At 42.0% G+C, this 48270-nt stretch carries 36 protein-coding genes and 3 pseudogenes; 36 read left to right on the top strand and 3 right to left on the bottom strand.

Going from position 1 to position 48270, the window contains the following annotated elements:
- Nucleotides 1–200 precede the first annotated feature (200 nt).
- The gene (locus ACFVSO_RS08925; RefSeq protein ID WP_387472866.1) at nucleotides 201–1022 is read left to right on the top strand and encodes a purine-nucleoside phosphorylase; all 822 of its coding nucleotides are present in this window, start codon (nucleotides 201–203) and stop codon (nucleotides 1020–1022) included.
- A 106-nt stretch (nucleotides 1023–1128) separates the two neighbouring features.
- Nucleotides 1129–2427, top strand: a complete 1299-nt coding sequence (locus tag ACFVSO_RS08920) for an NCS2 family permease (protein ID WP_387472332.1) — start codon at nucleotides 1129–1131, stop codon at nucleotides 2425–2427.
- 98 nt (nucleotides 2428–2525) lie between these two features.
- Here the strand turns inward: ACFVSO_RS08920 and ACFVSO_RS08915 are convergent.
- Nucleotides 2526–2681 (bottom strand): annotated as a pseudogene (locus tag ACFVSO_RS08915) (IS256 family transposase); the annotation flags it as partial.
- 984 nt (nucleotides 2682–3665) lie between these two features.
- Between ACFVSO_RS08915 and ACFVSO_RS08910 the strand changes: the two are divergent.
- Nucleotides 3666–4124, top strand: coding sequence for a VOC family protein (locus tag ACFVSO_RS08910; RefSeq protein ID WP_387472330.1), 459 nt, complete (start codon nucleotides 3666–3668; stop codon nucleotides 4122–4124).
- The gene (locus ACFVSO_RS08905) at nucleotides 4111–4671 is read left to right on the top strand and encodes a YdeI/OmpD-associated family protein (RefSeq protein WP_387472328.1); all 561 of its coding nucleotides are present in this window, start codon (nucleotides 4111–4113) and stop codon (nucleotides 4669–4671) included. Before ACFVSO_RS08910 ends, ACFVSO_RS08905 begins: the two co-directional genes overlap by 14 nt.
- A gap of 742 nt (nucleotides 4672–5413) precedes the next feature.
- Here ACFVSO_RS08905 and ACFVSO_RS08900 read toward each other — a convergent pair.
- Nucleotides 5414–5593: pseudogene (locus ACFVSO_RS08900) on the bottom strand (YHYH domain-containing protein); the annotation flags it as partial.
- Between the two features lie 311 nt (nucleotides 5594–5904).
- Here ACFVSO_RS08900 and ACFVSO_RS08895 point away from each other — a divergent pair.
- From ACFVSO_RS08895 to ACFVSO_RS08850, 10 genes are all read left to right on the top strand, one after another.
- Nucleotides 5905–7233, top strand: a complete 1329-nt coding sequence (locus ACFVSO_RS08895; RefSeq protein WP_387472326.1) for an ABC transporter substrate-binding protein — start codon at nucleotides 5905–5907, stop codon at nucleotides 7231–7233.
- Nucleotides 7234–7310: 77 nt separating this feature from the next.
- Nucleotides 7311–8192, top strand: a complete 882-nt coding sequence (locus tag ACFVSO_RS08890; protein ID WP_387472324.1) for a carbohydrate ABC transporter permease — start codon at nucleotides 7311–7313, stop codon at nucleotides 8190–8192.
- The gene (locus ACFVSO_RS08885; RefSeq protein WP_387472322.1) at nucleotides 8189–9007 is read left to right on the top strand and encodes a carbohydrate ABC transporter permease; all 819 of its coding nucleotides are present in this window, start codon (nucleotides 8189–8191) and stop codon (nucleotides 9005–9007) included. Before ACFVSO_RS08890 ends, ACFVSO_RS08885 begins: the two co-directional genes overlap by 4 nt.
- 50 nt (nucleotides 9008–9057) lie before the next feature.
- On the top strand, nucleotides 9058–10815 hold the full coding sequence (locus ACFVSO_RS08880; RefSeq protein WP_387472320.1) for a sensor histidine kinase: 1758 nt from the start codon (nucleotides 9058–9060) through the stop codon (nucleotides 10813–10815).
- The gene (locus ACFVSO_RS08875; RefSeq protein ID WP_387472318.1) at nucleotides 10790–12400 is read left to right on the top strand and encodes a response regulator transcription factor; all 1611 of its coding nucleotides are present in this window, start codon (nucleotides 10790–10792) and stop codon (nucleotides 12398–12400) included. The genes ACFVSO_RS08880 and ACFVSO_RS08875 overlap by 26 nt, the downstream gene beginning before the upstream one ends.
- A gap of 80 nt (nucleotides 12401–12480) precedes the next feature.
- Complete coding sequence (locus tag ACFVSO_RS08870; protein WP_387472316.1) at nucleotides 12481–13608, top strand: alanine racemase; 1128 nt, start codon at nucleotides 12481–12483, stop codon at nucleotides 13606–13608.
- 158 nt (nucleotides 13609–13766) lie between these two features.
- Nucleotides 13767–14933 carry a M20 family metallopeptidase gene (locus tag ACFVSO_RS08865; protein ID WP_387472314.1) on the top strand — a complete coding sequence of 389 codons (1167 nt, stop codon included), beginning with the start codon at nucleotides 13767–13769 and terminating at the stop codon, nucleotides 14931–14933.
- A 236-nt stretch (nucleotides 14934–15169) separates the two neighbouring features.
- Nucleotides 15170–15868 carry an RNA polymerase sporulation sigma factor SigK gene (gene sigK / locus ACFVSO_RS08860; RefSeq protein WP_387472311.1) on the top strand — a complete coding sequence of 233 codons (699 nt, stop codon included), beginning with the start codon at nucleotides 15170–15172 and terminating at the stop codon, nucleotides 15866–15868.
- 1268 nt (nucleotides 15869–17136) lie between these two features.
- Entirely contained in the window at nucleotides 17137–18318 is a 1182-nt protein-coding gene (locus tag ACFVSO_RS08855; protein ID WP_387472309.1) for a MalY/PatB family protein, read from the top strand.
- A gap of 1111 nt (nucleotides 18319–19429) precedes the next feature.
- The gene (locus ACFVSO_RS08850; RefSeq protein ID WP_387472307.1) at nucleotides 19430–20572 is read left to right on the top strand and encodes a nucleotidyltransferase family protein; all 1143 of its coding nucleotides are present in this window, start codon (nucleotides 19430–19432) and stop codon (nucleotides 20570–20572) included.
- A gap of 408 nt (nucleotides 20573–20980) precedes the next feature.
- Here the strand turns inward: ACFVSO_RS08850 and ACFVSO_RS08845 are convergent, their stop codons facing one another.
- Nucleotides 20981–21193, bottom strand: coding sequence for a transposase (locus ACFVSO_RS08845; protein ID WP_387472305.1), 213 nt, complete (start codon nucleotides 21191–21193; stop codon nucleotides 20981–20983).
- 1508 nt (nucleotides 21194–22701) lie between these two features.
- On the opposite strand from ACFVSO_RS08845, the gene ACFVSO_RS08840 reads away from it, so the two are divergent.
- The 22 genes and pseudogenes from ACFVSO_RS08840 (at nucleotide 22702) to ACFVSO_RS08735 (ending at nucleotide 47756) form a co-directional block, all read left to right on the top strand.
- Complete coding sequence (locus ACFVSO_RS08840; RefSeq protein ID WP_387472303.1) at nucleotides 22702–23721, top strand: ABC transporter ATP-binding protein; 1020 nt, start codon at nucleotides 22702–22704, stop codon at nucleotides 23719–23721.
- A gap of 12 nt (nucleotides 23722–23733) precedes the next feature.
- Nucleotides 23734–24528 (top strand): ABC transporter permease, encoded by a 795-nt coding sequence (locus ACFVSO_RS08835; RefSeq protein WP_387472301.1) that lies wholly within the window; start codon nucleotides 23734–23736, stop codon nucleotides 24526–24528.
- A 6-nt stretch (nucleotides 24529–24534) separates the two neighbouring features.
- Nucleotides 24535–25338: an ABC transporter permease gene (locus ACFVSO_RS08830; RefSeq protein WP_387472298.1), complete on the top strand. Its 804-nt coding sequence runs from the start codon at nucleotides 24535–24537 to the stop codon at nucleotides 25336–25338.
- 202 nt (nucleotides 25339–25540) lie between these two features.
- Nucleotides 25541–25678, top strand: a pseudogene (locus ACFVSO_RS08825) (polysaccharide deacetylase family protein); the annotation flags it as partial.
- 394 nt (nucleotides 25679–26072) lie between these two features.
- On the top strand, nucleotides 26073–27053 hold the full coding sequence (gene sbnA, locus ACFVSO_RS08820) for a 2,3-diaminopropionate biosynthesis protein SbnA (protein ID WP_387472296.1): 981 nt from the start codon (nucleotides 26073–26075) through the stop codon (nucleotides 27051–27053).
- Nucleotides 27054–28025, top strand: coding sequence for a 2,3-diaminopropionate biosynthesis protein SbnB (locus ACFVSO_RS08815; RefSeq protein WP_387472294.1), 972 nt, complete (start codon nucleotides 27054–27056; stop codon nucleotides 28023–28025). It begins immediately after the preceding gene.
- Between the two features lie 14 nt (nucleotides 28026–28039).
- On the top strand, nucleotides 28040–30088 hold the full coding sequence (locus ACFVSO_RS08810; RefSeq protein ID WP_387472292.1) for an amino acid adenylation domain-containing protein: 2049 nt from the start codon (nucleotides 28040–28042) through the stop codon (nucleotides 30086–30088).
- 12 nt (nucleotides 30089–30100) lie between these two features.
- Entirely contained in the window at nucleotides 30101–30334 is a 234-nt protein-coding gene (locus ACFVSO_RS08805; RefSeq protein ID WP_387472290.1) for a phosphopantetheine-binding protein, read from the top strand.
- Nucleotides 30335–30367: 33 nt separating this feature from the next.
- Nucleotides 30368–31534 carry an acyl-CoA dehydrogenase family protein gene (locus ACFVSO_RS08800; protein ID WP_387472288.1) on the top strand — a complete coding sequence of 389 codons (1167 nt, stop codon included), beginning with the start codon at nucleotides 30368–30370 and terminating at the stop codon, nucleotides 31532–31534.
- A 623-nt stretch (nucleotides 31535–32157) separates the two neighbouring features.
- Nucleotides 32158–33075 (top strand): metallophosphoesterase, encoded by a 918-nt coding sequence (locus tag ACFVSO_RS08795; RefSeq protein ID WP_387472286.1) that lies wholly within the window; start codon nucleotides 32158–32160, stop codon nucleotides 33073–33075.
- 791 nt (nucleotides 33076–33866) lie between these two features.
- Complete coding sequence (locus ACFVSO_RS08790; protein ID WP_387472284.1) at nucleotides 33867–34706, top strand: class I SAM-dependent methyltransferase; 840 nt, start codon at nucleotides 33867–33869, stop codon at nucleotides 34704–34706.
- Nucleotides 34707–34889: 183 nt separating this feature from the next.
- Nucleotides 34890–35558, top strand: coding sequence for a hypothetical protein (locus tag ACFVSO_RS08785; RefSeq protein WP_387472281.1), 669 nt, complete (start codon nucleotides 34890–34892; stop codon nucleotides 35556–35558).
- Between the two features lie 248 nt (nucleotides 35559–35806).
- Nucleotides 35807–37051, top strand: a complete 1245-nt coding sequence (locus ACFVSO_RS08780) for a putative capsular polysaccharide synthesis family protein (protein WP_387472278.1) — start codon at nucleotides 35807–35809, stop codon at nucleotides 37049–37051.
- Nucleotides 37052–37079: 28 nt separating this feature from the next.
- Nucleotides 37080–38201 carry a phosphoenolpyruvate carboxykinase (ATP) gene (locus tag ACFVSO_RS08775; protein WP_387472276.1) on the top strand — a complete coding sequence of 374 codons (1122 nt, stop codon included), beginning with the start codon at nucleotides 37080–37082 and terminating at the stop codon, nucleotides 38199–38201.
- Between the two features lie 66 nt (nucleotides 38202–38267).
- Nucleotides 38268–39356: a phosphoenolpyruvate carboxykinase (ATP) gene (locus tag ACFVSO_RS08770; RefSeq protein ID WP_387472274.1), complete on the top strand. Its 1089-nt coding sequence runs from the start codon at nucleotides 38268–38270 to the stop codon at nucleotides 39354–39356.
- 202 nt (nucleotides 39357–39558) lie between these two features.
- Nucleotides 39559–40182: a glycerol-3-phosphate 1-O-acyltransferase PlsY gene (plsY, locus tag ACFVSO_RS08765; RefSeq protein ID WP_387472271.1), complete on the top strand. Its 624-nt coding sequence runs from the start codon at nucleotides 39559–39561 to the stop codon at nucleotides 40180–40182.
- Between the two features lie 73 nt (nucleotides 40183–40255).
- Nucleotides 40256–41098 (top strand): LicD family protein, encoded by an 843-nt coding sequence (locus ACFVSO_RS08760; protein ID WP_387472268.1) that lies wholly within the window; start codon nucleotides 40256–40258, stop codon nucleotides 41096–41098.
- Nucleotides 41099–41246: 148 nt separating this feature from the next.
- Complete coding sequence (locus ACFVSO_RS08755) at nucleotides 41247–43562, top strand: PEP-utilizing enzyme (protein WP_387472266.1); 2316 nt, start codon at nucleotides 41247–41249, stop codon at nucleotides 43560–43562.
- Complete coding sequence (locus ACFVSO_RS08750; RefSeq protein WP_387472264.1) at nucleotides 43559–44170, top strand: gamma-glutamyl-gamma-aminobutyrate hydrolase family protein; 612 nt, start codon at nucleotides 43559–43561, stop codon at nucleotides 44168–44170. The genes ACFVSO_RS08755 and ACFVSO_RS08750 overlap by 4 nt, the downstream gene beginning before the upstream one ends.
- Complete coding sequence (locus tag ACFVSO_RS08745) at nucleotides 44167–44931, top strand: phosphocholine cytidylyltransferase family protein (protein WP_387472262.1); 765 nt, start codon at nucleotides 44167–44169, stop codon at nucleotides 44929–44931. Before ACFVSO_RS08750 ends, ACFVSO_RS08745 begins: the two co-directional genes overlap by 4 nt.
- Before the next feature lie 93 nt (nucleotides 44932–45024).
- Nucleotides 45025–45831 carry a 3'(2'),5'-bisphosphate nucleotidase CysQ gene (gene cysQ, locus ACFVSO_RS08740; RefSeq protein ID WP_387472260.1) on the top strand — a complete coding sequence of 269 codons (807 nt, stop codon included), beginning with the start codon at nucleotides 45025–45027 and terminating at the stop codon, nucleotides 45829–45831.
- A 485-nt stretch (nucleotides 45832–46316) separates the two neighbouring features.
- Nucleotides 46317–47756: a nucleotidyltransferase family protein gene (locus tag ACFVSO_RS08735; protein WP_387472258.1), complete on the top strand. Its 1440-nt coding sequence runs from the start codon at nucleotides 46317–46319 to the stop codon at nucleotides 47754–47756.
- Nucleotides 47757–48270 lie beyond the last annotated feature (514 nt).

Below are 48270 nucleotides of genomic sequence, written 5' to 3'. Positions count from 1 at the left end.
TGTATCATTTATCGAACATGAGTTAGGTTACCGACCGGAAATTGGATTAATTTTGGGCTCGGGACTAGGTATATTGGCGGATTTAATTGAAGAGGGCCGGCTGCATATGGAGAAGGTGAAGCAGCGGCAATAAACATGAAAGTATGCGGAATAGGAAATCAATCAATTAAATTAGGAATTTGAAAGGTGAAGAGCTAAATATGTCCAACATGAAACAACAAGTCCAAGAAGCTGTATCATTTATCGAACATGAGTTAGGTTACCGACCGGAAATTGGATTAATTTTGGGCTCGGGACTAGGTATATTGGCGGATTTAATTGAAGAGGCAACCTCGATTCCTTATCACGCTATTCCTCACTTCCCGGTTTCGACGGTAGAAGGTCACGCCGGGGAATTGGTTGCCGGTCATATAAACGGCAAAGATGTCGTGATGATGAAAGGCCGATTCCATTTATATGAAGGGTACTCTGCGACACACGTAACATTTCCAGTGCGAGTCCTAAAGGCGCTGGGCGTTAACCAGCTAATTGTCACAAACGCTGCTGGTGGCGTTAATGTGGAGTTTGAAGTCGGAGATTTGATGCTCATAACAGACCACATCAATCATATGGGAACCAACCCGCTTATCGGATCGAATGACAAAGAGGTAGGCCCACGATTTCCGGATATGTCCGAAGCATACAGCAAGCGCCTTATTCAATTAGCTCATGAAGTTGCATCCAGTAAAAGTTTTGCCTTCCGTGAAGGCGTATACCTGGGAAATATCGGCCCTTCTTACGAAACACCTGCCGAAATCCGGTTCGCAAGAGTCATTGGAGCCGACGCTGTCGGTATGTCGACCGTCCCGGAAGTTATCGCAGCCAGACATGCAGGCGTGGAGGTGCTCGGCATTTCATGCATCACGAATAAAGCCGCGGGAATTCTGGAACAGCCTTTATCGCATGAAGAAGTGATGGAAGCGGCTGAGCAAGTCAAAAAAACATTTTTGCAGCTTGTCCTTGGCATAATAGAAGAGATGTAAGCACAAAGGCAGCGGTCCGTTGATTCGTTGAGATCAGCGCGCTGAAGCGGTAATCATACTAGTAACGGGTGGGCGAGGGGCTATAAAGAAGGAAGGTACAGCATGAATGAGTAAACGATTTGGTCGGAAGAAGGAAAGCGTAGAGATCGGGCGCCCAGTGCAGAGAGAATTGATGGCAGGCATCGTTTCCTTTTTCACGATCGTGTATATTATCGCTGTAAACGCATCTATTTTGGAGGATGCAGGCATCCCGTTTGAAGCAGGGGTTATCGCAACCGCCTTAACATCATTCGTAGGGTGTTTGCTAATGGGATGGTGGGCGGATACGCCAATCATTCTGGTCCCGGGGATGGGGATCAACGCTCTGTTCACGTATACAATTGTTCAAACGATGGGGCTTACGTGGCAGGAAGCACTGGGAGCCGTGGTCGTGTCGGGCATCCTGTTTGCTATTGTTGCGTTTACACCGCTCGCTCGCACGATATCATTGTCCATTCCCGATTCGCTAAAGGAAGCGACAACGGTAGGTATAGGCTTGTTTCTAACATTGATTGGCTTCCAAAAAGGAGGCATCGTCGTTGCCAATGAACAAACATTCGTTTCCTTGGGTGAATTTTCCAATCCCTCTACGATGATAACTTTGGTAACGTTAGTCATTGCGATGGTGTTGTTCATTAGGAAAGTACCCGGTAACTTTCTGATCACCATAGCTTGTGGCACCTTGCTTGCCATCGGCCTCGGTCAGGTCAACATCCGTGAAGCATCGGATGGCAATATGTCCCTCCAGGTATATCTGGATCTTTTTGGAGCCTTTTCTTTTGGCAGCCTGGCCTCGGTGACATTCTGGATTGCCGCTTTCACACTGGCTCTCGTCCTTGTGTTCGAAAACATTGGTATGATAAACAGCCATCTGAGCATGGCAGGGAAGCCTCAGAAATTTAAACGCTCTTTGCAGGCCAACGCACTCTCGACGATTACGGCCGGTCTTTTCGGTACGAGCCCTACGGTTTCAACGGTAGAAAGTGTTGCGGGTATTTCGGCAGGCGGGCGCAATGGGCTTACAGCGATTACGGCGGGGATACTATTTTTTATGGCCATATTTTGTATGCCTATCATTAAGCTGATTCCGGATAGTGCAATTTCTCCGGTATTGATCATTGTCGGAGGTTTGATGATTTCCGGGATACAGCGCATTCCATTCAACCAGTTTACCGAGTGGTTTCCTGCATTTCTTATTATCGCCGTAATCCCTATGACATACAGTATTGTAGATGGAATGGCATTCGGATTTATAGCTTATGTTATATTGAAAGCTGCACAAGGAAAAGTAAAAGAAATTTCGCTTCCGCTATATTGTACCGCAGCTCTCTTTCTTGTTAACTTTGTTCTCCATGTAATGGGATAAGATTGAGATGAAGAAAAAATTGATACGCAAGGTTCGCCTCAGCAACAACACCATCCGCACGAGGAGGGTGTTGTTGCTTTTTTAGGATGGGGCCTTCACTCATATTCCGCAGCGGCTAACTGTTCGGTCGCTTGTGCTTTTAACACTTGATTTAAAACACTCTCCAGTAAAGCGGCAACGCCAGCATCTCGATTTTCTCCGATATACAGTTGGTTTAATAATGGATGATCTAGTGTAACCTGATACTGAGCCATGAATAAATACTCTCCTCTGGAATGGTCTAGGAAACTCTTCTAGATGAGTATTTACTTCATGGCTTACTTTTTATGAAGTTCATCATTTTACACAATGATATGGACTCAACTCACATTGCGCCATCCCCGAGCTTTTTAAGTCGATGCCATCGACCTAATTTATACATTGCGCCATTCCCGTGCATTTAAGTCGATGCCATCGTCCTAATTGACACATTGCGCCATGCCCACCCATTTAAGTCGATGTAACCGACTTAATTCACAGATTGCGCCATCTTGGAGCATCTAAGTCGATGTCACTGACCTAATTCACAGATTGCGCCATCTCGGAGCATCTAAGTCGATGCCATCGACCTAATTGACACATTGCGCCATTCCCGTGCATTTAAGTCGATGCCATCGACCTAATTGACACATTGCGCCATCTCGGAGCATTTAAGTCGATGTCACCGACCTAATTCATAGATTGCGCCATTTTGGAGCATCTAAGTCGATGTCACCGACCTAATTCACAGATTGCGCCATCTTGGAGCATCTAAGTCGATGTCACTGACCTAATTCACAGATTGCGCCATCTCGGAGCATCTAAGTCGAAGCCATCGACCTAATTGACACATTGCGCCATTCCCGTGCATTTAAGTCGATGCCATCGACCTAATTGACACATTGCGCCATTCCCGCCCATTTAAGTTGATGCCATCGACCTAATTCTCACATTGCGCCATTCCCACCCATTTAAGTCGATGCCATCGACCTGTATTGCTCAATGGACTCAACTCCACAGCACCACGAACCGAGTCTTTAAGTCGATCCGAGTGAATTCTTCACTCTCAGCAACCACCAACAGGGCTATTCAGAACAAGATTGGAAACACTGACAGACAGATGTCAGCGTTGAGGGCGTACAATTGGAACTGCGAAGAGGTGATCATACTTGCGAAGCGAAGTGAGCGTATACTCTGACCATAAACGGGAGGCAACCCTAATGAGCAAAGTACAATCTTTACGAGCATTTGCGACGATCAGTTATTGGGCGGATGATGTGGAGGCAGCGAAAACATGGTATGCGGAGCTGCTCGGCATCGTCCCATATTTTGAACGATCGGGACCAGATGGCAGGCTTGCCTATGCGGAATTCCGTCTCGGCGACTACCAGCAAGAGCTGGGCATTATTGATCGCCGCTTTGCGCCTGTCCAAGCAGCTGCTGGTCCTGGGGGCGTCATTATGTATTGGCATGTGGATGATATCCACGCGATGCTTCAGAAGCTGAAGGAGATGGGGGCCGCAGAGTACGAGCCTCTTATACCTAGAGGAGATTCAGGATTCGTCACGGCTTCGGTCGTAGATCCGTTCGGCAACGTGCTGGGCATCATGTACAATCCGCATTATGCAGACGTATGGGAACAGCAGCAGAAGGGTGTGATTGCACATGATCATCGATAATGCCGTGCGGTTAAGTACCCGCCAAGCATGGCGAGAGTGGCTAAGCGAGCATCATCAAGTACAACCGTATTGCTGGTTGATTACAGCGAAGAACGATCCGATCAGCTATCTGGACATCGTGGAAGAGGCGCTTTGTTTTGGCTGGATTGACAGCACCCGCAAACGTATGGGTGAGCATCAGACTGGCCAGCGCTTCTCTCCCCGTCGGAAAAACAGCAGCTGGACGGAGCTGAACAAGGAGCGCGTCCGGCGGCTGGATCGCTTAGGCTTAATGACAGAGGCGGGAATGAGCGTTTTGCCAGAGATGGGCCCAGGTTCATTCGTCATCCAAGAAGATATTCTGCAGAGGCTGAAGCAGGACGAAGAGCTTTATAGCAACTTTCAAGCATTGCCTGAGCTGTATGTCAGAATCAGAATCGACAATATCCAATCCGTTGAAAAGGATGTTGCCTTATATACTTCACGGCTGGATAAGTTTATAGCGCATACCCGAGCGAATAAGATGTACGGCCAATGGCATGATGAAGGCCGTCTTCTGGAAGGATAGTCTTAGTGGAAATATGCCGACAAAAAAAAACAAGCTGGAGCTGGTACAGAGCCGGAGTCAGCTTGTTTTTTGTCGGAAAGAGAGAATGGAATGGGTGGAAGTTCTACTCACTCATGCGTTTCTCTGTAATAATAGCGTTTTTCCGTGCTCCTTCTTTTAGATCGGCAGGGGCGTATTCAGCGTTCGCCAATACGTTGTAGCGCTTGAGGGCATTTTCGTAGTCTTGATTCGCGAAGGCGCTGTACGCTTGCTGCGTGAGCTTTAAAGCTGCATCCTTCATGAATTGTACGGCATGACTATTCGCGGCAAGCCCTTCTTTCATTTTTTTGTCGGCGATCAGGACGGCATTGACGTAGTTCTTCTGATTGAAATACCAACGCGCATTGGCAAAGGCATTATGGAAAGCCTGGCGCTCCTGAATGAGCTGGAGTTTCGCCGGAACGTGGTATGTGTTGCTGTAGACGGCGTCTTGTCCCAGCAGCTCATAATATAGCTTTGCTTTGTCGAGCTGGTCGGATTCGTAGAAGGACTTTGCTTGCTCAGCTACTTTTTTGGCCGCAGCCGATTGATTCGAAGCATTTACTTTCCAGCTGTAGCCTGTATCTTTTGTTTTGAAATAGTAATACAAAGCATTGTAATAGCTGCTCTGCTTCAAATAATAGTCTCCATTCCAAATATAGCCGTCGGCTTCGATCTCCTCCGCGCTTCTGGTGTCAGCGGCTTTAGATGATGTCGATGAAGTAGAAGAGGAGCTTTTGCCGCCCCCATTATGATAATGATATTCCCCATAGGCCAGTCCCCACTTCTCACAATTCGTGCGGCATGTATGTCCGCCGGAGGAGTCTGTTCTTCCCGGGTGGGCTGAAGCCAAGCTGCTGCATAGGAAAAATAATAGTGTGATGAATACGGTCATTTTTTTCATGATGGGTATTTGTCTCCCTGCTTTTCATATTTCATTCCATATTAAAGAAGTTATCGGGTGCTGGATAGGGGTTTTCTAATATTTTTAGCAAATACTTGAAAAGGAATGCTTTGTGATCATTCATAACATGTTCAGCCCTTATTTCAGATTGCGATAACGAAACATTTCTTTAATCCCTCGTTATCGTTGTTGAATGTGCGTTATTTAACCGGAAAGCGGGATGCTTTAGTCTAGATGTAACGGGTGACCCGATAAGAAAGACTGACAGCATGCACCCGTTATTCATCCTATTTGTACAGGAGGTCAATCGTATGAAGAGAAAGATGAAGCGCTGGATGCAAGGAACACTTGCCGCAGTCCTGGCGGTCAGCATGCTGAGTGCATGCGGCGGCGGGAACGACAAGCCTAGCCCGGGCGCGGAAGGTGATGGAGGGAACAAGCCGTTCCAAGGTAAGAAGCTGTCCATCGCTACAGCGAACCATCCGTGGGGGGATGCGATTAAAGAGCTGATTCCGCAATTCGAAGAAGAAACCGGGATGAAGGTGGATGTACAGAGCTACTTCGAGGATCAATTGTCCCAGAAGCTGACCGTACAATTCACATCCGGCTCGGCAACGCCTGACGTGTTCATGTACAGCCCGCTGCAGCATGCGAAGCAATTCTACAACAACGGCTGGCTTCAGCCGCTGGAAGAGTACGTGAACAAAAATGCGGATTACGATTTCGATGATTTCTCGAAGGCATCCGTCAGTACGAATATGATCGATGGCAAAATCGTCGGCATCCCGACGATTACCGAGCAGCACATCCTGTATTACCGCAAGGATCTGCTGGAGGAAGCGAACATTGCCGTCCCTAAGACGATGGACGAGCTTCTGGCGGCAGCAAAAGCGCTGCATGATCCAAGCAAGGAAATGTACGGCTTCTCCGCTCGCGGCCAGCGCTCCGCGCTTGTGTCGCAGATCTCGTCGTTCATGTACTCTGAAGGCGGCGAATTTATGCGCGACGGCAAGGCAGTTCTGAATTCGCCTGAATCGGTTAAGGGCATGGACACCTATGCGACGCTGCTTCGTGACTTCGGCCCTCCAGGCGTGCTGAATATGTCCTGGCCGCAAGCTATTGGCGTATTCGCACAAGGCAAAGCTGCTTTCTTCGCAGATGTGAACTCCATCTATCTGAACGCGGCTGATCCGGAGAAATCCACCGTCGCCGATCAAATCGGCTACGCGGTATTCCCGGCTGGCGATGCGGGCTCACAGCCGTTCAACATCGCTTCGTGGGGCATCGCGATGAATGCCAAAGCTGCGGACAAGGATGCGGCATGGGCGTTCATCGAGTGGGCTACTAGCAAAGAGATTATGCTGGAGACGCAGAAGCTTGGCAATCCGGGGTCGCGCTTGTCCGTATGGGCAAGCCCTGAAGGCACAGTAGCCTTCCCGAAAGAGCTGGCTGAAGTAACAATGGAGACGCAGAAGGGCGGCGTCGACCACTCTCTGCCGCAAGTGAATGCCGTAGGCGAAGCCCGCGATATTATCGGTTCAATCGTGCAGCGCGCGATTACGGGCGAAGATATCCAGGCTGCGGCCGACCAGGCCAACAAAGAATTCCAAGCCTTAATTGATAACGAATCTGGTCAATAAGCTGCGGAGTTGGAGGGATGCGTCCGTAGGGCGCGTCCCTTCTTCATCCCGGGGCGCAACGAGAAAGGATGGAGGCAATGCGAACGAACTGGTTTGATCGCAACCAGAAATGGATATACACCATGCCGGCTGTATTATTCGTGCTTCTTATGATGGTATTCCCGATTTTATATACTTTTCGAATCAGTTTCTATGAATGGAGCATGTCCTCGACGACGCCACCGAAGTGGGTCGGACTCGACAACTATATCGCCTTATTAACAGATGCCCGTTTTTGGGTGACGGTCAAGCAGACCTTCGTCTTTACATTTGGCGCCTTAATTGTGCAGACGGTGCTGGGCGTGGCGATTGCGGTATTGCTGCACCGTGAATTTTTTGGCAAAAACCTGGTCAAAACAATCTTCCTGCTCCCAATGGTTGCAACGCCTGTCGCGATGGGACTTGTCTGGCTATTGATCTATGAGCCGAGCATTGGCGCCGCCAATACGCTGCTCAAGATGATCGGACTCAGCCCACAGCTATGGATTGCCTCGCCGTCTCAGGTTATGCCGTCCCTTATTCTGATGGACGTGTGGATGTGGACGCCGATGATCTCGCTGATCGTCATGGCCGGCCTGGCGACGCTGCCGACAGAGCCGTATGAAGCGGCCGATGTGGACGGGGCTTCGACCTGGCAGAAGTTCTGGTATGTGACGCTGCCGCTGCTGCGTCCGACGATTATCGTAGCGGTCATGCTGCGCCTGATCGATGTTCTGAAGACGTTCGATATTATCTATGCGACCACGCAAGGCGGTCCGAACATGAAGTCGGAGACGCTGAACATCTACGGCTATACGCTTGGCTTCCAGTACTTTAAGCTGGGTATGGCTTCAACGCTGCTTGTCATCTTTTTTGCCATCGTTATGGCTTTAACGCTGTTCATGATCTATGTGCGCAAACGTCTGGAGGTGGCTTCATGAAGCGCAAAAAACGATTAAAAACGATCATCATGAGCTCGCTCACGGGCTTGGTAGTCATTTGCTTTGCCTTTCCGTTCGTATGGATGCTGCTGGCTTCATTCAAGACACAGGCGCAAATCATGTCACCCGATGAGTTTCTGATCTTCAAGCCTACGGGACAAAACTATGTGAATGTCTTCAGCGAATACGACTTCATGAAGTTTATCATCAACAGCTTTATTGTCGCAGCAGGATCGACGCTCGGCTCCTTAATTCTGGGACTGCCTGCAGCGTACGCGATTGCGCGCCACCGGCTGCAAGGTCTTAGTCTGATCATTCTGGTTGCCCGCATCATTCCGGGCATCACGTTCCTTATTCCATGGTTCATTATTTTCTCGCAGCTCGGAATGGTTGACTCCTATCTGTCGCTTATTCTCAGCCATATGCTGGTTGGCCTGCCGTTCATCATCTGGGTGATGATCTCCTTCTTCGAGGGCTTGCCGACGGAGATTGAGGAAGCGGGCTTGATTGACGGATGTACGCCGACTCAAGTGTTCCTAAGAATTGTATTGCCGATCTCAGGACCGGGAATTGTTACCTCATCGCTATTGTCTTTTATTTTCTCATGGAACAACTTTATGTTCTCGATTATTCTGGCGGGAGACAAGACAAAGACGCTTCCAGTCGCGGTATTCAACTTTATGTCCTATTCCGAAATTAACTGGGGCGCACTGATGGCTTCGGCATGCGTCATTACACTTCCAGTGCTGATTATTGCGCTGCTTGCCCAGCGGTTTATCGTAAGCGGTCTTGCGGCGGGCGCAGTGAAGGGCTAAACTACTTGTACAACCAAGAGGACATGCCTTTCACAAAGGGGCGCGCTGCCATGCCGCGAAAAAGCACGATTTTTTCCAAAATTATGATCATGATCGTCTTGTTTCTAATACCCGTCCTGGTCTTATATGGCTATACGAATAAAGTAAGCGTGGATGTTGTGGAAAATGAAATCGGAGCCAACAGTCTCGGGCAGCTGTCGTTCTTGCTTCAGCAGTTCGATGCCACCATCGAGCAGTTGGCTATGTATACGGTTACACTTAGCGCCGATCCTCATGTGCGCGAGCTGATGGAGCGGGACAAGACGATTCCGTACGATCGGCAGCGCGAGGAATATCGGATTAACAAGAAGCTGAGTCTTCAGAGCGTATCCAGCTCGTGGATGAACGAGATTACGTTGTATTTGCCAAAGCAAGATATGATGCTGTCTTCGAATCTGCTTAAGGATTATGATCCGTGGGGTGATGTGAAGCGGTTCGCCTTGCGCAAGGGCTGGATCTATGACGACGATCCCAAGGGCTATGCCCAGGTGCCGGGCGCACGCTTCATCAGACAAATCTCGGAGCCGTACAGTGCAACATCTGTAGAGCAGGTGGAAGCGATGTTTCAGGTAGGCTTTCCTGTATCGAACATCTCCGGCATGCTGGACATGGTCAAGTGGGACGGGCGAAGCGATCCGTTCCTGTACAACAAAGCTTATGATCCGATCGGCAGCACGACATTGAATACGGATGCCGTCCGTGAGGTTATGAGTAAGCTCGGCGGCAGAGAGCTGGGAGTCAGCGGGCATGTGGTTGCAGATATTGGCATGGGGCGAGTGGCGATCTTCTATGTGAAGTCGCAGCAGCTTGGCTGGTATCTGGTTGATTATGTGCCGATGGAGAGTATTCTTCAGCCCATTCACAAGACAAACGCGATGTTCTATGCGACGATCGGTCTGCTGCTCGCCATGGGCATCATCGCATCCTATTTGCTGTACCGCAATGTTCAGCGGCCGATTGGCAAGCTGATGCGCGGGGTGCAGATGTTAAAGAAGGGCAATCTGTCGACGCGGATCGAGAACAGCACAAGTAATGAGTTCGACTTCCTGTTCCTGCGGTTCAATGAAATGGCGGAGGAAATTCAGGATCTGGTGGAGCGCGTCTATGCGGAGAAGATACGGGGGCATGAGGCTACGCTGAAGCAATTACAGGCGCAGATCAACCCGCATTTTCTGTACAACAGCCTGTTCTTCATTATAAATACGGCAAAAATGCAAGATACGCCATCCGTCGTGGCGATGGCACAAAATCTTGCTGAATATTACCGGTATACGACCCGGATGGAAGATCGGCCGGCTTCGCTGCGCGAGGAGCTGCAGCTTGTCGAGAACTATCTGGAAATTCACAACCTGCGGTTAGGGCGGCTTCGCTATGAGATCGATGTGCCGGAAGAGATGCTGGAGCTGCCGCTTCCGAGGCTGCTGCTGCAGCCGATCGTGGAGAATGCGATTGTCCACGGCATCGAGAGGAAACCCGGGGCCGGATTGATTCGGATTACCGGACATGCCGGAGAAGGCCGCTATATGCTTGTCGTGGAGGATAACGGGGCAGGTATGCCTTACGAGCAGCTGCTGATGCTGGAGCAGAAGCTTCGCCAGCCGTTGGAGGAGCAGACCAGCTGCGGCGTCTGGAATGTGCATCAACGCCTAAGATATCTATTTGGCCCGGGTTCAGGCCTTCAGCTAGCGATTAGTCCGCTGGGCGGACTGCAAGTCACCATGATCTGGAGGGAGGAATCGGAGCATGGCGCAATTGCTGATCGTGGATGATGAACGGCATATTACCGACCGGCTGTCAGAGCTGGTGCCGTGGAGCGAGTCGGGTATCACAGGGGTTCATAAAGCGTATTCCGCCGAGGAAGCGCTGGATGTGATGGAGTCCTGTACGATCGATATTGTGCTGACCGATATCCGCATGCCTGGCATGTCGGGACTGGAGCTGTCGGAGCAGATTCGGCGGCGCTGGCGCAAGACGAAGTGTATTCTTCTGTCGGGTCATGCGGAATTCGAATATGCCAAAGAAGCGATCCGGCACGGGGCAGTCAGCTATCTGCTGAAGCCGGCCAAGGATGAGGAGCTGCTGGCTGCCGTTGCGCAGGTGCGCACCGAGCTTGCGGAGGAGTGGCGCGAGGTCATCTCGCAAGAGCGGATTGCGCAAGCGCTCCGGGAGAATCTTCCCCAGATGCGCGGCAATCTGCTGGGGGAGCTGCTGCTTGGTAAGCGCTATGCGGCGGCTGAGCTTCGCGATAAGATGACGATGCTGTCTGTGCCGGAATTTTATGAGCAGGCCTTTGCCTTAATGCTGGTCAGGCTGGAGCAGCCCTTTCACAACTATGATCCCCATAGTCTTGCGCTCGTGGAATACGCGGTAGGCAACATGGCGGAGGAGCTGTTCCAGCCGGATTGCCAGCTGTGGCACGGGAAGGATGTGCATCAATATCTGGTGTTCCTGATCACGCACGGGGAGGGCGGCGCAGATTGCGCCGAGCTGTACCGCATGCTGGAGAGCAAAGCAAGCCAGCTGAAGGATGCGATTCATACGTTCCTGCGCGGCTCGGCGACGATCCTCATTAGCCGGACTGGGGTATTCCCGACTGATTTGGCCATGATGTATGACGGCACGCTATCGACGCTGCGCAAGCGCATCGGCGATGTGTCCGATCTTATTCTGACCGTATCGGATGCGGCAATCGGCGAGAATGAAACATGTTCGTTATCTTCTCTGTATGAGCTGCCGTCCCTGTCGCATTTGCTGGAAGCGGGTCAATGGCAGCAAGCGGAGCAGCGGCTGAAGAGCATCGCCGCGGAGCTGCAGACAGAGGAGCAATTACTGGAGGCCTACTTCATCATCGCCTCGGCAGCGTCATCCTATGCGCATAAGAATGGACAGCGATTGTCTGATCTGATCGGTCCGGGCTATGAGAAGCTGACTGTAGGCTTGCCGTTCCGCAATGCGCAGCAATTGCTGGACTGGTCACTGGAGCTGCTGGGCAGGCTCAGCAGTGAAGCAGAAACGGATAAGCAGGACTCGCGTGCGAAGCTGATTGCCGATGTGCGGCAATTTGTCGAGCAGCATCTCGACGAAGATGTGTCGCTGACCGCGATATCGAGGCATGTTTTTCTCCATCCGGTCTATATTTCGAAGATTTATAAGCTGGAGACTGGGGAGAACATCACCGAATACGTCTATCGGATACGGATGGAGAAGGCGGCCAGGCTGCTGCTCGACACTTCGGACAAAATTTATGAGATTGCCGCCCGGCTTGGCTATCAGCGGGCGCATTCCTTTATTCATGTGTTCAAGAAGCATACCGGATTGACGCCGCAGGAATACCGGGACAAGTATGGCTCGTGAGGTGGACCGCACAAACGATTATACCCTGAGATTCATGTATGAAGAGATAGAGATTCCCTAATGGGAGAGGAGCAACAGAGATGAACGATAATACGATGACACCCGGTTTGCCGGAGCTTGACCGCAATCCGCCAACGCCATATGCCTTTGTTGATCTGGATGCGGCAGAGCGTAATATCGCTCTTATGGCAGAGAAGCTGGCTCAGCATGGCATCCGCCATCGGCCGCATATTAAGACGCATAAGTCATTGGAGATTGCCCGCAAGCAGCTTGAAGCAGGAGCGGTCGGCATTACAGTGGCCAAGCTGTCCGAGGCGGAAGTATTCGCTGATGGAGGTATCGACGACATTCTCGTCGCGCTTGCGATCGTCGGCGAGCGCAATCAGGAGCGGCTGGAACGTTTGCACCGCCGCATCCGCGTCACCGTTACTGTCGACAGCTGGGAGGCTGCACTCGGCTTGTCCGCTGTTGGTGAGCGGGCGGGACAGCCCGTGCGCGTGCTGATCGAGTTGGATGGCGGTCTGCATCGCGGCGGACGCCAGCCTGGCGAGGATATTGTAACCTTCGCACGCAAGATACAGGAACTGCCGGGCATTGAGATTGCCGGCATTATGGCTTATTTCGGCCTGGTGTATCGGAACCAAACGGACGATGCGCTGAAGGCTGCTGTACGCGAGGAAGCGGAGATCATTCGCGGCGTTGTAAGCGATCTGCGTGAAGCGGGTATCCCGGTTGATATCGTTAGCTCGGGCTCGACGCCAACGTCGAAGCTGTGTGAGTATGCGGAAGGCATTACGGAGGTGCGCGCAGGCAACTATCTATACAATGACGTGTCCGCAGTTAGCATGGGCCTTGCAGAGCCTGAGGATTGCGCGCTTCGGGTCATTGCTACGGTCATCAGCATGCCGCTGCCAGGCATGGCGACCATTGACGCCGGAACCAAGACGCTAACCAGCGATCGTTCTCATCATACCGATGGCTTCGGGATGATTGTCGGCCAGCCGGATGTTATGATCGCTTCGCTTAATGAAGAGCATGGCATGCTGCGTTACGACCCTGCGCAAGTTAGCCTGTCTATCGGGGATCGCATCGAGATTATTCCGAACCACTCCTGCGTCATTCCGAATTTGAACGACTACGTATACGCGGTGCGCGGCGGAGAAATTGTCGGCCGGATTAAAACCGATGCGAGAGGCTGCAATTATTGAGAATAGTGCTTTCCTGACGATGAATTCCAGCTATGGCTGCACAGCTGATCCAATCGTTTTGTCGGATCGTCCATCGAGCCGTTGAAACAACCTGTTGCTGACCCCTTTTATGACCAATGGCTTCTACCCTATACTCAAACGAAAGGCGGCTCACTGTTATGACCAATAGAATCGACACTGCTCGTACGACGGAAATATTGAGGGATTTGGTGCGAATTCCGAGCGTGAATCCCAACTTTGAAGGAGGCGTACCGGAGCTTGCGGTAGCTGATTATGTGGAGCGGTTTTTCCAGCGGCTAGGCTTGTCTGCCGAGCGCCGCGAGGTGTTGCCGAACCGTCCGAACATCGTCGGGATGCTGCCTGGTGTGAAAAACAATTCGCCAGGTTTGCTGCTGGAGGCGCATATGGATACGGTGCAGACGACTAACATGACCATGGAGCCCTTCGCCGCAGAGGTTGCAGACGGCAAGCTGTACGGAAGGGGAGCCTGCGACACGAAGGCATCGCTTGCCGCTATGCTGGCGGCTATCGAGTGGTGCGCAGAGAATGGGCAAGTGCCTGCCGTTCCGGTCTATCTCGCTGCTGCAGTCGATGAGGAAGTCCATTACAAAGGTGTACTCGACCTGCTCAATATCCATGAGAAATTCGGCGCGGCGATCGTCGGGGAACCGACGGAGCTTCATGCCGTCATTGCTCATAAGGGTGTTGTTCGCTGTGAGATCGAGACGGTGGGCGTGTCGGCCCATGCTTCCCGGCCAAGCGAAGGCGTGAATGCCATTGATGCCATGGTGCAGGTCATCTCCCATCTAAGAGATGTCGTCACTCCTCGCTTGCTGGCCCAGCCTCATCCTTTGGTCGGTGCTGGCTCGCTCAGCGTCACGGAGATTGTAGGCGGAGTCGCGCCGAATACGATTCCGGACCGCTCCCGCATCAAGATTGACCGCCGCACGATTCCGGGCGAGGACAGCGAGCAGGTATGGGCGGATCTTCGTGATGAGCTGACTGCGCTGAATCTTGGGGATGACCGTGCGCGCGTCAATGTCTATCCGCCGTTCGTGCTGGACTATACGCTTAATACTAGCGCGGATTCCGATGTCGTGCGGCTTCTTACGCAAGCGGCTTCCAAGCGGATCGGAGAAGTGAAGACGCACGGCGTGCCGTACTGCACCGACGCCAGCAAGCTGGCGCTTGTCGGCATCCCGTCTGTCGTGTTCGGCCCGGGATCTATCGACCAGGCACATACCGAAGACGAGTGGGTGGAGCTGGAGCAGGTGGCGCTTGCTGCGGATATTTTGATTGATGTAATCATGAGTTACGGGGCTTAAAAAGTAGTTATATCATTATGAGAAAAGGCTTTGAGTCGTAATTTCGGCTTGAAGCCTTTTTTGTCTTTCCGCGCAATAGCTGTTCGCTGGCTCTGACTCCGTTCCTGCGATTTTAATTGTTGCACGGACGTACATGCACACATAGGCCTTCGCCCACATACAATGTACAACTGACGAATCTTCGCGCAAGGGCTTAAGATTAAGCCTGAGCCATTCAGCTTGGGGGTGTACGGAGCATGGGATTTTTTACGGCTATCGCTTTATTTATCAAACAGCTTACGTTGCTCGTGTCGTATGTGAAGAACAATGCTTTTCCTCAGCCTCTGAAGGAGGAAGAAGAGACAAAGCATTTGGCGTTGATGGCTGAAGGCAATGCGCATTCGCGCAATTTGCTCATAGAGCATAACTTAAGGCTGGTCGCTCACATCGTCAAAAAATTCGACAACACCGGTGAGGATCTGGAGGATCTCATCAGCATTGGCACCATCGGCCTGATCAAGGCCATAGAAAGCTTCCAGACGGGCAAAGGCACCAAGCTCGCGACCTTCGCCGCCCGTTGTATTGAGAACGAAATACTTATGCATCTAAGATCACTGAAGAAAACCCGCAAGGACGTCTCGCTGCATGACCCGATAGGCACGGATAAGGAAGGCAACGAAATTACGTTGATCGATATTTTGGGTACAGAGACAGATGACGTCGCGGATAAGGTTCAGCTTAAGATCGAGAAGAGCAAGATTTACAAAAACCTGGACATACTGGATGATCGCGAAAAAGAGGTTGTGATCGGCCGATTTGGTTTGGTGCATGGCGGGGATGAGCGGACGCAGCGGGAGATCGCGAAGGAGCTGGGCATCTCGCGGAGCTATGTGAGTCGAATTGAGAAGCGGGCTTTGATGAAGCTGTATCATGAGTTTTATAAATCGAAGAAGTGATGGGAATAGTAAGTAAACAGACGTACCGCGTGAGGTACGTCTGTTTTTCTAATTGTCGAGATCGCATATTCCGCTATCATGATGTTCCAGTACAAGACGGGAGATTATAATGGAACCCAATTTCTTGCATTGTTCCTCTCTATTTAAAGGCGGACTCCCTGACTGAACGTGAGCCAGTCTATGCAAGTAGTGGTTTTCTTATGTTTGCTCATTAGTGTTGCATTATTGTTATCTGAATTTTATAACTTTCTGCCTTATCTAAATCAAAGCATAAAAAGTCCTTATAGTAGATATGGTAGGTAGCCCTGTCCATAATTTACTTTCACACTGCCCAAAGAAACTCGGAATGAAAAGTAGATGCAAAATGGAAGTAGAAAATGATAATTCGAATCGAAGATGTATGACTCACGTATATCACTATTCATGATGTTGTAAATCGGCTCCCAACTGACAATCTGAATCCAATTTGAGGGTTATGAGAAAAATAATAAAAATTTTCAAATATTTGTCTTAGCAAAATAAGAGATAGCCAATTTATGCGAAATGTGTATTAAAATATGTTTATGGCAATCTCTCTAAAAATATGTCGAAGAACCAAGACAGAAGTGAGCAGAATGGCTAATAATGATCATATCGGTGAGCCAAGGACTGGCACCAACGAGATTACTAAACACCTTGGTGTTACAGTTGTTGCTGTATGCAAATGGATTGCTGACAGTAATATCCCTTACCAGCGGGTTGGGAAACAATGAAGATTAAAGACCGGTATCAAGTGGCGATGCTGGGGAGGAAAGCAATATGACTGATAACAAAAGAGGACAGGAACGTTCAGAGCTAGGCACCATATGGAACATTGCTATTGACTTGCGATGTAGTGTAGACAGTTGGGATTTATACGAGACGCTGGACATCGATGTAAACAAAAACAAACTGGGGAGCAACTGTTGCCAACGAAATGAACGAGATGTAAAACTGATAGATGGGATGTGGGTGTGAGTATTTTACCCCACAGGAAGTGGCCGTGCTTTAACCTGCTTGACACTTGTAGGAAAATAGAAGTAACCAAGGTTTATGATCCAGGTCGAGGAAGTGTCCCATTGCCGTAAAATACTGGGTAAAGAAAACGTCTGTAACGGCTTTTTTGGGCAAGTTTGATGATCATTTGGTTCGATTGAATAGTGACATTGTTGGGAATGGCTCGATCTTAAAGAAATCATCAAGGACTACTTCTATAGTAAAAAGGAACGAACAGGAGGGTGAAATCGCCAGTGAAATACAATTTTGATGAAATCATACGACGAACGGGAACTAATGCGGTAAAATGGGAGCCGGAAAAGTTAAAAAGCCTTACCGGTTCAGAGCCTGAGGAAGACATCATTCCGATGTGGGTGGCAGATATGGATTTTCGCAGTCCACAGCCTGTCGTGGATGCTTTGCTCAAAAGAGCGGAACATGGCATTTTTGGGTATTGTATGCCGCATGACTCGTATTACGACGCCTTAAAATGGTGGTTGAAAGAGAGACATGATTGGGAGATCCGGAAAGAATGGGTAAGGCTTATGCCGGGTATCGTTCCTTCCCTTGGTTTTCTTATCCGTGCGCTGTCGGAGGAAGGCGATCATGTCATCATCCAACAGCCGGTGTATCATCCGTTCAGAAGGATGGCAGAGAAGAACAATCGCGTAATAATGAATAATGCCCTTCGATTAGAAGAGGGGGTGTATCGAATTGATCTTGAGGATTTCGAACAAAAAGCAACAAACCCCAAGACTAAGCTGTTCATCTTAAGCAATCCTCATAATCCCGTTGGCAGGGTATGGCACGAAGATGAGCTTCGAGCTCTTGGTGAGATCTGTATCCGTCACGGGGTTATCGTCATCTCGGACGAAATTCACCAAGACTTCATTTTGAATGGTAGCCATACAGTTTATGCTAGACTAGGTGAGGCATTTGCGAACAATTCGGTTATTTGTACAGCGCCAAGTAAAACATTTAATCTATCGGGATTATCCACGTCCAATATCATAATTCCGAACCTGGAGATTAAGCAAAAATTAGAGGACGAGTTGCAAAAGTCGCACATCGGCATGATCAATCTATTCGGAATTGTTGCATTGACCGCCGCGTACTCTGAAGGGGGCGCGGAATGGTTGGAGCAATTGATCGAATATTTAAGAGGAAATCTCGCATACATGGATTCGTTCATACGGGAGAATATGCCGAAAGTAAAGTTGATTCAACCGGAAGCGACGTATGTAGCATGGTTGGACTTTCGTGAGGTAACGGCTAATCACGAAGATTTGGTTTGTAAGATGAAGGAATCCAACGTCTTGCTTAACGAAGGCACCATGTTTGGTGACGAGGGAGCTGGATTTATGCGGATTAACTTTGCTGCGCCCAGATCTGTTTTAAAGACGGCATTAGAGCGGATTGCTCAGGTTCTATCTTGAATTTTAATATGTAGTTCACTTGGACATTAAGGTTGGAAACCGTTTTATTTCTTAAAGTGGTTGGATAAAGAGCACCGTTTCAGGTTGAAAGTGACTACAAAAGAAGAAAACAGATGCTCCAAAGACTGGAATGAAAGGGGATCGGTGGTGCCGACAAAACTTCCTTGCACAGATTAATTTCAGTCCCTCATTTTGGAAAGACGCATCTCTTATTTCATAAATAACAATTTTCAGTTGTCTGTGCAGAGCATTTACACTGCCCCACAATAGCGAGATTCCCTCTACTTTATTCCATTCGACACAGGTGCGGCAATCACTTAATGATGCCAGCAATGCAATAACAACGAATTTATGGCGAATGCCAATGTCTTTTCGTGGATGTGGGAGAAACAAAAAAATCCTAACGGGTTTAATAATTTTCTTCCTTCTACGTCGGAGGCCAAGAGAATTCCAACGGCTGACGGGATGCTTCCCCAAGGAGATCAAGTCGTGGAAGTAGCAGTTGCCGACATTGTTAGTGTACCTGCTATTTGAAGAATGGTTCCCTCAGAAGCTGGATTCCACCACATAATGGAGTGATTATATAAAAAAACATGGTTTTGATTGTTTGTGGAAACAAGTTCAGAAAGATTGGAAGAGAAGATCCTTTACATTGAAGACCTCTTCAATAAAACTAGGCTTCGGTTGAAAATAAAACAACAAATTATGCTATTCTTAACAGGCTGTTACAAACGAACTTTACATAGCAATGTTTATATGATAGAGTAAAAAAAGTAAGTTTTTTCCTTGGGTTTTTTTGTGTTGTATTGTTTATTTGCGGGGAATTAATCTTGATCAAAAGATTCTCAACATTCCCTCATTTTGAAATCGTTTCCATGGTACGGATTTATGAGTGGTTTAAAACGACAAAGTACCGTTTGAAAGGGATTTAAGGTGTACGTTCTTCAAAATTAATGTTGAAGAACGATCAAATCAAAAAAATAAGTGGAAAATGGGTCTGATTGATTAACTTGGTAAGATCACAAATATTCCCTTGATTGATTTGTGGTCTTTAAGGATTTTCCAACTTATATTCGAATAAACAATAAAATTATAAGGGAGTAATTATAATATGGGGATTTTTAAGACTGAGAATAGACTTGTTCTCCTGATATCTAAAACCTATTTAACTGAGTTAGAAGCTGATGAACTATGTGAGTTGTTAAATACTCATATGGATTGGAGTCATGTTATTGGACAACTTGAATTTCATCGTACAGCGGGTATTGCTTGGATTAATTTTAAAAAGTACATGTTTAGAGATTTGAATTTTTCATGTACATGCACTCGATTTCATAATTATTTAAAAAAATCATACTTAGTACAAGAAAAACAAGTGCGATCGAATTTAGAGTATACATCTCAAATATGCAAACTATTTGACGATCATAACATTCGTTATGTCATTTTAAAAGGAATTGTTCTTTCACATTCTATATATGAAGACTTTGGAATGAGAAGTTTTAGTGATAATGACATATTAGTTCATCCGAATCAATTAAATCAGGCTATTGAAGTACTTCAATCACAAGGATATATACAGGGGGAGATTCGTCAAGGACGGGAAATAGTACCAGCTTCTAGAAGAGAACTAGTGGTACGTTCAATGAATTCTCACGAAGTAGTTCCCTTTGTCTTAAAAATAGAAGATTATATGTTTTTTGAATTTCATATTATTGATTTACATTTCTCTATGATTTTGATGTCTTCTACTCGCAATGAAGCTATAGTACAAGAAATGTTAAACTCTAGTATAGAAATAAATGTAGAAGGAAAAGTAATTAGGAGTCTTCCTTGGGAATACATGCTATTATTTCTTTGTCAACACCTTTTTAAAGAAGCTATTTCTCCTTACCATCTATTAAAATACAAAGATTTTTTGCTGTATAAATTTTGTGATATTTATAGTTTATTGAAGAATCCTAGAATCATAATTGATTGGGATTTGTTTATTGAAAAAGCATATGAATTAGATTTTGTTCAGGATACATTCTATACTTTTCATTTCCTTACACTTATTTTTGGGGAAGATTTAGTTCCACCTGAGATTATGGCTAAAATTGAGAGTGAGGATAAAGAGTTTTTATATGAGATTTGTAAATATAATAGCAATGAGGTTGTATATCGTTACGATAATAATGTGTTAGATCGGTTATTTGACTTAAATCGACCATCAAAATTTGTCGAATTCGACAAAAATAATGGTGATTTATAGGAAATAAAAAGTTGGAAACAGGAACTATTCTACCAATGAGTGTTCGTTTAGAATGAAGATTGTTTTTTTCTTTTTTTCAGTGAGAATTAGATTATAGGCGCAGGTAATTTCCTTTCTTTTACCTTTTTGATTTGAAATTGCGGCTATCATTCACCCCATACCTCGCTATGTTATCAATACATAACGAATTTTAAAGCACTAGCGTTGCATAAAACCTCTTATCCAAAGTGTTCGAGTTTTCGGAAAATAATTTTTCTAGGTGAAATGAAAAAGACAGCCCTTAAAGGTAGTCCTTCCCATTTGGTTAACTTATGTAAAATTGCTCACGGATGTCTGTTTTCTAATTAGTCGAATTCTCGTTTCCGTTGTCAACCTTTTGATGGGCGATTTAGCTTTTTCTTGAGTTGCTTAGCCAACAGCCATGCGTTTGCCATAGAGATGCTTGATCCACTTAAAGAAGAGCTCGATCGCCCAGCGACTGCGATGCATTTCACTAATCTCATCGCATGTCAGGTCAAAGTGATTCGTTACCAGGAAGAGCAGATTCCCTCCGAATCTTGCGTCTCGATCAGCCGGAACAGATGCTTCATTTTCTTCTGCTGCGAGCCGATTCGGACGCACCTATCGGCGGAGACCGCGCTGTTCTCGGGGATATCTCAAGCGGCTCGAAATGCGTGTTGCTCTTCAGACTTGTCACAAACATGATACCGCCTTGGCAATAGCGATCGAAGGCCGTTAAGATTTCTCCACAAATAAGTCGTTAGTAAACGTATCTATGGAGGCAATTAAAACGGTGGTTTTATCGACTATACGAATTATATAGCATCTAATAGAAGTATAATTTGCCTCGGAGTTAATAGATAATCGACTGGTTTTCCTTCTAGTATGAGTATCTGCTGAGCGCTATGTTAAGCAGTGAAGACCTCAAGCTTTTCAAGGGGAAACCAATAGAAAGATGATTAGAGACCTAATGAGATCAATGACTGAATTAGACTTGGATGAGTTTGTATTCATTTATATATACAGTTGATTATTATAAAAAAAAGTTGATTTGTGTTGTTCAAAGTTTCCAGTTAACATGCTAGCATTAAATACATGAAAATATATTTTTTGAAATATCATACAATTTAAAAACTGATTTTGATATAATACTTAAAAAATTTCAGTAATTACAAACTTTTTTCAAATACATTGTTGTTAATCATTAACTTTGAATAATTATTTGTTGGATATGGGAAAAGAACAATAAACACGTTCCGTGGGTGGTGCGTCTGTGGAAAATGTCTTTAAAATTCTGTAGGAAGATACAGCTTTACAACTATCTGATTCAGAATGGGGCTTCGATTGAACATCTCTATTACAATGCTCTCGAAAGCTTTGACAAAGTGTATACGGAAATCATAATTAACCGAAATCGAAAATGGGCTTTCCCTTCAAATTTTCCAGCTAGTTGGGAAGTATGTGGAATAGCAACATTTCGCCTTCCCTTCAATCAGTTAATCAATGTTAAAGATATAATAAACGATCTATTAATTCATAAGTCTTCAGTGTTTATTTGGGTGAATAACAAACACGCTCCTCACAATCCTGATTTAGATCCAAATCTGAATCACTCCCTTCAGATTGTATCCAGCATTGATGATCATACGTATATGATCGATGACATTCCAACTAGTCAAGGACTCACTTACAACTTTCACGAAATGGAACTATGTTGCGATAACGCCAAGCCTCACAATAAGTATCTGCATTATTTGGATTTTCATAACTACGAGATAAATAATAAAGTACTGAGTCGAATCGAAGAGCATCTGTTTCGATTTATTAATAGTTATGAAGATAAATTATCATTCTAAAATTATTTAAGTGAACTACTCAAGAGGTATACTCTTCCTCGGACGAAAACTCATTTTTCTGCGAAGAGAATATCGTCGATGGGAAGCTACATCATATGATTCTATCGATAGGGTTGATATTTATCCCAATGATAAGGGAACTGGCGGTATAGCGACTGTTAATGTTCGCGGAGAAGGAAGATAAATGCGCTTATTTTGTGAGGAGAAAGGAACGCCTTTTGGGTACTCTTTGTGGAATATCTCAATATTTAATTAACTCATCGGGGGGATATTATGTCTTTAATTCGCGTTCAAGAGTTGACCAAAGTTTTTCGCCGGCCTATTAGAAGAGATGGCGCCAAAGGGGCCATTAAGGATTTGTTTAATCGCCAGTATGAGGAGAAAGTGGCTGTAGATCATCTATCGTTTGAAATTGATCGAGGCGAAATTGTTGGTTATTTAGGACCGAATGGTGCTGGTAAATCGACATCCATAAAAATGTTGGTAGGTATTTTAGTTCCAACTAGTGGTAAAGTGGATGTCGGCGGTATCGAGCCTTATAAAAAACGGCTTGAAAATGCAATGAGGATGGGTGTTGTGTTTGGTCAGAGGACACAGCTCTGGTGGGACATTCCAGTCTCTGAGACATTAAATATGATGAAGTATATGTACCGAATTCCGGACCATGATTTCAAAAAAAATATGGAACTCTTCACTGATATACTTGGCATTCAAGAATATTTCCATGTTGCGGTAAGACAATTGAGTCTAGGTCAACGAATGAGAGCAGATCTTTGTGCCGCCTTATTGCATAATCCGGAAATTCTATACCTTGACGAGCCAACGATAGGCCTTGATGTTGTAGTGAAAAAGAAAATAAGGGAATTCTTGCTGGAAGTTAATAAATTAAGATCTACTACTGTCGTACTGACTACTCACGATATGGCAGATGTTGAAAAATTGTGTTCCAGGGTTATGATTGTCAATCACGGCAAACTTATGTATGACGGAGGACTAGAACGATTACGCGTTGAACATGGAACTGGCGAAAGTCTAACGATAACATTAGAACATCCGCTGGAAGAGAGTATAGAGAGTTTATATCATCTTGGTATTCAGCATTGCGAACAGAAATCGGAAAATCAATATTTGATTCAGTATGACAAACGGAAGGTAAGTTCAGCTACTCTTATTGCGCACTTCATGAACAATGGAACTATTATTGATTTTGATGTGAAGTATTGCGAAATCGAAGAGGTTATCCAAAGTATTTATGGAGATAAGGGGAACAAACAAGAATATTCCATTGTATAGGGGATGTCTACATTGCTTTATTGGAAGATTATGATGAACGCGATTCAGAGTAATACTACATACCGCTTTAATACGTTTGTCACTACCTTGTATAAAATACTTCACATCCTTGTTCATGTATCAGTCTGGACAGCCTTATATTCAAGCAACAAAATTGTAACGGGCGAAGCGATGGCTACGCTTGAAGATATGGTTACCTATGTTGTTATAAGCACAGTAATCTCTATCTTTGTTGAAAACGGGAATATATGGAGTTTGTCCTCTCGTGTAGATTCCGGTGAAATATCAATGCTTCTCATAAAACCAATCAATTTTTTTCGACAATTGCTCTTTCATACGCTGGGGGATAAAGTATTCGCCTTCTTATTTGAAATTTTGCCTGTCATGTTGATTGGTTTATTTATTTTCAATATAGGCACACCCAATTTGATGTATCTAGGACTGTTTTTGATTTCTGTCTTCATTTCATTTTTCATCTTTTTTTTAATAACTTTTTTAATAGGCCTTTTAAGCTTCTGGTACGTAAAGATCTTCCATTTGAGTTTTATTCTGAACAATACGATGAAATTTTTCTCTGGTTCGTGGATTCCGCTTTGGTTATTTCCCGATAGTCTATTAACAGTTGCAAAATTTTTGCCGTTCGAGCTGATTTACTATAGTCCAATTAGAATCTACCTGGAACAAGTGAGCACGATGGACATATACGGTATTTTTGCTAAGGGAATTGTTTGGTGCATGATATTAGGAGTTTTGAATTACGCAGTTTGGAAGATCGGATTTAAACAACTTGTAATTCAAGGTGGGTAGAGATCAATGAGACATTGGTTAAGGATGTATCAGAAATTCATCAAAGTTTATATGAAGCAACAATTAGAGTACAGATTCTCCTTTTTCGGTGATTTATTCGTTAATATGTTAACATTTGTAACACTATATCTCGGATTTTGGATCATCTTTAACAAATTCGATTTGCTTAATGGTTGGACTTATTACGATGTGATGTTTTTATACAATATCAATTTAGTATCCTATGCGATTAGTTCTTTTTTTCTATGGAATCCGATGAAACAACTAGAGAACTTAGTTAGAAATGGAGATTTTGATAACTATTTAACTCGGCCGCTATCACCATTGCGATTGTTAATAATGAGACAGGTGGGGCACACCTTTATCGCTCATATCGCCGTTTCTATCGTTATTTTTGCGATTTGCTTTGTCAAACTGGATATTAATTGGACTTTCACCAACATTGTGTTTTTTATTAGCATAATTCTGGGTGCTACATGTATTCATGCAGCCATCATTATTGCTGCCGCTTCAAGCGCGTTTTGGGTTGTAAGGTCTGGAACCATTGTTGATATTTCGATTTATGCGATTAGAGATTATATCAATTATCCAATTAGTATTTATGCAAGATGGCTGCAAATTCTTTTAACCTTTATAATTCCTTATGGTTTTGTTAATTACTATCCATCGACAGTCTTGTTGAATAAAGAAGTCCACAGTTCACTCAACATCATTCAATATGGAACTCCTGTTGTAGGAATCGTATTGCTCTTCGGTGCTTGTCTGTTGTTCTATTCCGGTATTCGTCAATATGAAAGTACGGGATCATAAAAAATAAACGATAAAGGGAGAGGAGCCACTTGAATCAGCTAATTGACTACCGTATTTCCTACAGCGATCAAGTTAGATGAACAATTATTACCGATGTTCCCATTCCAGACCAAACAGAACCTTATGTTTGTTTAACGTTGATGGACCAAATATTGAACACACGCCTCAAATCCTCGATATTTTACAATAATATAACGTTCATGCTACTTTCTTCATACTGGGCGAATTTGCAAATCATTTCCCGGAACTCGCTTGCAGAATTATTAAGGAAGGACATGAAATTGCAAATCACACATATTCACATCCTGAGCTGATGAAGATCTCTCAATTGGAGATTTAGTGAAAATTATTGCGTAGGGAAAAGGAAATCGCATCAGTGTCAACCAACTGTAAATGCAAGTTATTTGGCCGACTTAAGGCGTCTTTTTTCAGTGACTGTTCAAAAATTAGGATATCGATTTGTATTGTGGTCGAGAACCTTTATATCCAAGATTGGGAACTCCCTGGCGTTAAATTTATGGTTAGTTTGATCGCTCGCTGAGCGTTTAAAAAACGGTTCCATCATCTTAATTCACGACGGCGGAGGGAATAGAGAGCAAACGGTAGAAACAATTAAAACAATAATACCTGAAATTCTAAATAGAGCTTTAAATAGTAACAGTAAGGGAATTGCTCGCATTATCTTCAGGTTTGAAAATAAAAAACCATTTAGCTGGTAGTAGGATGGGGTTTGTGTGATCAATAATAAACTGAACATTTTGAATCATGTTGGAGATACACCATATATTCAACTTTTTTCGGACCACTTCTCTAATATTGAACTATTTGTAAAGTTTGAATTTCTTAACCCTACAGGTAGTGTCAAGGATAGAGCTGCTAACTACATTATTCGAAAATTGCTGCAAAATGGCGAGATCAATCGGAGTACTCTAATCATGGAGTCATCATCAGGGAATTTCGGAGTCTCGCTGGCAAATTATTGCAAAAAATATCATTTGAACTTTTATTGTGTAATTGACGAGCTTATCTCTCCAATCAATGAAATGCTCATACGGGCCGCCAGTCAAAACGTATATAAAGTTATGGAAAGAGATGAAAATGGCGGTTTTCTTTTAAATCGTCTCAAAAAAATTCGTGAACTACAGGAACAATTTCCAAACAGTTACTGGATTAATCAGTATCAAAATCCATATAACTCCGAAGCATATTATGAGACATTGGGAAAAGAAATTGTGAACCAGATGCCTGAACTAGATTATTTATTCGTTGGTGTAAGTTCAGGAGGAACAATTACCGGGTTATCTCAAAGAATAAAAAATGATTTGCCTCATTGCAAGATTATTGCTGTAGATGTAGAAGGATCAGTTGTATTTGGCGGCAGCGCAAAAAAGAGATTCATACCTGGAATTGGATCTAGCTTAGTGCCTCCAATACTAGAAAACGCACGAATTGACGATATTGTCATCGTAAATGAAGTTTCTTCGATAAATAATTGCCACGAATTACTGCATTCACATGGAATATTTGTAGGCGGATCATCTGGCTCAGTTGTATCAGCTGTAAAAACCTTTTTTAAAGGAAAGAAGTTCAACAAACCACCGAAAGTAATGGGAATCTTCTGTGACCGGGGTGACCGTTACGCAACTACGATATTTAATCGTAGCTGGATTGAAGCAACTTACTACTCTTATAGTCAGAGGACTGGTGAAGACTAAATGAGATATATCTCAGAATCTGATATAAAACGAATAAGTATTAAATGGCATGAATTGGTCGAGAGTATCGAAAAAGCTTTGACATGTTTAAATAACAATGATTTTTCTCAACCGGTTAAGCCTTATCTTCGATATGGAAATTCAAATAATCGAATCATAGCGATGCCGGCATTTGTAGGAGGGGAGATACAATCTGCGGGAATTAAGTGGATTGCAAGTTTTCCGAATAATCTGGACAAAGGGCTTCGAAGGGCCAATAGCATCACGATATTGAATGATCCACATAATGGTATTCCGATTGCCGTTTTGAACACTCCTTTACTAAGCATATACCGAACCGTAGCCGTTTCGGGAGTAGTGTTGAAGAGTTATTTCCACCATTCGCTTAAATCGGGCAGCTCTGTATTGATTATTGGTTTGGGACCTATCGGGGAACATCATTACTTCTACCTTAAGGACACGTACGCAGACAAAATCAATAAAATCTTTGTTTATGATATTTCTACCACACGAATGAACCAATTTCTAGATCAATATAGTAGCGATGATAGGCTGTCAGGCTGTACAGACTGGCAATCAGTATTTGAGATATCTGATATCGTAATCACTTGTACAGTCGTATCCGAACCATTTATTGATATACAACCCAAAAGAAATTCTTTACATTTGAACGTTTCGTTGCGAGATTACGATGTGCATACACAACAATATTTCGACCGTATCATCGTAGACAATTGGGAAGAAGTGTGTAGAGAAGGAACTTATATTGAACGTTTGAATAAAAACTCCACCTTGCAAAAAAACGACGTCAACCTGTTATCCGATATTGTTCTATCCAATGAACAGTCCCAATTGTCGTCAGATGAAACGATTATTTTTTGTCCCATGGGCTTGGCTATATTTGATATTGCTATCTCTCAATATTATTTAGAAAGAGCTAAAATTGAGAACATTGGCCATATTTTTGAATAACGGAGGATTTCGAATTGAGCATTCCTGAACTAACGAAAAAGGTTGATTTTGTAAGTGATGATCAATTGCTATTTATTTTTATAGCCATAGCGATAAAGTATTGCGAGAAACCATACATTCACTTAACTCATAGATCATCTGAGCAGGTTGAATCTAAATGTTACTTATTCAAAAGAGAAGCATTTCTGGATTATAGCATGATTGAGTTTGCAAGCGGACATTGGAATGAATTGGTAATAGAGGAAGGCAGCTATATTGAAGATACGTTCAATATTACGTTCTCGAATTGCGAATCATACAATCCTCATGAACATCAAAGCAATCATCTTGCTGCGTTGTTAGATAAAAATAATAATGAGCTCACGCTCATTATCAATGAAAAACACTTCATTCCTGACGTCTTGGCCGGCATTGACAGTACTCTGCAATATTTGCTTCAACAGATGAAACATAATCCTAATCTTTCTTTTTCGCAAGGTTGTGGTTTAACTCCTGAAGAATGGAATATAATCGAGGGCCGTTTTAATGATACCGATAGAGATTGGGGCGAACAAATTAATAAAACATATTCGGAATTACTTGATAATCAAGTAATAAATTCACCCGATCGAGTGGCCATTCAATATAAAGACCTACACATAACTTTCAAAGATTTGAACGATAAAGCAGAGCACATGGCATCGTCGCTTTCGAAACATGGTGCAACCTATCAATCCCGAATTCCTGTACTAACACATCGATCGATTGATTTAATCACGGTTATATTTGCAATTTGGAAGTTAGGGGCTATCTATATTCCCCTTGATCCCAACTATCCGACAGAACGAATACAAACGATCCTTTCCGACTGTCAGCCGGATCTAATCATCGTAACGGAACCCGCTTCATCAGTTGCCATTTGGAAGACAGTGACCATGGACTCTCTTAAATCAAGTGCAATATCTGCTTCCGGATCATACTCACCTTCATTCAAAACACCTGAATCTTTAGCCTATATCATTTACACATCAGGTACGACTGGCAAGCCCAAGGGAGTTATGATTGAACATCGTGGTATGATCAACCATCTGCTTTGCAAGATTGAAGACCTTCACATTACTGAAGATAGTATTGTCGCACAAACAGCGTCTCAATGTTTTGATATTTCAATTTGGCAAATGTTCTCATCGTTGCTTGTAGGTGGGAGGATTGTTATCTATGACAACGATACTCTGTTGAATCCGAATCAATTCCTTTCCTCTATGGTAGAAGATCGGATTGATATCGTAGAATTTGTCCCCTCTTACCTAAATACACTATTGAAGTGGATCGAGAGAAAACCAAGGACGTTGAGCAGCTTGCGATATCTGATTGTCACTGGGGAAATATTGAAGTTCAATCTAGTCGATCGTTGGTTTAATAACTATCCTCACATTCCGATTGTAAATGCCTATGGTCCAACGGAAGCTTCCGACGATATCACTCACGCTTTCATTTATTCTAATGATGTCACTCATATCCCAATTGGAAGGCCAATCCAGAACATGCGAATCTACATCATAAATCAAGATTATAAATTGTGTCCTATTGGTGTAAAAGGCGAAATTATCGTGACTGGAATTGGTGTAGGCAAAGGATATTGGCAGGATGAGTATAAGACGAATAAAGCATTTGTCACGCTCACTATCCCAAACACCGGGAAAGAAGAGCAAAGATTTTATCGAACTGGCGATATTGGCTGTTGGACTGACAGTGGAGAAATTTTATATTTCGGCAGAATAGATGATCAAATCAAGATAAAAGGCTATCGAATTGAATTACTAGAAATTGATCACGCTTTAGGCAAATGTCATGGGGTAGAAGAGGCCGTAACGATAACTGAAGAAAACAAAAATGGGGATATGAGACTCGTTTCCTTTATAGTTTCAAAAACCAAGGATGCGTCTTCGCACATACGACATGAATTAATGAACTATTTGCCTGCATATATGGTCCCGGAACATATTCGGGTAGTGATGGAACTTCCATTAACACCAAACGGAAAGATTGATAGATCAAAGCTAAAGGAGTTCATTTATTTCTAGGAGGTGAACGTTGTGGATATAGAAATCGTTGCGGTGCTTCAAAAGCATATCATCCTTCCACCAATATCCGAGACTGATATGTTACATGCCAATTTAAGCGATTATGGACTAGATTCACTCAAAACCATTAATTTGATTTTAGATATAGAGGAACACTTCGATATCGAAATACCGGACGATATGCTGTCATTTGATAATATATCAACGATATATAAAATCAAACAATTAATATCTCAACTCGAGTAAGGTCATAAAAAGGTGGGGATTGGTGAAGGAATTATGAATGTTAATATTCAAGAAGAAGTAATGGATGTATGGAGAAATACCGCAGTTGAAGTTGCAAAAGAAATAGCTGTTCATTCCAGGGAAGTAGATGAATTAGGGGTATTCCCGACAGCCTCGATTAATCTTTTGCGGACAACCGGACTAATGGGAATTGCCGTACCCGCTGAGTATGGGGGACCCGGAATTCCTATCCATTCGATAGCAAACATTTGTAAAATCATTTCCGGGGCTTGTTTGTCCACAGGAATGATTTTTTCGATGCACTTGCAGCAAGTGATGATTATTGCTTCGTTTGCCCATGAAAATCTAAAAAAACGACTGATGCCAAAAATTGCAAGTGGCGAAGTCTATGTCGTTTCTGTCACTTCCGATTATCGTGAACCCAAAGGACGACGTTCAACCGCATCTTTTCTTGAGGAGACTAAAAAGAACTATGTATTGGAACGTCATGCGCCGACAGTAACGGGTGCAGGTTATGGGGATGTATTCTTAATTAGCATGAAGGAAAAGGAATTGAATCCTCAGCTTTCTTTTGTAATCGCAGAACGAGAACAAATATCTGTTGATCTTAATACTGCTTCATGGAAGTCGCTTGGAATGAGAGGGACCCAGAGTTGTGAAATTTCCTTGGTAGGTTCTGTCCCGAAAGATCAAGTCATTACATCTGCGATGTATGATCAAGTCTGCAATGAAGTCATGAACCCAGTCGGCCATATATTGTGGGCATCTAGTTGGCTTGGTGCAGTTGCAAGTGAATTCCGTGCTTTTATGAGAATAATAAGAAGTAAAACATACAGGAATAATTATAATCTTGACTCTGATTTATTCTCTCATGAGATTGGCAAAATCAGATTGAAACTCGATATTGTCGAAACGTATTTGCATGACTTTATATCCTATTACTCTGCGAATAAAGAAGGAAATGCTATCTTTTCGAATACTTATAAAATAAAAGTAAATAACTTAAAAATTATTTCATCGGAAATGCTGAATGAAGTCATGGATGCATTGGTTCAATTAGGCGGTGTAAAGCTGGGATATCTTAAAAATGATGTTACGTCCATCGAAAGAGTCTATCGAGATATTCGTTCATCTCGAATCATGCTGAGCAACGAAAAGTTAAAAATGATTAATGGAAAATTAACAATTTTAGAGCGTTAGTACATGAAGGCTATGTATGTCAGTATCAACTAGGGATTTGCTGGCACGAAATCCAGGGTCGGTTTCAGTAATTGAGATTTCTTCAAACTGCACCTGCAAATCAAGCACCTCTATGGCATAACTGAGCATGCTGTAACCAACAAGATTTGAATTGCTTTGATTGAATTTTGCTTGCTTATGCTGATGAAGCTGGAAACGAAGGTGCAACACAGCCTACTCGCTGGTTAACAAAGCTTTTATGGCAACCGCATGGCCAGTGGTTTAAACAACTCAAGAAAAAGCAGTCGCTCTTCTAAAGGAAGGCGGCGAATTCGCAACCATCGCTGAACAAATTTACGCAAATCAACCAAATGAAAGGACTAACTTTGAAGGCGGTCTGACCTTTTTTATTGCACCTTGAAAATTGTTTTCAAAAAACTGGTTCACTATAAGTGATGAGGTTTTATGCAACGCTAGTGATTAAAAAGCAACTAAAATGAAACCCTAACCCCTTTGTATCAATGGATTATCATCTACAATAAATTTTCGGGGGATGAGCTGCTCAAATTAAAGACATTGATAATTAACTGGTATAAAATAACTTTATATATAAATTATGATTATGGACAGGTGGGAGCAAATTGATGGAATTTTCGGTTGTTGTAATTCCCGACACGCAAGCCTTATCGGCAAAGTTTCCTGCAATATTCAACAAGATGACTGATTGGATTGTTGAAAATGCTGAGGAAATAAATCTAAAAATGATTCTGCATTTGGGTGATGTCGTGGATCATGGGGCTGTAGAGCAACAATTTCTGAACGCATGTAACTCTTGGGAAAAGATAGATAAAATGGACATCCCTTATCTGATAGTCCCCGGAAACCATGATTATGATAATATGGTTCTTAATGACAGAAGTTTGTCGATGTTCAATCGCTATTTTGGGGTCCACCGATATCGCAACAAACCGTGGTTTAACGAAGCTTACGAAGCAGGAAAAGCCGAAAACAGTTATGTCAAGATTAACGTGGAAGGCCAGAATTATTTATTTATCGGTCTGGAATTCGGTCCCAGAGACGAAGTCCTTGAATGGGCAGACAAAATACTGGAAGCTAACCCGGATCATAAAACTATAATCATCACTCATTGCTACATGTTTATGGACGGAGAAAGAAACAAACCTGGAAGCTTACATAATCCCAAAATGTATGCAGGAGCTTTTGGTGCAAATGACGGGGAAGATATGTGGCATAAGTCATTCAAACGGCATGCGAACTTGATGGGTGTTTTCTCTGGACATCAAATCTATGAGGACGTTAGTTACCGAACGGATAGGGGAGAGAAGGGCAACACTATTCTCCAGTCTTTTCAGAATTGGCAGTGTACCCCACGAGGAGGGGAAGGCCGCATTCGAATCCTGAAATTTCAACCAGGTGTGAACAAGATCGGTCTTCATGTATTCAATACTTATACCGAAACCTACGAAAAACAACCAGGTTATGAATTTATCGTTTCTTTAGAGCCCGACACCAATCCAATAAAATTCCCAAATGAAGGTTAATATTAGGAATCAAATTTATAAGTTTGATTATTATTATAAAACTACATCATGATACGCTCAGATATTGAACTGCGTACACAGCCAGATACGATGTGCCCGGCATCTATAATGGATTTGTATCACCCACAACGAAATGAATCGCTTACTTCTAGCATATTATAATTTCTAAACTGTTATGGATGAAATGAGCTGATCTTCTAAATCCTTTTTTAGCTGCAAGTAAGCAATTTCGTTTGAATCGAATTCTAATGGAGTTCGAAAGAAAGGAAATGGGCTATCTCCAGTATTTTGTATTTTGATATCAAAACCACGCCAGTTTGTGGAACAAAAGCAACAACTAAACGGAATCGGAAGGCTTTATAACGGAAGAGACGTTCTACTGAATGCGTCACGAAAGCGTAATCATTCATTGACAAATATGGTATTTTTGGTATAATGATATAGATATAATTATAATTAATAAAATATACTTAGAATACATTATATTGTATAAAATAGGCTAAAGAGAAAAAAGATGTTCTCTGGAGCTGCACATAATTATTTTATTCTGGTTGTTGTGGCAGGGCTCTTTGAAGCCTTGTAACGCACAAAAATATCCATTGTTTGGTTCTGTAAATGAGCACACTTGCCCGATACGCCGAAGGGCTAAAGCGTACTAATCATCTTACGTCTAGGATTCCATCATTATGGTACTTTGGTGACGCGATATAAACAGCGATAGAATTCAGTGAAAATATTGATATAGAGGTTGCTGCAATTTCTTTCAGATAAAAATGGGGGGGGATAGAGATATGATAACATTTGACCATATAGACAATGGGAATGCTTTTGATTTTGGCAGAATTTCTGAGGATTATACCAAATACCGCGACATTTATCCGGATGTGTTTTATCAAAAAATTCATGACCTAGGGTTGTGCAGAAAAGGTCAGCAGGTACTTGATTTGGGAACCGGTACTGGCGTATTGCCTCGTCAACTTGTTAAGTACGGCGCTAAATTTATTGGCGCAGATATTTCTGAGAATCAAATAGCGCTGGCGCGAAAGTTGTCTGAAGGAATGAATATAGAGTACATCGTTTCGCCCGCTGAAGAAGTAGACTTTCATGACGGTACCTTTGATACTGTATTGGCTTGTATGTGTTTCACCTATTTTGACAAAGCGATTTTGCTTCCTCGTCTTTACCGGATGATTAAGGACGATGGACACCTTGCTATCATGTCGCTAATACACCTTCCTGGAGAAAGTTCTATTGCAAAAGGAAGTGAAGAACTTGTACTAAAATATAATCAATCGTGGAATGGAGCTGGATATACCCGTCCCTCTTTTGACAGCAACGGAATACCAACATCATATAAAGTGGATACTTCATTGGGGTTTGAAGTGGCTACATCGTTTGCATTCGATGTTTCCTTGCTGTTCACACGGGAAACTTGGCATGGACGAATAAAAGCAACCAGGGCAATTGGCGCATCATCACTAACACAGGAACAAATAGCATTATTTGAAAGAGAACATTGGGGGTTTATGGAAAAACAGCCGGAATCGTTTGAAATATTACATTCGGCGACCTTTTGTGTTTTAAAAAAGAATACGGAGATAACGAAACCAAAGTCAGAGCCGAAAGTGTGAAAGAAAAAAATAAGTTCTAGTTTCTATAAGAATGCGATATGCAGATAAGCCCAGAAAAGATGCCTGAAGCAAAGCAAGGTTTTCGAATGTTGTTACTGTCTCGGTCGAAGTAAGAGAATGAGTATGTCGCCGAGGCGTAAGCGGTGCAATTAGGTTTGTTATTTGAGACAAGGATGTGTAAGCATGCCGCTACCGATGGTTCATTTAAGTGTTGCGAGAAATATAGTTGAAAAGGGATTCAAAGTGGTGGACTTATCTCAATTCTACCTTGGTTCTATTTCTCCCGATGCTATACATATGCGGTCTAGTTCTGACAAATTTGCGAAAAGAAAAACCCACTTAAATCCAATAGATCAAAGACGGCTAAATGTTAATGAGATTGATTACGTCAAATCCCTATCTGGTTTCATTAAAGAAAATCAAAGCAAAACAGATGTGGATTTCTTATGGGGATATTGTTTTCATCTTTTAACCGATGTTTACTGGATAAAACGCATTTATCATAAATTTGCTGAGAATTATAAAAACGATCCATCACCTGTACTGGACATGGATGGGGCGTATTACAACGATACTGAAATCCTGGATCAAATGATATTTAAAGAGAGTAGTTGGAAGGTTGGTGTATGGCAGCACCTGCAAGCCGCAAAAACTTCAGACTTTTTGGATTTATTGACCGCACAAGAAATTAATTTGTGGAAGGAACGAACGCTTAAATGGTTTGTTGGCGGTGAAAGCAAACTTAACAACCCGATAAGATATTTTACTAAAGTAGATATTGAAGATTTTATTTTGGCATGCTCTGAGTCAATAAGAAATGATATAAGCTCTATCATATGCACACAACGTTAATAATATTGATCCTCTAGCTCACAACAGCCGCGAAACGCCTGTGATAGCATTAGGGGGTATCGTTCGAACTGGTTTATGTAAGCGTCACCCTTTAGATAAGCGAAAGTCGGAGATTTCAATTGATTCAGCTATTTTACCATTATGTGGACGTTGTAATTCCTTTTCTTCTAGACAAGATCGATGCGCGAGGTATTCTGCTCCCCTTTTCGCAAGCGCAGAAGCAAAATTATTAAGGAGAATAATGGACAATGACTAATAACCTAAAAATTCAAAAAAAATTCGAAAGTTTATTCGAAAATAAAATTGTACTCTACGGTGCGGGAGTGACGGGGGTAGAGACGTATAAAATATTAACTAATTATTTTAAAAACGTAGATGTTACCTATTTCTGTGATACTTACAAAACAGGGCATATGAGTGGTTTGCCGATCATATCGCCGGAAGAATTAGAAAAAATGTCCGCTTGTGAATCACTTATCGTAATTGTTACAGCATTATCAACCATTCATAAAGAAATAGCGGATAAATTGCAATGTTTAGATATTGCAGCCGACCGTATATATACGCTTTCAGAATTTGATAACCTTATAATGCAAAATTTAAATGATTCCCGGATCGACGAATGGTATCGAACTATAAAGCGCTACAAAGGGACTTTACCGAATGATGAAAAACGCAATATATATTTAAATTGGTGGTGCCCCGAACACTATTGTGAAAGTGATATTTTAGTATACCAACCCGGTAAAGTCGGATCTTCAACTATTTGCAACAGCCTGTCTACAATAGGTGTTAATGTTACTCATGTTCATATGTTTACGGATTATTTTATATATGATCTAATACCCGAGCTGGTATGGGAACCGGAACCTATGGAATTAGAAACAATTCGCAAAAGTTCACGGTATTGTAGCGATAAAATAAAACAAGCAAATCACTTAAAAATAATTACCTTGGTAAGGGAGCCTTTAAGCAGAGATTATTCGCAATTTTTATTGCATTTGAGTGAGCTTGTTAAACATGGATATCTGTCGTCTGATGATTCTTTATTGGAAGCGTGCGCTGAAGGTATTAGAAAACGAGCTATACAGAATGGGAAATGTAAGTATGGATATCAATTCGAGTGGTTTAATAAAGAGTTGAAGGAGGTATTTGGAGTTGATGTGTATAACCATCCATTTGACAAGGAAAAAGGATATTCAATCATAAAACAGGATAATATCGAAGTATTGGTAGTGAAATTGGAGAAATTGAATGATTTAGAGCAGGTTGTCGGCGAATTTGCTAACGCGCCAAATTTTAAGTTATTCAATGTAAACATCGCGAGTGAAAAAGATTATAAAGAATTGTATAAAAGCATACGGGAGTCTGTAAAAATCCCTCGTGAAGTCGTTTCGCTATATTATAATGGCAATCGCTACATGGATCACTTTTACAGTGAAGAAGAAAAGAAATCTTTTCTATTGAAGTGGCAAAACAACATAGCAGACTAACGCCAAGTGGAGTTAACAGGTGGATGTAATGGAGAAATATGATAACCGCACAATTGGTGATTCGAAAAGGGGAATAGAGATGACCAGTGATATGAAATCAGTTTGCATTTCTCATAATGGGATAGATGTTACATTTTATTCAACTGATTACGAAGAAATTAATGCAATTATAAATTGCTTTGGTCACTTTTGGACTGTTAAAGACTCTTTAAATACAGTCGCAGGATGGTCTGTTGTGTCACATCAGGTTTCAACCATAGAAGATATCATAGATGTTAACAAATTAACGTTTACAACTGGATTATTTAAAAATGCATCAGTGATGAATATGGTAGTTAAAGAAAAGCATTATTTCCTCCATAATATACAGAATGTAGCCTGTTTAACCTGTATTGATTTAGAGAATAACACTACTCATTTTTATCATGAACATAAAATAAATGAATATAGTTATATACGAAATCTTGTAAGAGAACCGATAGCAGCGAAGTATCAAGAATCAGGATATATAACTATGCACGCTTCAGCATGTTCAATAGATGGTAAAGGCATACTAATGCCAGGATTTAAAGGTGCTGGAAAATCTACTTTATTGAGCCACCTACTAGAAGGTGGTGCAAGTTATATTGGGAACGACGCTGTATTGTGCAAAAATGAAAATGATTCAATTATCTTAACCGCCTATCCTCAATGTATTAGATTAAGTAAAGAGACTGTCCAGAATAACGGACCTTTGTCAGAGTATTTTAATAACGCAGAACATTATGATTTTATTAATAACAAAATAGAGTTTTTACCAAGCTTATTAGATAGCATTTTTACAATGCACCATTTGTCATTTGTTTCGAAGATGGAATTGATAATAATTCCATCAATTGATTTTTCTAAAACTGATTATTCTATAGAATTTAGCGATAATAATGAGTATTTGTCGTTATTACAAAAATCAACATTTTATCAATACCATAGCTATGTCTGGTCTCCATTTTTCCATGAGTTAAATGATCCGTTAATTGATATATCTAGTTTTGCTAATGTATTTCACTCAATGCCTAGAATATGTATATTAAAATACGGCATTCTAGATGCTAAAAAGAAAAATGAATTGTTTTGTGATATATCAAACATTGTATTAAGAGAAAAAGTTTGAAATCAAAATTGGTTTTTGTCTTAAATAAATGGGATTAAATTATAAATGCAAGGGGAGTATTAGACTATGGACACAGAGGTGTACTCACTAAGTTTCATTGATTCCAAGCTTCAGTTCGAAATTGACAGTAGATGTTTGCCTTTGATGAATGAAGTATTCTACTTTTTCAGTAGTCATTTTACTATATTACAAGAAAAATCAAGAAATGTAGACATTAATATAACAGTCAGGCCTTATGAAGAGTTTAGTAGAGAAAACTATAAGACCCAAATGTTTAAGAATATCATTATTCGAAAAAACCTCTATGATTATTTTAACCTTTATGGAGAGAAAAGCCATACAGCAGATCAAAATACAGAAATTATTGATTCAACTCACTCTAGGACTGCGTTGGTATTGGATAAGGTGAAAAGAAGTGCTCAACTTTTTGTATCGGAGAAATCTTCCTACCAAGTGATTGATTTTATCAGAGACCTGTTGATTAGATTGGAAGAACGCCGAGGTTCTTTGGTTCTTCATGCTTCTGCAGTAACTAACGGAAAGAAGAATATCGCAATTGTTGGTAAAAAAGGGGCAGGTAAATCAACATTTTTATTAGAGTTTGTTGCGAGGCATGGTTTTAAATTTCTAACTGGAGATAAGTTAATTTTAAGAATTAAGGACAGTATTATCTACGCATATGGTTGGCCAGATTATCCAAGTATAGGATATGGAACAATCCTCAAACACCCCAAGTTATCTGAAAACTTAATTAAACTAGGATATGATATTGACCCAAACACGCCTGAGGCTAAAATACTATTTCCAGCTCATATACTTAAATCATCGTTGGGATACGAATATGCAAAAGGTCCCTTACCGCTTGATCTTATTTTATTGCCTAATGTTCTTGAAAAGGAATTACTTTCTATCGAAAGAATTGAGGCTACCGACTCAATAAGAGTAATAGAGCACATCGAGCCAAGTATCAAGTATAAGTATATCGATTGGCATAGTTTGGTCGAGCCTGTAGAGATGGAAGAGTTAAAGCCGCATATTCTTAACTTGTCACATGCCTTAGAACGATGTATTTTTATGGAGATTAAAGGTAAGGAATACTTAAGTAATGATAATGTTGCGGAGATTTTAGGATCGGATGATCTCGTTTTAAATTAAGGATTTCATTGCATCATTTCATTGGCATCCTCGGTTAGAACCTTACTCAATAGAGCCAGCCATTCCCGACGACGATTACGTGTTTGAACAATGACTATTATTTCGGCCATCGGGTCAGCAGATTGTCATTATGGTTTATTTTCGGACAAAACATCCGTTAGTAGGATTAAGTAAAATAGATATATTCCAAGGGTGAAAAACGATGATTGATATTTTAAAGCTTTTTGTGGCGTTAGCTGTGGGCTACTTTTTAGGCAGTCTTAATACAGCCATGATTGTAGGTAGAATATACGGCAAGGACATAAGAAGCCATGGGAGCAAAAGCGCCGGACTTACCAATACACTTAGGGTGCTTGGGAAATCTGCTGCAGTGTTTGTTCTAATGGGAGATATACTAAAAGGGGTATTTGCTTGTTATATAGGTTTATTACTTGGCGTTTATTTTTCTTCAGGAGATGCTAAAGATTGCGTAAGCCTTTTAGTGGCAGGCGCAGGAGCGGTTATAGGACATAACTGGCCAGTATATTTTCGGTTTAAAGGAGGTAAGGGAGCACTTACAGCAGTGGCTGTATTATTTATGGTCGATTGGATTATGGCCCTTGTATGCCTTGGCTTTTTTGTAATAATAGTAGGGTTGACCCGGTATGTTTCTTTAGGCACAATATGTGCAACATTACTTTTTGCGGTCATTTCCTTTGTTCCTATTTTTGGAAATACCTTATATTTTTATATATTTGCGTGTCTTATGGCGGTTATGGTTATTTTCAGGCATAAGGAAAATATTCATAGGCTAATTTTAGGAACAGAAAATAAACTTATTTTTTGATTTTTTGACGATGAGGAGTATGTTGTCAAAATATAAAAATTTGGAATTAGTCGCCTCATAAACGGGAGGACACATGAAAATAAATAAAGTCCATATTCTCTCTGATAAAGAACTTCGCAGCTTTCAGATGGTTCTTCTAGAAATGCTTCTGGAAATTGAGCGGGTATGCAAAAAAAACGGTATAAGCTATAGTCTTTTTTTTGGCACTATGCTTGGTGCTGCTCGTCATGGTGGTTTTATTCCTTGGGATGACGACTTGGATGTAGCGATGATGAGGCCTGAATATGAAAAATTCAAGGAAGCTTGTAAGAAGGATTTGGATCAAAGCAGATTCTTCTATCAAGACCATACAACAGACCCCCATTACCGCTGGGGATATGCCCGAATCCGTCGCAAGGACACAGAATTTGTGCGTTTGGGGCAAGAGCATATGAAAATGCGGACTGGGATATTTCTGGATATCTGGCCCATGGATAGCACTCCTGATATTGCTCCTTTGCGAGCCTTACATTGCTTCACTTGTTTTGTACTGCGTAAGCTCCTGTACGCAGAAGCTGGTCGTAAATCAAGCAGGACAACTGCTCTTAGGGCATGGTATGCTTTTTTGAATATAGTCCCTCACACTTGGGTTCTCCGAAGAATTGAAAAGCTTTCAATGAAGCGAAAGGAAACCAAATTGGTTCGCATACTCACCTTCCCTACGCCCAAAGGTCGAACTTTTGGATATTCGAGAAAATTATTTGAGAATTTGGAAGATATAGAGTTTGAAGGTTATTTATTTCCCGCAATCAAGGATTACGACAGTTATTTAAAGTTTAATTATGGCGACTATATGCAATTACCTCCGCCAGAAAAACGCACGGCTTGTCACCCCGCAGCAAAAATACAATTACCGCCGGACGCGAACACTGAATAAAAAGAAACGTTTAATTTGCACGTGCTTTATTCAAGTTGGATTTCTATAAAATGTATAAGTGGAGTGCCACGGGCTTCAATAAGAGGCTGGATATAAGTTAACCACCAGCAATAGTGCAGTGCTGATATTAAATTAAAAGGTGACTATAATGTTGAATTTCTCAACTAAAGCTAAAACTCTTTCATTACTTGAAAACCGTGTTACTAAGAGTCGAGTGTTTCCTCAACTATGTTTCACGGTTGCGGACTTACAAGCATCCCCAGATGCTGTTCGCACCAAAGTAGTAGAACGCTTCGACGTGCCGTTAATCGTGCGGTCTTCAACATTAACAGAAGATACTTCCCTGGAATCGCAAGCAGGAAAGTGTTTATCAATTCCAAATGTGCTGCCGGAAGACATACTTTTCGCAATGGAGATGGTTAAGGGCTCCTTTACGGATAATAACCCCTATAATGAAATTTTAATACAACCTATGCTAACCGAAATATCCATGAGCGGAGTTTTATTTACGATCGATCCTAACACTGGAGGAAATTATTTCGTAATAAACTACGATAAATCAGGTTCCACCGATTCCGTTACCTCCGGCGCGGGACAGGATTTGCAAACCTGTTATCTCTTTCATGGATGTAAAAGCGGTGATGTGTACCTAGACAGAATTGCTGACGCGACTTATGAATTGATGGAATTATTTGATAGTAATACAATCGACATTGAATTCGCGCTTACTATGTCCGATGAATTATATCTGCTGCAAGCGCGTCCTTTGGTAATGGTGAAGCCTTTGGCGGATTATAACGAGCAAAAAATGTCCCTGTCCCGGATTCAAATGTTTTTAGAACGTGAAATGAGCCCCAAACCATTTGTAAAGGGTAACCGCACAATCTATGGCGTTATGCCAGACTGGAACCCGGCGGAGATGATTGGTACGCGGCCAAAACCGCTTTCACTTTCACTATACCGCAGGATTATTACCGACAGGACATGGGCGTATCAGCGGAATAACTACGGATACAAAAATCTGCATAGCTTCCCGTTGATGATGGACTTTTGCGGGCTGCCCTATATTGATACTCGGGTAAGTTTTAATTCATTTATTCCCAAGGATATAGATGAAAGATTAACAGAAAAGCTTGTCGACTACTACTTGGACAAACTTGCAGTCCAACCTGACAAGCACGATAAGGTAGAGTTTGATATCATTTTTTCCTGTTACACATTTGATTTGCCTGAGCGTATAAAGATTCTTAGCGAGCATGGGTTTCAGGAAGATGAACAAGACAGGCTGATGAATTCACTAAAACAACTCACTAATAATATCATAAACGAATCAAACGGTCTGTGGATTGATGATATAGAACAAATAAAACAACTACAAGAACGTCATCAAATAATTATTAGTAGTGATTTAGATATAATTAGCAAAACATATTGGCTGCTTGAAGATTGCATTAGATATGGCACGCTTCCATTTGCTGGACTGGCAAGGGCTGGTTTTATCGCGGTGCAACTGTTGAAATCTTTAGTGTCTATTGACATCCTTTCAAACCAAGATTATGAGAATTATATGGGGCAACTCAATACTGTTGGTTCAGAGATGACAACCGATCAGGGTGATTTGTCAGAAGCAGCTTTTTTGAGAAAGTACGGGCATCTCCGGCCCGGCACATACGATATTACTTCGCAGCGTTATGACGCCGCTTCCAATCTATATTTTTCCAATAAAGCTAAGAGTCAATCTGAAGATATACAAGGTGGGAAGGCAAAGTTTACCTTAACATTGGAACAATATACCGCAATCCAAGAACTAATGGAAGAGCATGGTTTGGAAGGCGATGTGTTGGGTCTTTTTAAATTTATAAAATCTGGGATTGAAGGTCGGGAGAACTCAAAGTTTATTTTTACCAAAAACCTGTCCGATGCGCTTGAGATAATAGAGAGATTGGGTGCTGAGCACGGCTTTACCCGTGAGGAAATGGCCTTTATGGACGTTTCAGTTATTGACCGTCTGTATTCTAGTGCTGATGATGTTAAATTTTCATTGGAAAAATCAATCGCCGAAGGACGGAAGCAGTATGCTCAGACTCTGACATTCACCTTGCCGCCGGTTATCCTTAACCCAAGTGATATCTACTCTTTTCACTTGCCATCCGGTGAGCCAAATTTCATCACGATGAGCAATGTAGTTGGTGATGTATGCACAGATTACTCGCGTAATGAATCCATTGCGGATAAAATTATTATGATTCCTGCCGCTGATCCAGGTTTCGACTGGATTTTCTTGCATGCGATACGTGGTTTTATCACCGCATATGGCGGCGCAAATTCGCATATGGCTATACGAGCGGGTGAACTAGGTATCCCTGCAGTTATAGGGGTTGGTGAAAAGCTTTTTACACAGTGGAGAAAGTCTCAAACCCTACATATTGACTGCGCTAATAAAAAGGTGGGAATAATCCGTTGAAACGAATTTTAATAAGCCAGAGAGTGGATATAATAGACGATTATGGTGAACGCAGAGATGCGTTGGACCAACGGTGGGCATCATTTTTAAGAGAAACCGGAGCGCTTCCTTTCCCTTTGCCCAATGATTGTCAATCACTTCCGGAAATATTAAAAATGTTTCCGCCTGATGGGATTTTGCTAACCGGCGGAAACAACCCGGTCAAGTACGGTGGAAACGCCCCAGAGCGTGACGAAATTGATGCTTTTCTGCTTGATTATGCCGTGACGAATAAAACTCCCTTAATTGGTGTTTGTCGTGGGATGCAGTCGATAATACTCTATTTTGGAGGTAGTTTAAAAAAAACGGAAGGTCATATAGGCGTATGGCATTCGGTAAAAGGGCGGATAAACCGAATAGTCAACAGCTATCATAGCTTAACTACAGACATAGTCCCACCATGTTTGGAAGTGATTTCCTACTCAATGGATGGTATGGTTGAATCTGCCAAACATTCAACGTTACCCATCATGACGATTATGTGGCACCCCGAAAGGGAAGAGGCATTTAACAAAGAGGACATTGAACTGTTTCGTAATATTTGGAATAGAAAGGCTGAAATAATATGAGAGCGATAATTTTAGCAGCGGGGCGCGGCAACCGTATGAACGAAGGAACAGCGGAAATTCCAAAATGCATGATGCAATTATTCGGAATAACGATTTTAGAACATTGTATTAGGAGCTTGGAATCGGCAGGGTTTACCCGTGCGGATATAGGCATTGTCACTGGTTATAAAAAAGAAAAAATACGAATTGAAGGTGTGCGGTACTTTCACAACCCAAACTGGGAGAGTACCAACATGTTTGTCTCACTTACTATGGCAGAGGAATGGCTTCGAAGTGAACCTATCGTCGTATGTTATTCGGATATTTTATTTCATCCATCCGCTGTAAAAAAGCTAATTGAAACTGATGGTGACGTAGCCATAACCTATTACACAGGTTTTTGGGAGCTATGGAGCAAGCGATTCGCAAACCCATTTGACGATTTGGAAACGTTTAAGATGGTCGACGGAAAATTAATAGAAATCGGAGGGAGGGCCAACTCAAAGGAAGATATACAAGGGCAATACATGGGACTGCTGCGTTTCACACCTAGTGGCTGGGAAAACGTTGAAAATGCAATAAAAAATGATATGACAATACCTCTGGAGCGTTTGGATATGACAATGCTGTTACAGCATATGCTGACTTTGGGGTACGAAGTAGGCACTATCTCAACGGATGAATTATGGCTTGAATGTGATAATCAAAATGATATCCGGCTTTATGAAAAGGAATTTGGAGGATATCTCACGGATAACATAAATGACAAAGCTCCTGAATGATGCGGGTTTTGTTGTACTGACCTGAAACGAATATTAGAGTATTCGAATTAACAGAAAAGCTACATATGATTTTATGAAGGTGGTTTGTAACAAATGAATAAAATTAATTTATTTGAACTTTTTAATATCTCACTAGAGGCAGGAAGGGAAATACTAGAGGTCTACACTCAGGATTTTAATATAGAGTATAAATGTGATGATTCTCCGTTAACACAGGCTGATAAACGATCCCATCATTTAATTATGAAAGCCTTGAAAGCACTAGATCCAAGTATTCCCATATTGAGTGAAGAAGGAAGAAGTATTCCGTATAGCGAACGTCGTCAATGGACGCATTTCTGGCTAGTAGATCCACTAGATGGAACAAAGGAATTCATCAAGAAAAATGGCGAATTTACTGTAAATATCGCCTTCATCGAAGGAAAGTATCCTACAATAGGTGTTATTTATGCACCGATACTAGATGTGTTTTATTTTGGCATTGTCGGAAGTGGAGCTTACAAACTTGAAAACGCTTCTTTCTCGAAAGTAAACAATGAAAGAGAATTGATCCGGCAAAGTGTGCGATTACCTGAAATACAGGAAGATCATATGACATATGCTGTAGTTAGCCGATCTCATATTTCTGAGGAAACGGAGGCCTTTATAAGAGAATTGGAAGCGAAGCATGGCAAAGTAAAACTAGTCTCATCGGGTAGCTCTTTAAAATTTTGCTTAGTCGCTGAAGGAAGAGCAGATTATTATCCTAGGCATGCACCGACTATGGAGTGGGATTCCGGAGCTGGACAAGCCATTGTTGAGGCAGCGGGTGGAGAAGTAACTAGGTATAAAGATAATGAGAGAGTTTATTACAATAAAGAAGATTTGTTGAATGATTGGTTTTTGGTTAAACGATCTTAAATAAATTATTTAGTATTGACACCCCAATAATAATCCGCAAAGCCATCATACCCTCAACCAGAATCGGTACTAGATTATTGCTAACGATGAAAGCTTTACTTAACGAGATGATGTCAATTTTGGCTGATCTGTTAATTCGAAAGTGGCTTGGGCCTCATCCGTTAGTTCATGCACAACGTTGTGCTTTGTTGCGTCGACGTTGCTTTACTTGTTAAATCCCTTATTCCAGCAATTAACGGCGAATGCTTAGACTACTGGTGTTGCAATGCCGCATGTCTTTCGGTAGTTCTTTATGAAGAAGGTTATTTCAACTCCTTGATATCCTCAGTCAAAGCATGTAGAGGTGCACATTCTCTATTTCTATACAAAATACCTATTTTACCCTTTAATAGAATAAAATCTTAATTAAAAATTGACAATCAATAAATGGTATATTATAATTAAAATAATACAAAATTGCTATTTTTTATAAGTGAGGTGGCAAGTTGAATACTGCAGAGGCTTTAGGACTACTTGGATCTTTGAGTGAAAATGAGAAACTGCTTAAAGAAGCCTTTGATCACCTAGTTAATCTTCCTCATTCTTTCCAAAGTAAAATACTATCATCGTTTAAATCAGGAAAGGTTGAACCACAGGCATATATTAATATTAAAAAATTAGGTATTAAGGATCTTCCTGAATGGTATGGTGTTCTGGAAAAGAGATATATTGAATTCGATAGAAGGCGTAAGTGTTTGAAACAAGCAATTGAATGGCTGGATGGTATTTCAAGAGATATCGATTTGAATCCAGTCTTAATTAAAGGAGCAGCAATACATTTTCTTTATGGAGATGTTATACGTGCTAGTAATGACATGGATGTTTGGATAGAGGATACAGAAAATTTGTGGAAATTTGTTTCACATATGAGGATGAACGGGTGCCAGTCGAAGGAAGCTTGGTTCCTTTCTAGGAGAGAAGATACAAATGAGCCATGGTTTTTAACAGGACTTTGGTCGAGGGAATTTGAAAATGGTGAGTGTGATTTTGATTTACATAGTGGTAAATATTCTACAATGTTTCTTGAATCATTACGGATGCCTGGTCTAAAAGAAGTCGCAGTAGGTATTGAAGGTTACTCTTCGTTACGACAACTAAATCCAGAAGCCTCTCTCTTATTATTGATAGGCCATTCGCACAGTCACAATCGCATAACTATTAGAGACATAAACGACGCTTACATTTTGTTGACTAAAACAAAGGTCGATCTCTTATGGTTTTGGGAGCAAATAAAAATAAACTCTTTAGAAGAGATTGCAACAGAGTTATTTAATTGGATGAAAATTATTTATCCAGATACATCTGATTTATCAATATTAAATCTTAAAGTCTTAAGGAATACAAGAAACAAAGAAATGTGGCCTGTAAAATATAACTACAAGAATGTACTTAATCATTGGTGGAATTATAGTAATGAAACGGGATATACGAGAGTGAAAGAAATTGTAACATTAAGTTGGGCTAATATTTTTGCAAACGTTATATCTCCAAAATTATCGAGTCAGGATTTTTCTAAGTATACTGAAGGAATATTGAATAAAATTTCTAAATTCAGAACTAGAAGTGCATCATACTATTATATGTGTTGCCCACAAATGTTTGAAGAAGACGTATCAATTCCAATGAATATGACTATTGATGAACAATTTGCCACATCATTAAGGAAAAATGGTTGCTCCGCGGTCTTCGACCAATTACTTAATTCAGTAATAGTTAAATTAAATAATGGATTTGTACATATAAATACCAGTGGAGTTTATATAGCTTCTGAGAACCTACTTTTTTCCGATGAAATAATAGAAGATACAGTTCTATTTTTGGAAAATAATTTAACACATCTTAAATCTGACCCTCTTAAATATGACCCATTAGTCGCGAAGATATAGAAATGTGCATAGGGTTTTCTTGCTGGATGCAATTTATGGAGGCTTGGTCCATGCCGAAAGAACCTGATAATAGGCTTTATTAAAAAGTACTATTACACATCTAGCCAAAAGCCGATGATTGGAAACCCTTTCTTTGCTTCCCAGAACCATGCGTCCGCATGTTGGCTCCTTGGCGATCAAATAAACACGAAAGCTCCAATCGGGGAAACTCCGTCCAAAGGATTCTAATTTGAATTCGATATTTCTGTCTCTTGATGCAGCATTTCAAATAGAGCCCGGCCGAAGGAGTTGAAGTTTAACGGAAAACAAATTCGGAGAAGTTTAATTTTTTGAAAGGAGGTGAGTACGTATGGCATGTGCACCTTGTTCGCCTAAAAGAATCTCGAAGAAAAAGAAGTAATCATTTGTAAAAACTAAGTAACCAACTAACTAAGGGAAGCGATGGGGTCTCCCCGTTCCTTTCCTTAGTTACAAAAAAACGATTCACGAAATAATGCTTATCTTGGACGTAATG

Origin of the sequence: Paenibacillus sp. NPDC057967, assembly GCF_042887015.1 — a bacterium.
Classification (GTDB): domain Bacteria; phylum Bacillota; class Bacilli; order Paenibacillales; family Paenibacillaceae; genus Pristimantibacillus.
This window is presented reverse-complemented; position numbering and strand designations above follow the sequence as displayed.

What these genes read in the sequence shown, in the direction of transcription:
- ACFVSO_RS08925 (WP_387472866.1), top strand. Translation starts at nt 201, where the DNA reads ATGTCCAACATGAAACAACAAGTCCAAGAAGCTGTATCATTTATCGAA.
- ACFVSO_RS08920 (WP_387472332.1), top strand. Translation starts at nt 1,129, where the DNA reads ATGAGTAAACGATTTGGTCGGAAGAAGGAAAGCGTAGAGATCGGGCGC.
- ACFVSO_RS08910 (WP_387472330.1), top strand. Translation starts at nt 3,666, where the DNA reads ATGAGCAAAGTACAATCTTTACGAGCATTTGCGACGATCAGTTATTGG.
- ACFVSO_RS08905 (WP_387472328.1), top strand. Translation starts at nt 4,111, where the DNA reads ATGATCATCGATAATGCCGTGCGGTTAAGTACCCGCCAAGCATGGCGA.
- ACFVSO_RS08895 (WP_387472326.1), top strand. Translation starts at nt 5,905, where the DNA reads ATGAAGAGAAAGATGAAGCGCTGGATGCAAGGAACACTTGCCGCAGTC.
- ACFVSO_RS08890 (WP_387472324.1), top strand. Translation starts at nt 7,311, where the DNA reads ATGCGAACGAACTGGTTTGATCGCAACCAGAAATGGATATACACCATG.
- ACFVSO_RS08885 (WP_387472322.1), top strand. Translation starts at nt 8,189, where the DNA reads ATGAAGCGCAAAAAACGATTAAAAACGATCATCATGAGCTCGCTCACG.
- ACFVSO_RS08880 (WP_387472320.1), top strand. Translation starts at nt 9,058, where the DNA reads ATGCCGCGAAAAAGCACGATTTTTTCCAAAATTATGATCATGATCGTC.
- ACFVSO_RS08875 (WP_387472318.1), top strand. Translation starts at nt 10,790, where the DNA reads ATGGCGCAATTGCTGATCGTGGATGATGAACGGCATATTACCGACCGG.
- ACFVSO_RS08870 (WP_387472316.1), top strand. Translation starts at nt 12,481, where the DNA reads ATGAACGATAATACGATGACACCCGGTTTGCCGGAGCTTGACCGCAAT.
- ACFVSO_RS08865 (WP_387472314.1), top strand. Translation starts at nt 13,767, where the DNA reads ATGACCAATAGAATCGACACTGCTCGTACGACGGAAATATTGAGGGAT.
- sigK (WP_387472311.1), top strand. Translation starts at nt 15,170, where the DNA reads ATGGGATTTTTTACGGCTATCGCTTTATTTATCAAACAGCTTACGTTG.
- ACFVSO_RS08850 (WP_387472307.1), top strand. Translation starts at nt 19,430, where the DNA reads ATGGGGATTTTTAAGACTGAGAATAGACTTGTTCTCCTGATATCTAAA.
- ACFVSO_RS08840 (WP_387472303.1), top strand. Translation starts at nt 22,702, where the DNA reads ATGTCTTTAATTCGCGTTCAAGAGTTGACCAAAGTTTTTCGCCGGCCT.
- ACFVSO_RS08830 (WP_387472298.1), top strand. Translation starts at nt 24,535, where the DNA reads ATGAGACATTGGTTAAGGATGTATCAGAAATTCATCAAAGTTTATATG.
- ACFVSO_RS08815 (WP_387472294.1), top strand. Translation starts at nt 27,054, where the DNA reads ATGAGATATATCTCAGAATCTGATATAAAACGAATAAGTATTAAATGG.
- ACFVSO_RS08800 (WP_387472288.1), top strand. Translation starts at nt 30,368, where the DNA reads ATGAATGTTAATATTCAAGAAGAAGTAATGGATGTATGGAGAAATACC.
- ACFVSO_RS08795 (WP_387472286.1), top strand. Translation starts at nt 32,158, where the DNA reads ATGGAATTTTCGGTTGTTGTAATTCCCGACACGCAAGCCTTATCGGCA.
- ACFVSO_RS08790 (WP_387472284.1), top strand. Translation starts at nt 33,867, where the DNA reads ATGATAACATTTGACCATATAGACAATGGGAATGCTTTTGATTTTGGC.
- ACFVSO_RS08785 (WP_387472281.1), top strand. Translation starts at nt 34,890, where the DNA reads ATGCCGCTACCGATGGTTCATTTAAGTGTTGCGAGAAATATAGTTGAA.
- ACFVSO_RS08780 (WP_387472278.1), top strand. Translation starts at nt 35,807, where the DNA reads ATGACTAATAACCTAAAAATTCAAAAAAAATTCGAAAGTTTATTCGAA.
- ACFVSO_RS08775 (WP_387472276.1), top strand. Translation starts at nt 37,080, where the DNA reads ATGGAGAAATATGATAACCGCACAATTGGTGATTCGAAAAGGGGAATA.
- ACFVSO_RS08770 (WP_387472274.1), top strand. Translation starts at nt 38,268, where the DNA reads ATGGACACAGAGGTGTACTCACTAAGTTTCATTGATTCCAAGCTTCAG.
- plsY (WP_387472271.1), top strand. Translation starts at nt 39,559, where the DNA reads ATGATTGATATTTTAAAGCTTTTTGTGGCGTTAGCTGTGGGCTACTTT.
- ACFVSO_RS08760 (WP_387472268.1), top strand. Translation starts at nt 40,256, where the DNA reads ATGAAAATAAATAAAGTCCATATTCTCTCTGATAAAGAACTTCGCAGC.
- ACFVSO_RS08755 (WP_387472266.1), top strand. Translation starts at nt 41,247, where the DNA reads ATGTTGAATTTCTCAACTAAAGCTAAAACTCTTTCATTACTTGAAAAC.
- ACFVSO_RS08745 (WP_387472262.1), top strand. Translation starts at nt 44,167, where the DNA reads ATGAGAGCGATAATTTTAGCAGCGGGGCGCGGCAACCGTATGAACGAA.
- cysQ (WP_387472260.1), top strand. Translation starts at nt 45,025, where the DNA reads ATGAATAAAATTAATTTATTTGAACTTTTTAATATCTCACTAGAGGCA.